We start from the raw sequence: 43,409 nt of genomic DNA on the forward strand, positions 1-43,409 counted from the left end.
ATCTGGGAATTCGACGCTGAAGATGAAGAAAGCGCCTGCCTCGCACAGTGGATTAAGAACGAAGTGCAGGCAGGGAGCTTCGAGCCGCACGAGGTCGCCATTCTTGTGCGCCAGCGTGCGGATGACGTAGAGGAGCGGCTTGCTCCAATGTTTACGGTGCACGGGCTCAGGCTCCGAAACGTCGCCCGCAAGGTGGGCGATATTGCCATTCAGGACCTGCTCAGCGAGGATCTCACCCACATTATCCTGCGGCTGCTTCGCCTTGGCGCGTCTGATCGAAGTCCAGAGCACTGGACCGCCGCCCTGCAGGACATACAGGTTCTTGAGGCGATTGATCCTGACGACGAGGTGAAACAGCAACGCATTCAGGAGCGGTTGCAGAAATTTGCGTCCGGGATGCGGCGTCTGCTAAAGCGCCTCGATCCTGTCCCGGAGTCCGCAGTGGACGCTGCGTGCAAGGCACTCAATTTCATTGGAGCGAATCGTCTGCGGCAGGCGTTTCCCGCGTATCAGCGACAACCCGACTTTGATCGGGTGTGGAACGGATTCCTGCTTCTACTACAGGAATCGCTCCAGCAGGCGGGCACGTGGTCGGATGCTCTCGACAGATTTGAGGGTCGGGGCCAGGTCCCGCTAATGACGATCCACAAGAGCAAGGGCCTCGAATTCCACACGATCGTGTTCTACGGATTAGATAATAACACTTGGTGGAGTCTGACGCCTGATCGCAAGGAAGAGCTGAATTCCTTCTTTGTAGCCTTCACACGCGCGAAGCAGCGGGCCTTCTTCACGCTCTGCACCAAGCGCGGCAAGCCGATTGACTGGCTGGAAAACTTCCTCCTGCCTGCTGGCGTTCGACGGGTGCGTTTTGAACACAGGAGGAATTAATGAGGAAGTCTGGGGCATCGGCACTGTTAACTCCGGTCTCAACTAACATTATCAGTTCGGCTGCGTTGCTCTACCTGCATCAGAGCTGCAAAACTTCACCCGTTAGTTCGACACTCCATCACTACCCGCTGCTTTGGCAGGGCCCGTCAACCTCGCTAACGAGGCCCTGCGCGCGCACCTCGCGCGGCTGGAGTTGCGGGAGGGCATTGCCGGTCGCCTTTCGTCAAGCCCCGGCGGGGCTTCCACGGCCTCAGCGAGGGCTTATGATGGTTAAGAAATAAAGCCGGTACAGCCCGCGCAGGCGGGCTTCGCATCGGTAGCCCGCGGCTTTAGCCCGCAGCGCTCCACAGGACGCTGTATACGGGCAATCCAAAATCCGAAATGGCGCTACGCCGCCCGTTGCCGCAGTTCATAGGGCTGGATCAAGACCTCCGCCGGCGCCCCCAGGCCCTGGTGCAGCTTGCGGATCATCGCCAGCGTCAGGGCCCGCTGGCGATTGAGCACCTCCGAGACCCGCGCGCGGCTGCCGATGTATGGCTCCAGGTCACGCCGGGTAAGGCCGCGGCTTTCCATGATGTACTCGATCATTGCAATCGGATCGGGCGCCGTGATCGGCACGTGTTGCGCCTCGTAGGCTTCAACCAGCGTGGTGAGCACATCCAGGCGATCACTTTCCGGCGTGCCGAGAGGCGCGGAGAACAGGGTCTCGATTTCCGCAAGCGCCGCCTGATAATCCCCATCATTGCGAATCGGTCTAATCTCCATGATGACGCCTCCAGCTAAACACGCTCCGCGTCAATCTGATCGTATTCCTGGTGCGTGCCAACAAAACCGATGCAGACAATTCCAAAGTCGTAATTGACGGCCACCACAAGGCGATAGTTGTTCCCGCGGATATTAAAGACTACCCGGTTATTCGCCAGGATGCTCGCCGTGGCGTAAGTCTTGCGAATATCACCCGGGGTTTTCCAATCGGCGTGTTTTACATCGTAGTACCAGGCTTTCAGCGCCTGTTCCGCGTCCGCGTGGCGTTCCCAGAACTCTCGCAGGATCTTTTTGGCGATAATGCGCACGGCCTGGCTCGGGCAAGGCGGGACCCTGTCCAGTATAGCATGTTCCCACAACGGGATCAATTCGTGACTTCGACCGAACGCATACTGTTTTCATTTCACCCTCTGGCGCACGACGACAACGCTGCCCGTTGCTCCGCCGCTCCGCGGCACCGCTCACCCGACGGCTTCCGCACCGGGCCGGCGCTGTTTGCGGGAACGCTGGCGCTCACGCCGCACCCTGCCCGCTGCTTCCTCCGAGGATTGCACGCATGTTCGTGTGCTATAATGCGATGTGACAGGCTTGCTCGTTTCGAGGCCCCTGGCGCTGCGCGGTATGGACGATGAAGTTGCGCCGCTCTCCACCGCCGCTGATTCGAAGGTGGTGTTTGTATGAAGCAGACCGGGCAAGTCGTGGCGTTCCGGTTTCCTCAGACCGACCTGTCGGAGGGCAGCGCCGATGACCACCTCGCTTACGTCTAGATACCCGCCGGTGACCGATGAACTATTGCGCGAAATAGTGGAGCGCATCCGAGCGACCGGCAACCCGCTCAAAATTGTGCTGTTCGGCTCGCACGCTCGTGGCGACGCTCGCCCGGACAGCGACCTCGACATCCTGGTGATCGAGGAGTCGGACCTGCCGCGCTACAAGCGCGCGCCGCGCTACCTGCGCGCGCTTGTCGGTCTGTTTCCAGCAAAAGACGTTGTCGTCTGGACGCCGGCCGAGGTGCAGGCGTGGGCCACCGTGCCCCATGCGTTCGTCACGACCGCGCTGCGTGAAGGCAAGGTGCTGTATGAGCGAGGCGATTGACCTGGCGCGCGGCTGGCTGGCCAAGGGGGATAGCGACCTGTTTAGCGCGAGGCTCATCGCGACAAGCTCTGGCCCATATGATACGGCCTGCTTCCATGCCCAGCAGGCCGCTGAGAAGTATCTGAAGGGACTGCTCGCTTTCGCAGGGCAGCCGGTTCCACTCACCCATAACCTTGAGGAGCTTGAGCGCTACTGTGCGACGCTCAATCCAGCGCCGGATTTCACGGGGCTGGACCTGACGCAGTTGACCCCCTACGCCGTCCAGTTGCGGTATGACCCTGGTTTCTGGCCCGATCAGGCTACTGCGGTCGAGGCGCTCGCCCTGGCTGAGCGAGTCCGCACGGCGGTACTGGCCGTGTTGCCCCAGGCCGCGCATCCGCAGAGAACAAATGCATTCATGTAGCGCGTCGCTAATCAACGCTGTGCGACTTGCCAAAACTACAACAGAAAAGGGCGATCAATCCACTTCCACCAGCGGCCCGATCGCCGTCAGGATGTGGTGAGCACATCCAGGCGACCCTTTCCGACGTGCCGAGAGGCGCGGAGAACAGGGTTTCGATTTCCGCAAGCGCCGCCTGATAATCCGCCTTATTCCGCATTGGTCTGATCTCCCTAGTGACGTCTCGAGCCAGGGGTTTAGAACATCGATTGTGGCGGGTAGGCGGAGTATGGCGCAGCTATACGTCAATGAGAATTTCCCACTGCCGGTCGTTGAAGAACCGCGTCGGCGTGCTGACCAGCCACGACAGCGGTCAGGCGGGGCAGGCAACGCCCGATGAAAAGGTCCTGGAATTTGCTGCGGCTGAAACGCGCATCCTGATCACCCTTAACCGCAAGCATTTCGTTCGCTTGCAGCGGGTGCGGCCAGACCACGCTGGCATTTGTGGAACACCTTTGTGCCCCGGCGTCTTTGCGTCATCCGGAAGCCTGGGGGATGATCATCGACGCGAAGACACAAAGACGCGAAGAATACATAAAACGATCTTTGCGCCTTCGCGTCATTCCCAAGCCCTTACGTGCGCCCGCGGGTGCGCTGGCGCAGGGCCTCGAAGAGGATAACGCTTCCGGCGATGGCGGCGTTGAGCGACTCGGCGCGGCCAACCATGGGGATGCCGATGCGATGGGTGGCGTGGGCCAGACCCTCCTGGCTGACGCCGTGGGCCTCGTTGCCGATGATCAGCGCCACGGGTTGCTTCCAGTCGGCGGCGTAGTAGGGCATAGTCGCCCCCGCTTCGGCGGCGTAGACCGCCGGGCAGGCGCTCAACTCGGCGCCGATGGCCTCCCAGTCGAGGTCGGCGCGAATGGGCAGGGTGAAGTGCGCCCCCATTGCGGCCCGCAGCACCTTGGGGGCGTACACATCGGCGGCGCCGCGAGCGCAGAGCGCCAGTCCCACGCCGGCAGCCTCGGCCGAGCGCAGCAGCGTCCCGACATTGCCCGGGTCCTGCAACCCGTCGAGGACCAGGCGCAGGCCGGGCCGCGGGGCGAGTTCGGGCCAGGGGAAGGCCGCGACCACGCCCTGGGGGTGCCGGGTGTCGGCAGCGGCGGCGATCACGGCGGGGCTGGCCTGGTAGCAGGCCGGGCGCCCGGCAAGCCGGGCGAGCAGGTCCGCCCCCTCGGGAGTGCGTTCGAGTTGCTCGGGGGCGTACAGCGCCAGCCGCGGAGCGACCCCGGCATCCAGGGCGGCGGCGACGAGGCGCACGCCTTCAAGAAAGAGGCTGCGCTCGCGGCGGCGCTCCCGGGGGAGATCGCGCAGCGAGCGCAGGAACTTGACGTGCGGATTGGCGGTGCTGGAGATCACAAATCGGCTGATGGGGCGGACGCAGCGCCCTGGGACGCGGCGATGATCACCGGGCGGGCCGGGCGTCCGCCGACGGCGGCCGGGCGCGGGCCGGCAGGCACGCTCATGGCCGCCGCCACCACGTCGCTAAACGCCCTGGGGTCGCGCACGGCCAGATCGGCCAGCATCTTGCGATCAATCTCGATGCCGGCCTGCTTCATGCCTGCCACCAGGCGGCTATAGGTGGTGCCGTTAAGGCGCGCCGCGGCATTGATGCGCATGATCCACAGGCGGCGAAAGTCGCGCTTGCGATGGCGGCGATCACGGTAGGCATAGGCGAGGGCGTGCATTACCGCCTCGTGGGCAACCTTGTAGTGGCGGCTGCGGGCGCCGCGGTAGCCCTTCGCCTGCTTCATCAACTTCTTGTGACGCTTGTGCGTCATGACGCCACGCTTGACACGGGCCATGGTCGGCGTTCCTCCTCTGTGACGGGCAGGCCAGGGGGTGGCTGCATCCCTGAGCTGCGCCCGATAGAACAGTAAGCAATCTTACTCTATACAAACAGGCCGGGTGAAGACCTGTTTTCGTCACCTGTGCAGCGAAGCCGCACAGCGTTGAGGGAATGACGCAGGGAGAGCATAGCCCTCCCGAACCCTCCTCCGGTAAACGCTACTTCAGACCGTAAGGCAACGCCACCTTCAGGTGCGAGCGGTTCGCGGGTGACGAGGGCAATCCCTTGCCCCACTGGCGCTGCGAACGACCGGAGCGCTTGATCTTGTTCCCACGGACGCCCTTCTGTTGCAGCACCTTGCCACTGGCGGTCACTTTAAAGCGGCGCTGGGCGCCCTTGTGGGTTTTCATTTTGGGCATATTACTTCCTCACGCGGCGACCGAAGTCCTCCTCGTCCTCATCATCAAACTCATCAGCGTCAAACTCATCATCGTCGAGCATGTCATCCTGCAGATCGCCCTCGTCCTGCAGATCGCCCTCGTCCTCATCATCGAGTTCTTCAGCCTGCAGATCCGCTTCCTCGTCAAGTTGCCCGGCCTGGACATTGGTCTCGTCTTCAAGATCCTCGTCAGCTTCAGGCGTCGGAGCGCTGGCCGGGCGCTCGGCGGCAACCCCCTGCCGCGCCAGTTTCGCCTTCTCCTTCTGAGCCTGCTGCGCGGCTTTGAGGACCTTGGGGTTCGGGGCGAGCAAGAGCGACAGCACCCGGCCTTCGAGCAGGGGCTTCTGCTCTACCACGGCGATATCGCGCAACTGCTCGGCGATATCTTCCAGCATCTTGCGCCCGATGTCGGGATGCGCCATTTCCCGACCGCGAAAGCGCACGTTGAACTTGACCTTATCCCCCTGGAGCAAGAACTTCCTGGCCTGGTTCGCCTTGGTGGAAATGTCGTGCTCGGCGGTTTTCGGCATCAGGCGGATCTGCTTCAGATCGGCCTGCTTCTGATTGCGCCGCGCCTCGCGTTCCTTCTGGCTCTGCTCATAGCGGAACTTGCCATAGTCGAGCAACCGGCACACCGGCGGCACGGCGTTTGGGGCCACCTCAACCAGATCGAAGCCCCGTTCCTCGGCCAGGGCGAGGGCCTCGCGAATGCCGACAATCCCAACTTGCGCGCCGTTCTCGTCGATCAGCCGCACCTCGCGCGCGCGAATGCGATTGTTGATACGGAACCGATCCCTAATGGCCTGACTCCTTCGTCTTCATAATCTTGCCCGACCATAAGCGCATCTGCCGCTCACTGAGCGGCAGGGCCATGCGTAAGCGACATGTGCGGGTCGCAGCGCCTCTCCTTCCTCTCTTCAGTCGGGCGAGCCACCCATTGCCAATATCGAAAAACCATTATAACAGTCTCAAGGCAGGGCGTCAAACGCTTTCATCCGCAACAGTGTACATCCGCCGATTACATCCTCACCGCAGCGAGCGCGGAGGGTTTCACCAGGCCTGTGCTCCGGGTGTCTCCGGATGCGCCGGGGTAAACCGGAACAGGCGCTCAGACCTGCGCCACGGCGCCAACGGCGAGCATCTCGCGCGCCACGCGCTGTCCGAGTTCAACAGCGAAATTGGTGCCGCGATCCCAGGGATAGACCTGGCTCATGCTCGCCCAGAACAGCCCGTGCAACGGCGTGCGCAGGGGAGGAATGGAACGGCTGTGGTTCACCGGCACAATCGGCTGGGCATACGTTTCCCGGTGCAGCCAGCTCTTACGCACCCAGGCCGGTTCGAACGCCGGATTGACCTGCCGCAGCGCGGGCAGGAACCGGGCCAGCAACTCCTCGTGGCTCAGGCGGAAATATTCGTGGTCCGGGTCGAGATAATCGCCGAGGTAGACCAGATGGTCGCCACCGTAGTAGATCGGTTCGATGAAGTTGGTGTGCTCGACCAGCGCCAGGAAGGGGAACTGGTCCTTGGGCATGTTCACCCAGTATAGGCCGCTGGTGAGCGGGCGTGAAAGGGCCAGGGTGAGCACCACTGCGCCCATCGAGCGCAACTGGCGCAGGCGCCCGAAGTAGGCGTCGGGCAGGTGCGGCACGAGGCGCATGAGCAGCGCCGGCGAGCCAGTGACGAGCAACTGGTCGAATGACTCGGGAGGCAGGCCGGGCGCCAGCACGTCCCAGCCGGCGGCGCTCTGGCGCACGGCGCCGACGGGGGTTCTGAGGCGCGTCTCGACCCCCATGGCGCCGATGACGGCGAGCAGCGCGTCGGCGAACCCCTGGAAGCCGCCCACGAAGTAGCCGAGCTTGAAGCTGCGCGCGCGCAGGCGCGCCCAGAGCCAGGCCATGTTTACCTCGTCGGCATGGCGCCCGAACTTGCCTTCGAGCAGGGGGCGCCAGAGCACCCGGTAGGCGTTCGGCCCAGCCCAGCGTGAGGTCCACGCGGCGGCGGTGGTGCGTTCAAGGCGTCGCCAGTCGGCGTCGAGGTACTTCAGGTAAAAGGCGACCGCGCCAAAGCGGAGGCGGTCGAGCAGCGGGAGGGCGGGGAAGCGCAGCACCTGGAGCGGGCCATTCAGGTCGTAGCCGCGCCCGTTCCACCACTGGGCAGTCACCTGGCTGCGGAAGAAGAGCCGATCACCGTAGCCGATGGCCTCGGCCAGCTTGATAATGGCCCGGTCGGTCTGGAAGATGTGGTGGTAGAACCGTTCGAGGGGCCATGCCCAGCGCTCGTCGCGGAAACCTGAAGCCAGGCCGCCAACCACCGGCGCGGCCTCGAAGACCACCACGGCATGACCGGCGCGGGCCAGTTCGTAGGCCGCGGTCATGCCGGCGATCCCCGCCCCGATGATCGCCACCCTCACGGCGCGACCCTCCGCGCCAGCGCCTCATAGACGCCGACATCCGGCAGCAGCCGCCAGTACCGCGCCTCGCGCAGAACCTGCCAGAAGCGCTGGAGATCCAGCCCCGTCAGGGCGATACCGAGGAAGACCAGGCTAATCCTGAGGCCGATCCAGAACTTCCAGCTACGCAAAGACGCCTCCGCAGGCCACAGTGGACAATCCAACCCGCTCATCTTACCCGGTCAGGCGCACCATTGTCAACGCGCCTCCGGCGTTCGAACGCAACGTCGAGAAACACCCGTCAGGCGCAGCAACGCCGCGCGTCATTGACGAGGCGCTCACTGCAGCCGCGGGACTTCCACAAGGCTCTTGAAAAATAGAACAGACGTGCTATACTGTAAGCGGGCAACGGCGAACATATTTGCCCCAACCGCAACTGACCTCGAAAGGTGGCGGAGATGTACGAGAAGACCATCATCTACGACCCGGAGACTCGCGATTTCGCCATGTACCTCGATGGCGAACTGGTCGGCTTTGCGCGCACCTATCAGGAAGCCGAGGCAACCCTGGACGAGCTTGTCAGCGAACTGCTCCACGAGCGCGCGCGCGTCTACCGGGACGCCGCCTGAGCGCCCGGGCGAGTAGCATCACGCCCCGCGGGCCGGGGCGCGGAGAAACCGGGTTTCCCCGCCTGTCAGGGGCGATATCGTCCGCAACGGTTGCCGGCGCTGGTATAATCACAGACGCATGGAGCCGACGCCGCCGTAGCGCAACCCTCCCCGTCGGGCACGGGGGCCGGGAACGCTACGCCCTGCCACAAAAGCAATCGGATAACCTGGTTATCCGGAGAAGCTCTCAATGGCCGGGGGTCCGTTCCCAAACGGCGGCGCAAGCAGCCTTCTGCCAGTGTGAGGAACCACGTTATGGCCGAGCAATCCTGGTGGCGTCGCCTGGTTGCGGCAATCGATCGAGAGTACGAACGGCGCATTCGGGCGGCGAGCCTGGTCACCGAGTACGGCGCGCCCCACCACGCTGAGCACGAGGAAGCGCACGAGGAAGAAGGCGAAGTGGCCGAGATTGTGAACGTGCCGCGGGGTACGGCCATCGGGCGCGAGCGCCGGGCCGCATCGCACGGGTCGGGTTCGGAGCGCGAAGATTGAGGCATGGCCGTACTCGAGCGGAACTGGCATTAATTGTCCCGGCGGGGGTGATCGGAATGCAGGCCCGGAGCACGGGTCATCTGCGCTCGTCATTCGCGGCGAGGCGCGCGGCCGCCAGTTCGACCAGTTCAGGAAGGATCAGCCCCGGCAGCACCAGCCCGCCCACCCGCACACGCTGGCGCCGGATGGCGGGATCGGCGACCATGGTTCGGGTTTGCTCGCTGTTGAGCCAGGCCAGCAGCTCGCCGAAACTCGCTCCGAGCGACTGCTCCAGGCCGATAAGGATTGAACGGGCCAATCCCTGCCGCTCCGAGCCTTCCTCAGGCGCCAGGGCTGCGGGCGGCAAGGCCACGATCGTCGGCGTCGCCAGATCCAGTTGCACCAGAACGCGGATAAAATCCTCGCCCGGACGCGGCCCGCTCGCATCGAAGCCGACCACGCTGCCCGCTTCCGCTCCGGCAGCCTCGCGCTCCGCCGGGTCAACGATTGCCACCCGCGCGCCAATGTCGAACCCCAATCCTTCGTACCATACGATGCCTGGACCATCGTCATCGCCTCGGCTCAGGGACATGGCTTCCTCCTGAAGTGAACATTGCTCGATGAGAGACTCGGGGAGGGCGGCGCGCTCCCGGAAAAACCTCGTTTTGTCCCGTCATTGCGCAGCGCAGTCGCGCTGTTAATTATACTGATGTTACACGAAAGCAAGAAGGTTCCGAGCAGGTTGCGGGTTGATGCAACACCGTTTGGGGCGCATTCCAGACTCAGGCTTTGTATGCTGATCAGGGCGGCTACGTCGCCCTGATCAGCATACGACACCTTGTCGGACAACGCGGCTGCCTCAGGCCCTGAGGGACCCGAAGATGCCGCATCTGTCGCTGACCGCCGGTTGGAGCAGGGGGCTAACCTCGCCCCGTGGCAACCAGGAGCACCGGCAACGGCTCCGGCTCTGGCTCCTCCTCGGCAATGGCCGCGCAGGCAGTGCGCTCCGCAGGGTCGAGGCCAGGCAGAAGCGGAGCCAGCGCCGGCCATGCGAGCAGGGGCAGCATCGCCGCCAGCGGATCAAGGCCCGGCGGTTCGAGGAGATAGGCTCGCAGGCGCACCTCGCGCAGCCCCGCCCGGCTGAGCGCGGCGTGCAGGTCGCCGCCGAGGTCATCGGCGGGCGGGAGCGACAGATCGGGCGGCAGGCGCCGCGGGGCCAACGGCCAGCGACGGGGCCGCACCCACTGCCGGGTGGCGCTGGCTACCACCAGCACGCCGCCGGGTCGCAGCACGCGCCGGGCCTCGGCCAGGGCGCTGTCGGGATCGGCGAACAGCCCCAGGGCCGTCACGCACCACAGGAGATCGACCGTCGCAGCGCGCAGGGGGAGGTAATGCGCGTCGGCCCGCACCAGACGCGCCGCGGGCGCCGTTGTTTGGGCGGCGGCCAGCGCGTCTGCGTCATGATCAATCCCTATAATCACAGCGCCAGGGCGGCTCCGGGCGGCCAGCCAGACCGTGGTGGCCCCGGATCCGCAGGCCAGGTCCAGAGCCGTGCCTGCCCCCAGGGGGCTGACCGCCTCCAGAGCAGCCCGCAGCAGGGCCGTATGTGGTTCACGCAGGGCTTCGAAATCGCAGGGGGCCATGGCGGGTGACAGGTGTTATATCATTTTGGATTGTGGATTTCGGATTTTAGATTGCTATACAGGGCATCTGAATGCGACCTGGTGACGATGCGCATGCACTCTATTCACCCGGAATTGGTATAACCTGGTTGACGCGCCAGCGCGTCGTGGGTATGCTACCTGTGGGCGCAACCCGGAGGGTTGCGCTACAATTCTGTTCTCGGACGGCAATGCTGTTCCCGGACGGGCAGGGGCGTGGGAAAACCAGGTTTCCCCGTCTTTACATCAGTGCGGAGCGCAACCTATGCTGCCACCAATCGCCCTGCAGCGCCTGCGGGCCTACGAAGGGCCGCATATCTACGGCCCCTGGACGGGTGTGCTGCTGCGGGTGCGCTGTGATAGCGATCGCTCGCTGCGGCTGCGCGCGGCAATCAAGGACGGGGCGCAGTTCATCGGTCTGGTGATTGCCTATCTCGAGGTCACAGCGCGCGCCGATGGGCCGGGCTACGCGCTTACCGCCACGTTCACCACCGACGCGCCACGGCTGGGGGCCGATCTTTGCGCCTACGTGGTGGAGGGCATTAGCGCCGAGGCGTGCGGCGATGAGACCTGGGATCGTGACGGGCCGCTCTTCGCCCTTCAGGCCCGGCGGCGCGCCGAGGGACTGCCGGTGGCGGCCCTGCAACTCATCGCCGAGGCCCGGCGCCGCAACCTGCCCTGCTTCACGCGGGCCGACGGGCGGGTGCAGATTGGCTATGGCGCGCGGGGCTGGAGCTTCGACCCTGAGCCGCTCCGCGCACGGGGCGCGCAGGCGCCCCAACCGCCCTGGGAGCGCCTCGGACGCATCCCTATTATCGCTGTGACCGGCGGGGCGCTGCGGAGCGTCGCGGTTGAGCGCATGGCTGCGGAACTCGCGGGCCTCGGAGCGCAACCCGCCGTGATTGACCAGGCCGGCTTTACGGCCATCCGTGAACTGCTCGCCGATCCACGCACCGAGGCGCTGGTGGCCGGTCTCGATACTGGCGACATCCTGCGGCGCGGGGTGGCCTTCGACGCCTGCGACCTGGCGGTGATCAGCGACCGGGGCGATGAGGCGCCGCCTGATGCCGATGATGACGACGAGTGGCTCCGCGCCCTCGGCGTGCCGATGCTACTCGCCGCCCAGCCTGCGCGCATCAACCTGGGCGACCCGCATCTGCTGCCCCTGGTGCCGTATGCACCGTATGGGGTGCTGGGGTTGTAGAATCCCCGGACAGGCGGGCAACCTTCAAGGCGCCCTTCCCTGGCGGGCAACCTTGAAGGTTGCCCTACCTTACCGAAATTCGTCATTCACTCCCGCCAGTGCTTCTGGCGGGGGACGCAACACATCGGCGGGCAGTTCGGCCAGGGGCGTCGGCCCGAGGCCCAGGCTCTCGGCCAGGGTGGGCCGGTCTTCGCTCAGGTAGATCAGGCCGGTGATGAACTCGCCCGCAGCCCGCGCCCGCTCCAGCAGCATCAGAGCCGCCAGGCGGTCAGAGGGGTCGTGATCGGCGGCCAGGCGACGCAGGCGGATGACCGGGCCGTCGTGGAGCCGCACGTCGCGCACCTCCCCCGGCGCAAACTCCTCGACCATTTCCTCGTAGCGCGGGATGAAGGTCACGTCGTGCAGCGGCTCTTCGTGGGCTTTGCCATAGGCGTAGCTCTTGGTCGAGTCATCGTGGTTGTTGAAGGTGACGCAGGGGCTGATCACGTCAATTACCGCCGTGCCATGGAAGGCGAAGGCGGCCTTGATCAGCTCACGCACCTGCTTCGCGTCGCCAGCGAACGAGCGGGCCACGAAGCCGCAGCCGGCGATCAGGGCCTCGGCGCACAGGTCAATCGGCGGCAGCAGGTTCACCCCGGCGTGCTTCAGCCTGGCCCCCTCGTCGGCGGTGGCCGAGAACTGCCCCTTGGTCAGGCCGTAGACCCCGTTGTTCTCGATGATATAAACCATCGGCACATTGCGCCGCAGCAGGTGCTTGAAGCCGCCCAGCCCGATGCTGCCGGTGTCGCCGTCGCCGCTCACGGCGAGGGGGATCAGGGTGTGGTTGGCCACGTGCGCGCCGGTGGTCACCGCTGGCATGCGTCCGTGCAGCGAGTTGAAGCCGTGCGAGCGCCCCAGGAAGTAGGCCGCTGACTTGCTCGAGCAGCCAATGCCGCTCATGCGGATTACCCGATGGGGCGGCAGCGACAACTCAAAGGCCGCGGCGATGATCTGGCTGGAGACCGAGTCGTGACCGCAGCCGGCGCACAGCGTCGAAGGCGCGCCGCGATAATCCGCTTTGGTTAGACCAAGAGCGTTGACAGGCTGGCGTGCGGTGGTCATAGCTAGTGCTCCTGTTGGAGAAAGGAGGGGAAACCAGGTTGCTCCGCGCCCCTGCCTGGCGGGAGAGTTGCGCCTTTCCGGGTGGGGGCGCAAAATCGTTCGCTCAGAGCCGGTGAAGCCGGGTCTCCTCTCGAATGTAGGGTTTTCTGGCAATACCTTGCATTGCATTCCCCATCCGGGGCATTGGCGCGCCCGGTCCCCCGCGCTCGCGCGCGGGCAAGAGCAAGTGGGTTGGGGGTGAGGGTCGTATGCGCATTCAGATGTCGAGGTTGGGCGACGTCGGCGAAGGCGGCGGCGGCGGCGCCGCGCTCGGCGTCGGCATGGGCGGCGCCATGGGCGGCGGCGCCGCAGTCGTCGTCGGCATGGGCGGCGGCGCTGCTGTCGTCGTCGGCATGGGCGGCGCCATGGGCGGCGGCGCCGCAGTCGTCGTCGGCATGGGCGGCGGCGCCGCGGTCGGTGTCGGCCCGGACGGGGCCTGGAAAGGCGACCACGCGCTCACCGGGACCGATACGACCACAGGAGACACTCCTTCCACCTCAGCGATATTGGTGATAATCGTACCCGGCGAGACGGTTTCGCGCACCTGCACATCAATCCGCAGGTTGGCCGGAAAGATGTCGCTGACGGTCAACACGCACGTGATCACCTGGTAGCCGCTGCACGTGCCCGATTCCGTGCCAACATTCAACACCTCTAGATCAGGACTGATCCGACTCACCAGGGTCACCTCACGGGCGGGGTAATCCCAGACCATGACGCTGATATAGTAACTGAAATTCATACCCGGCGCCGCTTCTGAAACCGATGCCATACTCACGAGGCGCGGCATCGATTCGCCGGGAGCAACGGTCGGCGTAGGCGTGGGATATAGCCAGGTGTCTGACCGTTCGGCGCCGGATGGCCAGGGACCCGCGGCGGCCGGCGTGTACGTCGGGTATGGGATTGGCGCCTGGTGCGGAACCGATGCCTGTGGGCGAGCCAGGCTGGTGAACCAGAAGAAGAACACCCCGGCAACGACAGCTATAGCCATGAACAGCCATATCCAGCTCGGAATACGTTCACGAGCGGCGCGCTCGCCGGCCGGCGCGGGGGGATCGAAGCTGGTCGTGGGGCGTTCAAAGGTTGGCGACGCCGGTTCAAAGGTCGTCGCGGGGCGGGGAACGGTCGGCGTGGTCAGGGTGAAGGTCGGGGCGGGAGGCGGAGTGGACGCAACCGGTTCCGCCGGCGGGCGCAGTTGGAGCGTCGGCGGGGATTGCCCTGCCGCCAGGGCCGTCAGGTCCGCGGCCAGCTCCCCCGCCGACCGGTAGCGCGCGCGGGGATCCTTCGCCAGCGCCCGCTCAATCACTATCCGGGTCGCGGCGGGCAACCAGGGCCGGTGCGCCCGCACGTCGGGGATTGGCTCGGTCACGTGGGCCACCAGCGTGCCGAGGGGCGTATCGGTCTGGTACGGTGGCCGCCCGGTGAGCATTTCAAAGAGCATGACCCCCAGGGCGTACACGTCCACCAGCGGCGACAGGCCGCCGGGCCGGGACAATTCGGGGGCCATGTAGTCAGGCGTGCCGATCACCGCGCTGCGGGTCAATACGGTCGAAGCCTGCATCATCCAGACCACGCCAAAATCAGCCAGGTAGGGCTGGCCGGTCTGGTCGAAGAGCACATTGTCGGGCTTGACATCGCGGTGGATTAGCCCGGCGGCGTGGGCGGCGTCAAGGGCCGGGGCCAGCTCGGCGATGATCCGCGCCGCCTGGGCCAGGGGCAGGGGGCCGCGGCGCAGGCGGTCCGCCAGGGAGCCGCCGGTCATCAGGCGCATGACCATGTACGGCTGGCCCTCGTGTTCGCCGGAGTCATAGAGGGGCACAATCGCTGGATGCTCGAGTGCTGCCACGGCCTCGACCTCGCGGCGGAAGCGGGCGCGGAAGGCGGGGTCGTGCAGTAGTTCGCGGGGCAGTACCTTCACTGCCACTTCGCGCTCGGCCTCCGGATCGAAGGCCCGGTAGACAACGGCCATGCCGCCGCGGCCCAGTTCGCTCCGGATCTGGTAACGCCCGATGGTTCGCGGGAGCATCAAGTTGGTCCTTCGCGATTGGTGCTAAAGCCAGGTTTGCCCTGTCGAACACCCCCCCTCGATGTCCTTCCACGTCAACTGCGCAATTTCATCCCACGACGGCGAGCCTGGTTCGAGTTTCGCCCGTTTGATGCGCCCCGGTTTCCGCTTGAGGATCTCACTGACTGTTGTTTCCAGATCCATCATACCAATTCCCGCACCGCCTCCGCAACAAACTCCGCCGTGAGGGGCAGGCCGTCGCTATGAGCCACGCTCAGCAGGCGCGCGGCGTGCTCGGGGCAGTGCGTGCGCAGCAGGTCGCGCATCTGGCCGTCGTGGTTCAGTTCCACCACGACGCAACGCCGGTGCCGCGCCACGAAGCGGCGTGCCGCCTCGCCCAGGGGCACGGCCCGCAGGCGCAGGAAACTGGTAGGCAGGCCCTGGGCGCGCAGCAGGTCGCGCGCCTCGCGGATCACCGCCTCCGTCGAGCCGAACCCGATCAACCCCACCGTCGCCTCAGGATCATGCTCCTCGAGCGGCCGGGGCGCAAGCCGCCGCGCCGTTTCATACTTGCGGCTCAGGCGCTCCATGTTGGCCTTCCAGTCCTCCGGGCGCTCGCTGTAGACGTTGCGCTCGTTATGCCCGGTTCCCCGGCTGAGGGTGGCGGCGAGCGGATGGGGGTTGCCGGGCAGGGTTCGGGCGCCGATCCCGTCGCCATCGGGGTCGGCGAAGCGCACGAAGCTGCCGAGGCGTTCCAGGTCGGCGGCGCTCAGCACTTTGCCCCGGTCCATAGGCGCGTCGGGATAGACCAGCGGTTCGCTGGTCCAGAGATTCATGCCCAGATCAAGGTCGCTGAGAACAAAGACGAGGGTCTGGAGGCGTTCGGCCAGGTCGAAGGCGCGCCAGCCAAATTCGAAGCACTCGGCCACGTTCCCTGGCAGCAGCACGACGTGGCGCGCGTCTCCGTGGCCGAGGAAGGCGGCGGCCCGCAGATCGCCCTGGGCGGTGCGCGTCGGCAGGCCGGTGCTGGGACCGACGCGCTGCACGTCCCAGACGACGCAGGGGATTTCAGCGAAGTAGGCCAGACCGGCGAACTCGGTCATCAGCGAGAGGCCGGGGCCGGAGGTGCAGGTCATGGCGCGGGCGCCGGCCCACCCTGCGCCAACGGCCATGCCCAGGGCGGCGATCTCGTCTTCGGCCTGCACGATGGCATAGGTGGGATGCCCGTCGGGGCCGGTGCGCAGGCGTGGCAGGTAGGCGCCGAGGGCGTCGGCGAGGCTGGTGGCCGGGGTGATGGGGTACCATGCCAGGAAGCTTACGCCGCCGAAGATCGCGCCGAGGGCGGCAGCGGTGTTGCCGTCAATCAGGATCTTGCCTTCAGTCGCCCGCAACGGCGCCAGGCGGAAGCGCGGCGCGGCGAGCGCCTGGGGATAGGCGGCTACGAAATGCTCGTAGGCGCCCCGCACCACGCTGAAGTTCAGCGCCGCAGGCTGCGCCCTGCCCTTGAAGTGATGCAGCAGGGCGCTGTGGATATGCTCAGGTTCGATGCCGATCAGGGCGGCCAGCGCGCCCACGTAGACCATATTGGCGGCATACTCGCGCAGACGCAGCTCAAAGCCGCTGGCGGCGACGATCTCTTTGACCGGCAGGGGATAGCCGGTCACGTCATCGCGCCGGGGGCGCCAGGGGCCGTCCGCGGGGTACAGGCAGATCCCGCCGGGAGGCAGGGCCGCCAGGTCGGCCTCGGCGGTGCGGGGGTTGAAGGCGATCAGGATTGGAGCTGCGGCAGGGCGGGCGCTGTAGCTCCGGGCGCTCACACGGATGGTGAACCAGGTGGGTTCACCCTGGATATTCGAGGGAAAGAGGTTCTTGCCATTCACCGGGATGCCCATACGGAAGATGGCTCGCAGAATGGCCTGGTTGGCCGTCTGGCTCCCGGAGCCGTTGATCGTCGCCACGGTAATGGCGAACTCATTGATAGTTGGCACGTCTGGGATGTTTGTGGGCGTCATTGTTTCTCCATGAGTGGTCTGTAAATGAAGTCTTTCGCTGAACCCTCAACCCTCTCCCTTCTCAGGTGTAGGGTTTTCCGGCGCATCCTCGCCTCGCATGCGCCATCCGGGGCATTGGGACGCCCAACTCCCCCCTCTCCTGCCTGCGGGAGAGGGGGGCGGGGGGTGAGGATCGTAAGCGCATGCGAATGCCGAAAACCCCTGCTCGCCCAAAAAACCCTGCCCCTGAGAGAAGGCTGGGAGGGGGGCGAAAATGCAAGAAAACTTCGTTCACAGACCAGTAAATGATGCATCCGGCAAGCCATTTGTCATGCTGAGCGCGGCGAAGCATCTCGGCCGGGACCCTTCGCTGCGCTCAGGGTGACAGGGAACTTGCCGGATGCGCCAGTAAGCGGCATGTTTCGCCAGTCTCGTTAGCCAGATGGTCGGGGAAGAGGGTTTCCGGGAGGGCTTCGCCCTTCCGGACCCTCCTGGAACGTGCCGGAGGTTGCGCGGAGGCGCAGCCTCTCCGCGCCTCCCTTGCAAGGGGGCGGAGGTTTAGCGAAAAACTCAATTGACAGACCAGGCTGCCCTTACCGAAAACCCCTTCGCGACTCACCGCGACTGCACGCCCCCGGCGCGCAGCAGCGCCCGCAGGGTGCGCATGCCCTGATGCTCCAGGCGCGTCGCCTGGGCCAGGAAGAGCTGGGCGGTGGTCAGGGCGTCGTTGAGCGCGTTGTGCTGGGGATAGACCGGCAGGTTGTACTGGATGGCCAGGGCGCGGAGCTGAATGGCAGGAACAGGCATATCGCGGCTGATCTCGCCGAGCAACTGGGCGTTCTGGTGCAGCGTAGCCGCGAGGCGCGAGGTGTCCAGAATCGGGCCGTGCAGGCGCGTGCAGTAGCTCAGGTCGAGAGCCTGATTGAGGAAGCCGACATCAATACGCGCCACGTGCACCACCAGCACCCGCTGGGCCAGGCGGTCGAGCAACTCCGGCAGTACGGCGTCAATAGGCGGGGCATCGGCCAGGTCGGCGCGCAGCAAGCCGTGGATGCGGATGGAAGACGCCTCGACCATCAACCCCGCAGGCGGGCGAATCAGCGAGTACCAGCGCCGGTCGAGACGGACGCGGGCCTGATCGATCTCCACCAGGCCTACAGCCAGGAGGGCGTCGCGCCGGGCGTCGAGGCCGCTGGTCTCGACATCAAGCACCACATAGCGCACATCGCGCCAGTACGAACGTCCATCGGGCCACGGTCCGACTTCATAGGCGCGCACCAGGTCGGACACGGCCCGCTTGCGTTGCCAGGGCAACCTCATCGTTATCCCCCTCGCGAAGTGGGGCAGAGCGGCGCGTCCCTCGGCGCGAACGGAGACGTGTCCAGGAGCGCCGGACATTCATCCGGCATCCCTTGAACCACGGCTTTCCGCGCATCCGTGACTGCCGTAAGGCAGAGGCGCGACGCCCCACAAGCAACACCCCGAGCCCGTTGCGTCTCCGCGCCGTTGCGTCATCCTGCGATTCGCCCGGTCTGATAGACCGTGGCAATGCCCCGCTGGACGCGGGCGATGGCCTGGAGCGATTCCTTCAGTTCACGTTGTTCGAGCGGGCTCAGGTCAGTATAGACGATCAGATTGGTCGGCTCCTCGCCGCGCTCAATCTGGGCGCGCTGGTGGCGCAGGCGCAGCAGGCTGAGCAATTCAAAGGCGCTGACCAGGCTTTCGGCCTCGGTTTCGCCAATGCTGGCCGCGGGCCATGAGCGGCGCAGGCGCCCGACAGTGCTGGTGTCAATGCACCCCGCTTCGAGGGCGAAGATGCGGGCCAGATCCACCACCATCGCCGTGCCGCGATGTTTGAGATCGATCAGGTTCTTTTGATCGCCGCGACGCTCCAGCACCACATTGCGAAACAGGTTCAATGGCGCCGGATTGCGCAACGCGGCGCGGGCCAGCCGGCCCAGGAAGATCTTATTGCCGCGGGCGCGGACGATAATCGGGCGCAGACCCCCTTCGGCATAGAGGGTGCCGTGTATCTGGCGAAAGTCAAAGAAGATCCCCGAGCGCAGGAGGGCCTCCTCATCAGGCACATCGATCCAGTGCGCAAAGGTGGCCTGCCAGACCGAGAGGGGCTGGCGCCACTGCGGATTGGAGGCCATAATGTTGCCCCGGCAGCGGGGGAAGCCACAGGCGACCAGCCGTTCCACCACCGTTTCGGCCAGCACGCGGAAGTACTCGGGAGCATCGGGCGGATGCTCATCGGCGTAGATCAGCGCGTTATCCTGGTCGGTGCGGAGGGTCTGCTCATAGCGGCCTTCACTGCCCAGCACAAGCCAGGCATAAGGAACAGGCGGCGGGCCAAGCTCGGTTTCGACATCGCGCAGGATGCGCTGGATAAGGGCGTCGTGGGCCACTGCCACAACGCGCCCAATATCCGAGACGCGCACCCCGGCATCGAGCAGCGCGCCGACGGTCGCGGTCACCTGATCGCCGTAACGTCGCAGATCGTCGAGGGTCGTGGCGCGTTGGAGCTGCCGCGGCAGGAAGAGAGGGCTGTTGCTCTGGCGGCGCAGAATATCGGTATGCGTCACCATGCCCACCACCACGCCATCACGTGTCACCGGCAGATGATGGATATGGCGCTCAAGCATAAGCAGCATAGCCTCGAAGGCCAGCGCCGTGACGGGCAGCGAGACGACGGGGGCAGTCATTACCTGGCGCAGGGGCGTGCTGTCGGGCAGCCCGGCGGCCAGCACCCGGTTGCGCAGATCCCGGTCGGTGATGATCCCCGAGTTCTGGTCGTAGACCTCGTAGGGTGGCAGATTGACCAGCAAACAACTCACATTATGGTCGCGCATCATCTGGGCCGCCTCACGCACCGTGGCGTCAGGATGGATCGCGATCAGCGGCTGGCTGATCAACTCCTGGAGCCGGGTCTGGAAGAGGGAGGGTTCGGCGGTCTGATGCCGGCTGCGCACGGCGAAGGTGAGGCGGTGGAGAGCCGAGGCGGCGAAATAGCTGGCAAAGGGTGGATATTCAGCCTGAAGGCGGTAGAAGATCTCGGCAGGGAGGAGGTAGGCCAGCACCTCGGTGCGGGTGCGCACGGTGACAATGGGCGAGCGGCGGCGAATGAGCGAGGGGTAGCCGAAGGCTTCGCCAGGGCCGAGGCTGTCGAAGACCAGCACCTCGCCCTCTTCCTCGCGCACAAAATCCACCATGCCCTTGCGCACGATGTAGAGAAACTCGGCTGGCGGACCGCCGAAGGTCAACACATCATAATGGGCCGGGAAGTATTCAATCTGAATGTGTTCAGCGGCAAGCATAGCCGCCTCGGGCGGCAGTTGATCAAAGGGCGGATAGGCGCGCAGAAAGGCGGCGATCTCGTCCATATGCATCTCACGATCGACAGGCGCTCGCGGACAGGGTTCACATGCACACCTGCGTGGAGGTGTGGAGCTGTAGAGCTGTGGAGGTGAGGGCCAGAATGTCGGGCAGGGTTGAATAGCGCCTTGGTTCTGGTTCAGGAGTGGTTATCCAAACTTTTCCACACCTCCACACCTCCACGCCCCCACAGACGCGGTGCGGTGGAACGGCGGAGCGACAGTCAGGACCGGGCGACCGGGTGTGAAGCAAGTTTTAACCTCATTGTACAGGCAACGCCAGCCCCGGCAAGAGGCAAAAAAAGCCCTCGCGGGCAGCGAGGGCGGTCAGGAGGTGACGCGGTCGAAGCACTAACGCCGCTCGATAAGCAGACGGATCGCGGTGCGCTCTTCTTCATCAATGGCCACGTCAATAAACGAAGGCACGCAAACGATATCAATCCCTTCCTCGTTCAGGTAGCTTCGGGCGATCGCGACGGCCTTAATGGCCTGGTTGGTGGCGCCCGCGCCGATCGACTGCACCTCGGCCATCCCATTCTCACGGATAACACCGGCAATGGCCCCGGCCACGGCACTTGGGCGCGAGCGCGTCGACACTTTCAGCACCTCTGCTGAACGCTGGGTTTCGACGCCCTGAGGGGCGGCGGCGCCAACAGCGCGAGCGATAGGCAGCTGCTGAGAGTTGGTCATGTGGTCCTCCTCTGTGTGGTTTGGGTCCGATATGATTGGCTGGTCTTCAGACCGCGTCTCAAGGCTCATCGCAGCCTTGCCTCCTCTCGTGAGATGGGGTGGTGCGCGGCTCGCAGCACGCTTACAGGTATTCAATTGTACCACAAGCGGTCGGACTGCACCCGCCCAATTTCCAGGAATCGGGATGACGGGCGATCAGGCCCGTCATCCGAGCTATAGTCAGCGCGCGTAGTCAACAGCTCTCGTTTCGCGAATAATTGTCACCTTGATTTGACCGGGATATTGCAAGCTTTCCTCGATCTTTTTGGCGACATCGCGGGCGAGGTGAATACTGGCAAGATCATCGATCTGGTCAGGTTGGACCATTACGCGCACCTCGCGGCCCGCCTGTACGGCGAAGGCCCGTTGCACGCCGGGGAAGGACGTGGCAACGGTTTCCAGGGCTTCCAGGCGCTTGATGTACAGGTCAAGCGTCTCGCGGCGCGCGCCGGGGCGCCCGCCGGAGATAGCGTCGGCGGCGATGACCAGAAAGGCCTCGACAGTGGTCGGTTCTTCGTCGTAGTGGTGCGCGGCGATGGCATGCACAATGGCCGGGGAGCGCCCCAGGCGCCGGGCGATGTCGGCGCCGATGAGCGCATGCGGCCCCTGCACCTCGTGATCGACGGCCTTGCCAATGTCGTGGAGCAGGGCGGCCGTCTTGGCGACGTTGACGTTGGCGCCGAGTTCGGCGGCCATATGCGCAGCCAGGAGGGAACATTCCAGCGAATGTTGCAACACGTTCTGACCATAGCTGGTGCGATACTTCAGCCGCCCGAGCAGCTTGATCAGATCCGGGTGCAGGCCCTGCACGTTCGCCTCATAGGCGACGCGCTCGCCCTCCTCGCGCATCACGTTCTCCAGTTCGAGCTGGGTTTTCTGCACCACTTCTTCAATCCGGGCGGGATGGATGCGCCCGTCTTTCAGAAGTTTGATCAGCGCCACCCGCGCCACTTCCCGGCGCACCGGGTCGTGGCACGAGAGGGTCACAGCTTCGGGAGTGTCGTCAACGATGATATCCACGCCGGTGTACTGTTCGAAGGCGCGGATATTGCGCCCCTCCCGTCCGATGATCCGACCTTTAAGTTCTTCGCTGGGCAGGTTCACCGTCGAGACGGTCATCTCGGCGACATAGTCGGTGGCGCAGCGCTGGATCGCCAGGCCGATCACCTTGCGCGCCGTTTTCTCGGCCTCATCGCGCGCCTGCTGCTCGATCTCGCGAATGCGACGCGCAGCCTCGTCGCGGGCCTCGCGCTCGACCTGGGCCAGGATCAACGCCCGCGCCTCGTCGCGCCCGAGTTGCGAGATCCGCTCAAGCTCGGCGACCTGCTGGAGCTTGAGCCGTTCGGCCTCCTGGTGCAATTGCTCGATCTGCCGCTCGCGGCTCTGGAGCTGGCGTTCGCGCCGTTCCAACCCTTCGAGCTTGCGATCGAGATTCTCCTCCTTGCGTTGCAGGCGCTCTTCCTGCTTCTGCAAGCCCTGGCGGCTTTCGCGCAATTCCGCCTCGGCATCGTTGCGGATGCGCAGGGCCTCGTCCTTTGCCTGAAGCAGAATTTCCTTTTGCTGGGATCGCGCTTCTTCGAGCAATAAGCGAGCTTCGGCGGTTTTCTGCTGAGCCAGCGAGTTGAGGCCGTGGTTGACATAGGCTATGCCCAGCCCGGCGCCAATGCCCAGACCCACGACCAGGGCCAGCGCGACCCACAGGAGATCTGTCACAGTGGCCTCCTATGCAGTTGTTAATGTGCACCATGCGGGGCGACCCGCTTACGTCCGCCCCGCTGTGCTGAGTCGAACCGGAATATGGAGATCATACCCCACAGGTAGGCTAATAATACTAACGTCGAGTCGGGCTGTCAAGAATATTCCCGCCCGCAGATGCGGGCGATCCGGCCGTTACTTGCGCAGGCTTGCCCCGAGCGCGCAGCGGCGCGGCGGAGGGGCGTGTCAACCTCCTCGCGCCCCCATGCGGCCGGCGGTTTGCCCCCTACGAGCGCTTCTGGTATAATCCTGCGGGTGTTTGCCCACCGCGTCATCAAATATCTCCGCCGATGTCTGGCACGCTGGTAGTGTGGATTTCGGATTTTGGATTAGTTGTCCGGTCGTCGGTGGTAGATTGCCCCAGTTGGATATGGTTCGCCAGGATCCAATCCAAAATCCACAATCCAAAATCCAAAATCACATATCACCCCCAGACGTTCCAAGGAGGATCTCCGTATGATCCCAAAGCCCTGGCACGCCATCGTCGCGCTGGTCGCGCTCCTAGGCGTCCTGCCCCTGCTGGCCACCTGTGGCAGCCAGCCAGGCAGCCCTGGCGCCAGCCTGTACGTGCAGCAGGTGACGGCCAATCCCGGCGCCTATGCCGGCAAGGAGATCACCGTTGACGGCGCCTATGTCTGGCGCCCCGGCGATCCTTCGCTCTCGGTGCTGGCCCTGGGAGTCAGCACGCTCGACAACGGCCTCGATGCCCAGCCCCTGGGTGATGCGATCTGGCTGGAGGGCTTTCCCGCCGAGGTTACCGAACACCTGCACCGTCCGGGCGATGCCGTCTATGGTTTCGTGCGCGTGCGCGGCGAGTTTCTGGCGAGCGGCGGCTATGGCCCTGGCGGGCAGTACCAGTACCAGTTGAACGTTAAGAGCGCTGAGCCGATCGAACGGGTGCGCCGCGTGGAGCAGCGCATTGAGGACCGGCCCCTCGAAGACGGCAAGGTCTCCTTCTTTGAGTTGCAGCGCAATCCGGAACGCTACAATGGCCAGACGGTCACCACGCAGGGGTACTACTTCTGGAACGGGGTGATCTACGTGCTTGCCGAGGGGATCAGCACCGAGGAAGATGGCTCCAGCCCGCAGCCGCTTGGCAATCCGATCTGGATGGAAGGCTTTCCGCCCGATCAGTCGGCTCTGCTCAACCTGGGGCCGAATAACAGCTACGTCTGGGGCGCGGTCGAGGTGACCGGCGTCTTTCAGACCGGCGGCGGCTTCGGCAAGGATGGGGCCTATCAGAGTCTCCTCGTCGTAAACCCGAACGGCGCCCGGCCCCTGTAAAGCCGCGTCGGCGACGCGGTCCCGGCAGAGCCGCGGCGCTGCCGTCCTGCCCCCGTAGAGCCGCGGCGGCGCCGCGGCTCCGCACCATAGACGATGTATTATTTCATCGAGCCAATGACCGAGGAGGATATTCCGGCGGTCCAGCAGATCGAGGCCCAGAGTTTCCCGATCCCCTGGTCGGCTAACACTTACCGCCGCGAACTGCGCGACCCCCAGCATTGCCGCTACATCGTCGCTCGCGCCAGCCCTACGCCCCCGCCCCAGGGCAAACCTTCTCCGCCCCCGCGCCGCCTGGGGCTCCTTGCCCATCTGTTTAGCGCCTTCACCGCTCAACCCGGCCAGACCGACGCGGCGACCGCCGCCCCTATCGTCGGCTATGGCGGCCTCTGGCTCAGCGCCGACGAGGCCCATATTACCACCATCGCCGTAGACCCGGCCCACCGCCGTCGCGGGGTGGGCGAATTGCTGCTCAACGGCCTGATTGACCAGGCCTATGAGCTTGGCGCCACGATGATCACCCTCGAAGTGCGCGTAAGTAACGACGCTGCCCAGCGTCTCTACCTCAAATACGGCTTTAAAGTCGTCGGCACGCGCCGCCGTTACTATACCGATAATGGCGAAGACGCCTTGCTGATGTCGATCGAGGCCCTTAACACTCCCGCCTATCGCCAGCGCCTCAACGCCCTGCGCCGCCAGTTCTTCGCCCGCCTCCAGCGGCAGGCGTGATGTTATGTACTGCAGAGGGCGCGGAGAGCTTCGGAAGGCGCATTCTCTGCGCGCTCTGCGTAAACCTGAACGGCTCCAGGATTGTTGCAAAGCAGAGTCTCTGGGGCTGGCCCCAACACCCCCGGGTTCCAAAAATGACTTTATCGCGCCGCCGGGGCGCCCCATACCCTGCCGCGAGAGGTGGACTTTATCGCTCCAAGCCAGGGTCGCGTTTCCTTGACAAGCGATCGCCACGATGCTATGCTGGAATACAATAACTTGCGCATACGTTGCGGTCGCGGAGGATCGCGAGGGGTTCAGGCGCGGTCGGGCGGTACACGCCGACCGCGTTCGTGATCAGCGGAGGGGGCGCCCGTGGCCACATGGCCCCCTGTTCCGTGACCTCGCGCCACCCAGAGCAAGAGGAAGCGCGGCTATGGACAGCGATACCGCCATTGTTGTCGGCGGGCAACCCGTCACGCAAACAACCGCTTTGGCGCCTCAGGCTGTGGCAGGAGGGCAGCGCCGTTCCGAGCCGCAATCGCGCGACGAACCTGCCGCAGCCGCTCTCCTGAGCCGCCACCCTATCCTCCAGCACCCCTTTATTGAATCCATAGTCGAACATCTGCGCAAGCAGGATCAGCCCGACGTCAGCCTGGAGAGCGTGCGCGCCGCCTATCTCGAAGCCTATCACAGCCCTGCCGTCGAGGCGCTGATCGCCCGGCTCCTATCCTACCTCCCCGACGCCGATACCGACCTGGTGCGCCGCGCCTATGCCCTGGCCGCCATTGCCCACAGCGGCCAGTATCGACAGAGCGGCGAACCCTACATTGACCACCCCGTCGCCGTGGCGGCGATCATTCTCGATCTGCGCCTGGACGCCGAGTCGGTCGCCGCCGCCCTGCTGCACGACGTGGTTGAAGATACCGGCGTCAGCCTGGAGGTCATTGAGCGGTTCTTCTCCGAAACCATCGCCCACCTGGTTGATGGCGTCACCAAGCTGTCAGGGCTGGAGAACAAGACCAAGGAGGAGTTGCAGGCCGGCTCCTACCGTAAGATGTTCATTGCCACCGCCGATGATCCGCGCGTGATCCTCATTAAACTGGCCGACCGGCTGCACAATATGCGCACCCTGAGCGCTATGCCCCCGGCCAAGCAGAGCCGCGTGGCCCGCGAGACCCTCGATATCTACGCTCCCCTGGCCCACCGTCTGGGGATGTGGCAGGTCAAGTCCGAACTCGAAGATCTGGCCTTCAAGACGCTCTACCCCGAGCGCTACCAGGAGATCTCGGCCGGCCTGGCCATGCGCAAAGAGGCTCGCGAGCGGATCATTCAGCGGGTCATCAAGCGCATGAAAGAGGCCCTTGAGAAGGAGGGCATCCGCGCCCAGGTCACCGGCCGCCCCAAGCATATCTACTCCATCTGGCGCAAAATGGAGCGCAAGGGCGTTCCGCTGGAGCGGATCTACGACCAGCTCGCCATCCGGGTGATTGTGCAGGAGCCAGACCCCGATCGCGCCAAGGGCGCATGCTACCGCGTCCTCGGCCTGGTGCATAGTATGTGGACGCCGGTGCTCTCGGAGTTCGATGATTATATCGCCGTTCCCAAGGAGAGCAGCTACCAGTCGCTGCATACGACGGTGATCATTCCCGGCGGCCATTACTGCGAGGTGCAGATCCGCACCGAGGAGATGCACCAGGTCGCCGAACATGGCATCGCCGCCCACTGGCGCTACAAAGAGGGCTTTGGCCAGCGGAGCGATCAGAATTATGAGGCCAAAATCAAATGGCTGCGCGAGCTGATCTCCTGGCGCATTGAGCTGACCGATGCCCGCGAGTTCATTGAGAGCCTCAAGCCCGAACTCGAAGAACTGGTCTATGTCTTTACGCCCAAAGGCAAGATCATTGACCTGCCCGAGGGTTCGACCCCGGTTGATTTTGCCTACCACATCCACTCGGAGGTGGGCCACAAGTGCATCGGCGCGAAGGTGAACGGTCGCCTCGTCCCCCTCGACTATCGCCTCCAGAACGGCGAGATCGTTGACATTATGACCTCAAAGTCCTCGAAGGGGCCGAGCCGCGACTGGCTGAACTTCGTCAAAACGCCGAGCGCCCGCAACCATATCAAGCGCTTCTTCCGCCGCGCCGAGCGCGAAGAGAACATCGCCGCCGGTCGCGATCTGCTCGAGAAGGAACTCAAGCGGCTGGGGCTGACGGTGAGTTTCGAGCACCTGGCGGAACTGGCAGGCGCGCGCTCGGTCGAGGATCTCTTCCACCACATCGGCACCGGCGAGATCACTGCGCGCACTGTGGCCCAGAAGGCCCTCGCCGAGCAGGAAGAGCAGCAGCGGGCGGCCAATCCGGCCTTCGATCTGCCCCAGACCCCGATTACCGGGCGCAACCAGCCGGTGGGCGTGCAGGTGGTGGGCGTGGGCACGGTCTACCATCGCCTGGCCAGGTGCTGCAACCCGGTGGTGGGCGAGCCAATTGTCGGCTTCGTCACTCGCGGGCGCGGCATTACCGTGCATCGCGCCGATTGTCGGACCATCGTCAACGAGCGCGACCGCAACCGCCTGATTGATGTGACCTGGGGCGGGCAACAACCCCGCGGCTACCCCGTGCCGATCCGCATTGAGTCGTGGGATCGCGTCGGCCTCTGGCGCGATATTTCCAACGTCATCGCCGAGGCGGGCATCAACATCGAAAAGGTGGAACAGGGGCAGACCCGCCGCGCCGGGCGCGCCGTGCTGCACGTGGTGCTCACCCTGCAGAGCGTCAGCCAGCTCGCCACTATCCTCGACCGGCTCAATCGCATCAGCGATGTGATCGAGGCCCGCCGCGAGAGCGGGGTGAAGACGGCGGGGGATTAGGCGCCCATGCCTCCCGCGACAGTTGAGGCCCTCCTCGCCTGGTTCGCGCGTCACGGTCGCGATCTGCCCTGGCGTCGCACGCGCGACCCGTACCGCATCCTCGTTTCCGAGATCATGCTCCAGCAGACCCAGGTGGAGCGGGTCATCCCCAGGTACCACGCCTTCCTCGAAGCCTTTCCCACCCTCGAACGGCTCGCCGGCGCGCCGACGGCGGAGGTGATCCGCCTCTGGGCCGGCCTGGGTTACAATCGCCGCGCCGTGAACCTGCAACGAACCGCCCGCATCATCGTGGAAGCGCACGGCGGGGTGTTTCCCCGTGAGGTGGCGGCGCTGCGGCGCCTTCCCGGCATCGGCCCCTACACCGCCGGGGCGGTGGCGTGCTTCGCCTTCGAGCAGGACGTAGTCTTCCTCGATACGAACATCCGCCGGGTGCTGCGGCGCGCCTGCATCGGCCCCGACGAGGCCGCCACGGGGGTGAATGACCGCCAGTTGCTGGCCCTGGCGGCGACGCTGGCGCCGCCGGGCCGTGGCTGGGCCTGGAACCAGGCGCTGATCGAGCTGGGCGCGCTGGTCTGCACTGCCGCCAATCCCGCCTGCTCCCGCTGCCCCCTGCGACCGACCTGCCGCGCCTATGCCGCCCGCGCCGCCGCCGACGCGGCGCTGATCGGGGCGATGGCTGCCAGCGCGCCCTCGCCGGCACCGCGGCGCGTCGCTGAACGCAAGGCTGAACCCTACGTCGGCTCGCGGCGCTGGTATCGGGGCCGCGTGGTTGATGCGCTCCGCGCTCTGCCTCCCGGCGGCGCCCTGCCCCTGGCCGAGCTTGGCCCGCGTCTCAAGCCCGACTACACCCCCGCCGATGAGGCGTGGCTGCGCGGCCTGGTGGCCGACCTCGACCGCGACGGGTTGATCGTCTTCGAGGGTGAGCGCGTCAGGTTGCCGTGACGGGCGCGCAGAGCGGCGCGGGGCGCAAAACCCGCAAGGTCGGGCTGCCGGCTGTCCTCGGCGCAGGAGGGAAGCCTGGTTGCCGCGCCTAATCACAGCAGCGGCGACATAAGCCGGGTCAGATTCTCGAAGAGCCGCTGGTGGAGCGGGCGCCGGCGCCACTCCTCGAGGGTCAGCTCCCGCGAGCGGGCGGCGTAGTCGGCCTCGGCCCGCCGCAGATCGGCCACCACGCGGGGATCGTAGCAGAGCAGCGTCACTTCCAGGTTCAATTCAAAAGAGCGCATGTCCATGTTGCTTGACCCGATCACCGCGATGTCATCATCAACGCTGATCGTCTTGGTGTGTAGCAGAATGGGGGAATAGTAGAGACGGATTTTCACGCCTGCGCGCAGCAGTTCCTCATAGTAAGAACGTTGCGCGTAGGCCACGAGAAACTGATCGCGGGCCTCGGAGTTGAACATCGTCACCTCGACCCCGCGCAGCGCGGCGGAGATCACCGCCATCATCAGGGCCTCATCGGGCACGAAGTACGGGTTGCAGATCACCAGTTTCTCGCGCGCGGCATGGATCAGATCCACGAACAGGCGCAGATTGTTTTCGCGCTCGAAGCCCGAACCGCTCGGCAGCACCTGACACAGCGACGAGCCGCCAGGGGTAAAGGTCATCGCGCCGAGGGGGTCATCGGGATCGGCGAGCCGCTGCCCGGTCTCGGAGTACCAGTCGGTGCGGAACACGGCGTCCAGGGCGTCAACAGCGGGGCCGCGCACACGGGCCACCAACTCGTCGTAGTAGAGGTTGTCGCGACGGTGGTAGGCGCGGTGGATAAGGTTGAGCGAGCCGGTGTAAGCGATTTCGCCGTCAATCACCACGATCTTGCGGTGGTTGCGCAGATCGGGCCGGTTGACATCATCGAGGCGGTAGAGGGGCAGCATCGGGCAGGCGTTGATGCCGGCGGCCCGCATGCGCCGCAGGGTGGCGCGGTAGGGAGGGTACTTGCGGCTGCCCACCGGGTCGTAGAGCGCCCGCACCGCAACGCCGCGGGCGACAGCCCGCTCCATGGCCCGAAAACACTCCTCGGTGGCCGCATCGGCGATCAGAATGTAAAACTGCACGTGGACGAAGCTCCGGGCGGCGTCAATATCCGCCGCGAGGCGCGCCAGAATGGCGTCATAGTCGGTGAGGATCTCCACCCCGTTCTCCGCCGTGGCCGGCAAGGCCCCCAGGGCGGCGCTCAGATCCACGAAGGGCCGGTAACGCGCCGGGATGTCCGGCGCCAGCAGCGGGCGCGTCTCTGGCGCGGCCTGCGCCTGGGCGACGAGCTGCCTGATGTAGCCATTGATCTCCTTCTGGATCGCCAGGCGCCTGCTGGAAAGCTTCGGCGAACCGAGCAACAGAAAGAGGATCAGGCCCGGCCAGGGAAAGGCAAAGATCAATAGCATCCAGGCCGTCGCCGAAGAGGGCTTGCGGTTCACCGGCACGATGAACAGCATTACGAAGGGGATGAGCCAGGTAAGGATCGTCAGGGCCAGGGCGATCCAGGTCCACAGCGGGGTCATGGGCGCTCCGTAGAAGCCCTCACGCCCGGCGCCCGAACTGGCGCTCGATCTGGGCGGGGGTGAGCAGGATCATGGTCGGGCGGCCATGGGGGCAGGTGCGGGGGCTGGCGCACTGTTCGAGCTGGCGTAGGAGCTGGCGCATCTCTTCGAGGGCCAGGGGCTGCCCGGCGCGCACCGAGGTGTGACAGGAGAGCGTGATCAGCACCGCCTCGCGCCAGTCGAGGGGGGTGGAGCCGCCCTGACCGGCCAGGCGGTCGGCGAGTTCGTGGAGGGCGCGGGGCAGATCCTCGAGAGGCAGGGTGGCCGGGGCGGCGCGCACCAGCACCCCGTCGCCCCAGGGGTCGAGGGCGAAGCCCCAGTTGCTCAGTTGCTCGGCGTTGCCCAGCAGCAGGGCCGCCGCCGCGGGGGCCATGGGCACGGAGCGGGGCAGCAGCAACGCCTGCGACTCCACCGCGCCCCGGGCGTGCTGGGCCATCAGCCGCTCGTAGGTGATGCGCTCGTGGGCGGCGTGCTGGTCAATCAGATACATCCCTTCGGGGGCCTCGGCCACAATGTAGCTCAACCCCACCTGGCCCACCACGCGCAGCGGCGGCAGCGCCGCGGGCGGGGCCGCGGCGCGTTCAAGCGGCGCCGTGGCAGGCGGCGCGCCGGATGCCCGGCCCGGCAGCTCGGGCGCGCCTGCGTCCCAGCGGCTGCGCTCGCGGTCCCAGGCCGCGGCGCCCGCGCCCCACGCCGGACCTTCATCGTCGCGCGGCGCAGGCATGCCGACCTGGCGCACCTCGAAGCGGCGTTGCAGGCCCCCATCGTCGCCGCTCCAGGCGGGAACCTCGGCCCCGCCGACCAGGGCCTCGCGCACGGCGCGGCCAACGACGCCCAGGACGCGCGGGGCGTAGCGGAACTTGACCTCGCCCTTGGCGGGATGCACATTGACATCCACCGCCAGGGGATGCACGCGGATGTCGAGTATGGCCAGGGGATGGCGGCCCTTCATCAGCAGGGTGTGATAGGCCTCCTCCACCACCGCGGCAAGGGCGCCGCGCGGTTGCAGGGCGCGCCGGTTGACGAAGAGGTGCAGGTAGCCGCGCGAACCGCGAGTCAGGCCCGGAGGCGACACCAGGCCCGTGACGCGCACCGCCTGCTCGTCCTCGCCGGCGTCGGCCTCGACGGGCAGCAGTTGCCGGGCCACGTCCAGCCCGTACAACTCGATCACCACCCCCCGCAGGTCGCCGTCGCCGCTGGTTTGCAGCGCCAGGCGCCCCTCCAGCAGCAGGCTGAAGCGCACCTCGGGGTAGGCCAGGGCGTACTGCTGCACCACGGCGCTGATGGCGCTCAACTCGACGGCTTCGGAGCGCAGATACTCGCGCCGCACGGGGGTGTTGTAGAACAGGTTGCGCACGGTGATGCTGGTGCCCACCGAGCACCCCCGCGGCTGGCGCGCCTGCAATTCGCCTCCGGCGATGCGCAGTTCGACGCCAGGCTCCTCCCCGGCCGCGCGGGTCACGCAGATCACCTGGGCGACGCTGGCAATCGAGGGCAGGGCCTCGCCGCGAAAGCCCAGAGTGGTGATGCGCCACAGATCCTCGGCGCTGCCGAGCTTGCTGGTGGCGTGGCGCTCGAAGGCCAGTTCCACCTCGGCAGCCGGAATGCCGCAGCCATCGTCGAGCACCTTGATCTCGCGCAGGCCGCCCCCCCGCGCCTCAACGCTGATCCGCCGCGCCCCGGCGTCCAGAGCGTTCTCGACCAGTTCCTTCACCACCGACGCCGGGCGTTCGACCACCTCACCGGCGGCGATCTGCGCCGCTACCGTCGCATCCAGCACGCGGATCGGCACGGCAAGCCTCCCTCGTTCCCCTTCAGAGGCGGACGGAACATGCGCGCGCATTTGCGCATTGGGACGGGACATGCCCTGTCGGTTCCCGTACCCTCCAGTCGCACCCATCTTGCGGCAAACGAACATCCTTGCGGATGCATTGTAGCAGGTTTGCGCCAGATGGCAATCACCGCTGCGTCCTGGTTATAGCCGGTTGATAGACTGTACGGGAATGGCGTAGGAGGGTCTGGGAGAGCCAGCTCTCTCTCGTGATGTTGGCAGGGCAGAGGAAACCAGGCTTCCCCCCTTGCCCTGCCCGAAGGCATATCATCGCCAGGTCTGATTAGAACGCCAGAGATGGGAGTCGCAAATCCAGAATCCACAATCCGAAATGGCATGAGAGGATAGCGAACCCGGTATGCTGCCAGCCTTGCTTGCGCTTGCGATCATCATCTTCCAGACCGTGCTGGCCACGCTGATTGCCGTGCGCTCGCGCGACCAGCTCGCCTCGCGCCTGTTCATTGGTTTTTCGATAGTGTTGATCGCCATGGTCAGCGGCACACTCCTGCGCGATGTGGCCGGCACGCCCACGGCGGCCTACGTGAGCCTGGGGCTGTCCACGGTGATGCTGGGGTGTTACTTCGCTCTGTTGCCGCTGCTGCTCAGCGCGCTGTTTGTTCCGCAGTGGTGGGAAGGCCCCACTTTGCTGCAACGTCCCATCTTCTGGATCAGTCTGCCCTATGTCCTCATCACTGCCGCGATCAGTGTTGATTTCATCGCCAGGCTCGGCTTCGTGATCGAGGGCGTCTACTTTGCGGACGTCTACCGGATCAAGTACGCCCGCCCGGTCGGGACGGCTTTGATCTTGCTCGCAGCAATTGGCCAGCTTGTGCTGCTGGTCATGCTGGGCTTCACCTTCTTTGATCGCCGGCATCGCCAGGCGCGGCCGGCGATCGTTCTGCTGGCCCTGTGTTTCGTCTTCTCGCTGGTGATGGGCGGCCTCACCCCGCGCATCGGTCCTGTCGCCAATCAGATCATCCAGATCCAGACTTTCCCCCTGGTCGCCACGCTGGGCTACCTGGCGCTGGGCACGCGGCTCTTCTCACCCACGCGCGCCGCGCTCGACGTGGCTCTGGGCGCGCTGCGCGAGGCCATCGCGGTTACCGACGCCTCCGGCGCAATCGTCTTCGCCAACCCCAGCGCCCGGCGCCTGGGGCTCCAGGTTGGCGAGCCGCTTGACAGGCGCCTCGGTCCCCAGGTCCGAGACGTGCTCGCGGATCAGGCGGCCGACAACGGGCGCCTCGCCTTTGGACTGCGGACCGCCGACTATTACCTCGAAGTGGTGGTTGTGCCGATCCGCGACCCGCGCGGCGCATACCAGGGCGCCCTGGCGCTCGTTCGGGACGTAACTGAGACGGCGCGCTACCAGAGCCTGCTTGAAACCGAACGCGCCCGCCTCGCCGCGACGGTGGCCGATCTCCAGCGCGCCCAGGAGCAGGAGAAGCGCCTGGTCGCCACGGTGCGCGCCCTTTCCTTTCCGCTCATCCCGGTGCTGCCCGGCGTGCTGGTGATGCCGCTGGTCGGCGAGTTGAACGGCGCGCGGACGCACGAGTTCCTCGAGGCGCTCCTGCAGGGCATCGAAAGCCGCCGCGCCTCGACCGTCATGCTCGACATCACCGGCGTCATCCAGCTCGACGCCGAGGGCGCCCGGGGTCTGCTGACGGGCATCCGCGCCGCCGCCCTGCTGGGCGCGCGCTGCGTGCTGGTGGGCGTGCAACCCGACGCGGCCCAGGCGCTGATCGCCAGCGGCATAACCCTGAGCGAGGCGCCGACCGCCGCTACCCTCGAGCAGGCCGTGGTCGGGCAACTCGCGCGAAAGCATTTCTGATTTTGGATTTTGGATTTTGGATTTTGGTGCTTCCCAATCCAAAATCCAAAATCGTATCAGGGCGTGGGTGTGGAAGGGGTGGAACTGGCGGCTGGCGCGGGCAGCGGCGGTTCCACCGGCATAGCCCAGAGTATGCCGCCGACGCCGAGGAGCACGAGGAGGGTCAGGGCAGCCAGAGCCAGCCCCAGGCGGGAGAGTGGGCGTTCGAGGGGCGGCGCGGGCGGCTCAACCACCATCGCGGCGGACGGCTCGGCGCGGGCGGCGCGCCCGTCCAGTTCGTCAATCTGGGCGACTACCACGGTGATATTGTCAATGCCGCCAAGTTCATTGGCCCGCTCCACCAGTTGCTGCGCCGCCTGATCCGGCGGCTGCAAGCCGGCAATAGCGGCGATCTCCTCATCGCTGACCAGGCCGTGCAGCCCATCGGTTGAGAGCACCACCGTATCGCCCGCCTGCAGAGGGTGGACAAACACGTCCACCTCCACCCGGGCGCTATGGCCAAGGGCGCGGGTGATGATATTGCGTATCAGAGAGGCGCGCGCTTCTTCGGGGGTGATCAGACCGGCGGCGATCTGGTCGGAGACAAAGGAATGATCGCGGGAGATCTGGCGGATCTGCTCTTCGCGCACCAGGTAGGCACGGCTATCGCCGACGTTCGCCACGAACAACTGATTGGCGACGAGCAACGCGGCGACGCCGGTGGTGCCCATGGCCCCGTGCCCCTCGGCGTAAACGCGCGCGTTGGCGCTGACGAAGGCGGCGCGCAGCGCCTCGGCGGGAGGCGCGGCGGGATCGAAGGCCGCAATGATCGCCTCCACCGCCCGGGCGCTCGCCACTTCGCCCGCGGCGTGACCGCCCATCCCGTCGCATACCACCAGCAGCGTGGCCTCGCCGAACTGCCTGACGCCGTAGGCGTCCTGATTCACCTCGCGCCGCTTGCCGGGATGGGTGCGGGCGCTGTAGCGTACTCTCATTGGAACGCTCCTTTCCCAGCCGCCGGCATATGTAGCGAGAGTATACCACAGCGGCGCGCGAAGCGCCGTCAGCGCACCAGACGAGCGAAGATCAGGATCGCCGCCGCCACCGCTAGCAACAGCAGAAAGGCCAGATTGCCCGTTGCGCTGGTATAGAGCACGGCGAAGGCCACGAACAGCAGCGCCACAAAGGTGCAGCCGCGCCGCACCCGGCGAACGCTTTCTTCGGCGTCGTTCGGGTTGGTCATGGGATAACGAAAAACATGCCTATCGGGCGACCGCGCCGCTCTGATCCTCCCGCTAGAGACGGACTCTGCATCGGCCCTGGCGGATAGCAGGTGACGCGTTCAAAGACCCTCTGGGCATATAGTACCATAGGAGGATGGCGCCGCCAGCGCTGATGCGGTATTGTAATCGAGAGGCAACCATTCTCCTCCATCCAGCCGGGCACGCGCATGCTATAATGTTGCGCACGCACAGGATGACAAAACGTTCATCGGGCGTCATCGGTCCGATCTAGCACACCCGCGAGGAAGCCATGTTTGATCAGGACGCCTGGCGCGCGCGCATCGCCGAGCGGTTAAGCACCTTCGCCCGCAATCCTCGTCAGGAAATTCACATCACCGGCACCGGCTCGTTGCTGGCCTACCTGGCCGTGAGAACTCTGGAGCCATTTCTCGAGGCCTACCAGAACGAGCCAATCGCCGCGGTGCTGACGCTGGCCGAGATCTCGCGCGGGCCGGGCGCCGATCTGATCGTGCGGCGTGCCGGGCAGATGCGCTACCAGGTCGCGCGCCTGATCGAGCGCGAGTTGCGCACCCGGCCGGAGATGCGCGCCGCCGTTGAGCAGCTCTTCATCGGCCTTCAGGTGATCACCCTGGCCCGCCAGCGGCTCAACAGCTCCCGCGACGAATGGTTCAGAACGACGCTGCTGGCCGAGCTTGATGGCTTCACCCCCGGCGAGTTCGCCCGCCTGCGGCGCGACCTGGTTGACGCGAGCTGGCAGTCGCGCTACGAAACCATCCGCAGCCTGCGGAGCCGCAACGGCCATTTCAGCACCAGCGACCTGGTGTTATTGCACGACGGGCTGAGCGATAGCGCCTCACATGTGCGTGCAGCCGCAGCGCGCATGCTCGGGCAGTTCGCCGGCACGCCTCCCACGCCCCTGGTCAAGGCCCTTACCCGCGTGGCCCTCTATGACTGCGACCTGGAGACGCGCTACGCCGCCGCGCGGACGCTCGGCGCCCTGCGCGACCGCATCGCTTCGCCGCAGTTGATCGATTACCTGGGCCAGTGTCTGGTTGACGAGGATAGCTTCGTGCGCTCCGCCGCCGCCATGGCTCTCGGCCAGCTTGGCGAACTCGCCGGGGCCCCCACGCTGGTCGCCCGCCTTGTCAGCCTGCTCAGCGACAGCGACGCCTACGCCCGCGAGGCCGCCGCCCGCGCCCTCGGACGCATCGGCCCCGCCGCCGCCACCTCGTCGGTCTTCAAGGCCCTTACCCGCGCCGTGGAGGACCCTGACGCCAGCGTTCACGAAGCCGCCGTGGAGTCCCTCCGGCAGTTGCGCAAGGTGCGCGCCACGCTGCCGCTCAACTCCTCCCGCTTCCCCAGCGAACCCTTGATGGTCTGAAGCATGGAGATCGCCCACCGCCAGATGAACCGGGTGGACCTGCTGGAGATCGCCGGGCGGGTGGACGCGGCGACCGCGCCGCAGTTCAAGCGCCAGCTTGATACCCTGCTTGACGCCGGGCGCAACCGGATCGTGCTCGATCTGGCGAAGCTGGAGTCCATCAGCAGCGCCGGGCTGCGGGTGTTGCTGGAGGCGCGCCGGCGCGCCCGCGACTGGAACCTGGCCGAGGAGGAGGGCGGCGACATCCGCATCGCCAATCTTCCGCCGCGGATCAAGGAGGTCTTCGATCTGACCGGCTTCACCACGCTCTTTGAGCTGTACGACGATACGGTCGAAGCGGCCGGTTCCTTCTGAGCTATGGACAGTATTACGCTGCCCGCGACGCTGGAGGCCCTGGCCCGCATCAGCGCCTTCATTGCCGATGCTGCCGAACGCGCCGGCCTCGATGAGCAGGTCGCCTGGCAGGTGCAACTCGCCGTGGACGAGGCGGCGACCAATGTCATCCAGCACGCGTATGCCCCCGATGCGCCCGGCGAGATGACCCTCTCCTGGCGCCGTGAGGGCGACTGCTTTATCGTCACGCTGCGCGACTTCGGGCGCCAGTTCGATCCGGGCAGCATTCCCCCGCCCGATCTCTCCGCGCCGCTCGGTGAGCGCCGGGCCGGCGGTCTGGGCCTCTACTTGATCAGCCGGCTCATGGACGAAGTGCGCTTCGACTTCAACCCCCAGAGCGGGAACGTGCTCACAATGACCAGGCGCCTCACCCCGCCGGAGGCGCTCAGCCATTGAGGTTCCACGCCTCCTTGCCCCCTTTGCCGCCTTCTGATGCCGAGTACGGCACGGCTCAGCGTTCTCGGCGGATCGATTATTCCGGTCAGCGCTCTAGTCGCGCACGGGGACGCCCCGCTCGCGCAGGTAGCGCTTCACCTCGGCAATGGTGTACTCGCCGAAGTGGAAGATCGAGGCCGCCAGCACCGCGTCGGCGCGCCCTTCGGCAATGCCCTGATACATGTGTTCAGGCCCGCCCACGCCGCCGGAGGCGATCACCGGCACCGGGACCGCCGCGCTCACCGCCCGCAGCAATTCCAGATCGTAGCCCGTCTTCTGGCCGTCGGCGTCCATACTGTTGATGCAGATCTCCCCGGCGCCCAGGTCCACCCCGCGGCGGATCCACTCAATCGCGTCGAGGCCAGTGGGCCGGGGATTGGCCCCGGTATGGGTAAACACCTCCCAGCGCGGCGGCTCGCCGGGGGCGCTGACGCGCCGCGCGTCCACCGAGAGCACGATGCACTGGCTGCCGAAGCGCTTCGCGCCCTCTTCGATCAACTGCGGGTTGAGCACCGCCGCGGTATTGATAGACACCTTATCGGCCCCGGCGCGCAGCATGCGGTACATATCCTCGACCGTTCGCAGGCCGCCGCCGACGGTCAGAGGAATGAAGACCTGCGACGCGGTCCGCTCGACCACGTCCGCCATAATCGCCCGTTCATCGCTGGAGGCCGTAATGTCGTAGAACACCAGTTCATCGGCTCCAGCGGCGTCGTAGGCCGCGGCCAGGGCCACCGGGTCGCCCGCGTCGCGATGGTTGACGAAGGAAACGCCCTTCACCACCCGCCCGGCCTTCACGTCAAGACAGGGGATAATTCGTCGCGTGAGCATCGTGTTACTCCTGATATTATTTTGGATTTCGGATTTTGGATTTTGGATTTTGGTACTACATAACGAGACTTCTCGTTGTAGGGGAAGCTTGAAAGGGCGCAGCCCCCGCCACTTCCGCCGAGACGAAGTCTCGTTGTCGTATTGGAGGCTTTCTGGTTCACGGGTTGGACGCCGGTTGTCGTTTCTCCGCGTGGCCTCCCCGCAGGCAGGGAGCAGGAAAACCAGGTTTCCCCACGCTCCTTCAAAAGACCGAGGAACGAGCGTTTCCAGGAGGGCTTCGCCCTCCCAGATCCTTGCTATCCAGGCATCACGCCTTCCCCCTAGTTGGGCCGCGCTTGCCCTTCGCGCCCCCCTTCCTCGGCGGGAGGCGAGCCGGCTGCGCCGGCGCCGGCCTCCTCGCCCTGGCGGCGGGCATCGGCGATCAGCGCGCGGGTGGCGCGGGTGGCCCAGAGCGCCAGGAAGGCCGGGGTGATCAGCGCCAGCGGCGCCACCAGGATCAGACTGATCAGCAGCAGCGCCCCCATCAGCAGGAGGGTCACGAAGGTGTAAATGGGGCGGCCAAGCGCCAGCAGCAGGGCATTGCGCCCGATGAGCCGCAGGGAGGGGACCTCCTGGAGCATAAGCAACGGGAAGGCGTAGAGCGTCAGGCCCAGCCAGAACAACGACAGGTAGAGCCACAGGCCAAGGAGGAAGCCGCCCAGGAGGGAGTTCATCCGCAGGTAGAAGCCAAGATTGAAGAGGATCAGCAGCGCCCCGCCGGCAGCGATGAGGGTGATCAGCAGCGCGGGCTGGAGATAGCGGCGCATCCCGGCGAAGAAATCGGCGACCTTCGTGGCGCGGCCATCGGTCACCCGGCAGGCGACGTAGAACAGCCCGGCGTTGGCCAGGCCGACGGGCAGAACTCCCAGCGCCCCGGCCAGCAACGCCGCCAGCGGCGCTCCCTGCGCCAGGGCGCTCAGGGCGAGCGCCCACAGCGGCAGGCTCAGCGTCGCCCAGATCAGGTTGCCGACCAGCAGCAGGAACACCTCGTCGAAGAGGTCGCGCAGAGCCGCGCCGAGCGCCTGAAACGGATTACGCATGTCATCGTGCCGGGCGAGCAATTATCACTTTTGTCATTATACCAGAAGCGCCCGCCCTGCCCGGTTGCGCTGCGCCAGCGCCCATGCTACAATCCGGAAGAATTCACTGTTTCGGGTCCCTCCGCGCCAGCGCACCGGGCCCCTGCGAGGCGACCGGTTCGTCGCGGCAGGTCCTGCATCTGCGTATCCTGCCCGCCTATGGAAGAGCAGACCGTCTCCGGCGATCGCCATTCACTCATCCCCGGGCTCGACCCCGAGGCCACCCCCCTCCTGGGCCTGGGGATCGGCCTCACCGGCCTGGCCCTTGGCCTGCGCCCGCGCCTGGCCCCGCTGCCGCTGGCGCTGACCGCGCTGGCTGCGGCCCTCTACCGCGACCCGGAGCGGACGACCCCTAACGAACCGGGAACGCTGTTTGCCCACGCCGACGGCGTGCTCGCGCGCGTGGAGGAGGTGTACGAGCACCGTTTCATCCACTCGGACTGCCTGCGCCTCGCCGTGGCGATCGCCCCGTTCGACGTGCCGGTTTGCCGCAGCCCGCTCGCGGGAACAGTGCGACTGGTGGAGCATATCAGCGGCGAGCACCGGCCCGCGAGCGACCCTGAGGCGGGCGACCGCAACACCCGCGCCTACATCGGACTCGACACCGAATGGGGGCCAATCCTGGTAGCGCTGGTGGCCGGCCCGGTAGGGCGGCGCATTCTATGCCGGGTGCAGGCAGGCGAGCGGGTCGAAGCCGGCGCGCGCCTGGGCACGGTACGCTTCGGCGCGCGCGCCGATCTCTACGTGCAGCGCGACGCGCTGCACCTGACGCTGTCGCCCGGGCAGCGCCTGGTCGCTGGAGTGACGCGCATCGGCGAGACGGCCCCACTGTAATGACCCTCGACCTTCACGGCCCCGGCGCGCCGTACACCCTGCTCTTCGACGATGACGACGCCTCTGGCCCCGGTCTGCCGGAGGCGTTTCGGGCCATCTACGGCGGCGACTGGCGCCTGCTCGACCCCGCCGACGAGCGCCCGTACATCTACACCAACTTCGTCGTCTCGCACGACGGGCGCATCTCCTTCGACGAGCCGGGGCAATCCAGCGGCGCGCCGGTGAGCCTCAACGCGCCCCACGACACCTGGCTCATGGCCCTGCTACGCTCCCGCGCCGACGCCATCCTCACCGGGGCCGGCACCCTGCGCGCCGCCCTTCGCCACCGCTGGACGCACTGGGCGCCCTTTCCCGCCGACCGCGGGGCCTTCGACGCCCTGCGCGCCATCGAGGGCCGCGCGCCGCTGCCGCTCTTCGTAGTCATCACCGGCAGCGGCGACCTGCCCGCCAGCGCGGCGGCATTGCGCGTGCCGGGCCAGCAGACGCTCATCGCCACCACCGCGGCCGGAGCGGAACGCGCCCGCGCCGTCCTGGACGGCCTGCCCCACCTCAGCTACCACATCAGCCCCGGCGAGCGGGTGGACCTGGCCGGCCTGGCTCGCCACCTGCGGCAGCAGGGCGTGCGGACGCTGCTGAGCGAAGGGGGCGCCCACATCTACGGCGCATTAATCGCCGCCGGGCTGATAGACGAAGTCTTCACCACCAGCAGCCCGGTGATCATCGGCAACCGGGCGGCCCCGGCCCGCGCGCGCCCCTCGCTGGTGGAGGGCGTAGCCTTCGCCCCCGGAGCCGCGCCGCGCCTGCGCCTGGTAAGCCTGCGGCGCCACGGCGACTACCTGTTCCAGCGGGCGCGCCTCAGCGCCGTTCCGCCCCCGCCAGGGAAGTGAACCATGACTACCCGGCGGCGTCGCGCGCCGAGGACGCAGCGCATTACATCCGAACCCCTACCGCGCCGCAGACCCTCGCGCAGGCCAGCGCCACTATGGTACAGGCGCGTGGTATAATACGGGCCATCAGAAGCGAGATGGCCGGCCCTCAGCTACAGGGCGACACCCGGGCGATGGAGAAGCGCGGATGCCGCGCGACCGCATAAGGATGCGCCAGAAGCGCGTCGGACACCCGCGGCGCACCTTAAAAAGCGGGCCAGATTGGCGGCAAAACCGGCACACCGCGCAACAGGCCCGAAATAGCGCATAGCAACGCCCTCGCGACGCGCGATGTCCGAATAACCTCAATCCCCGCGAGGGGATTAAAACACGAAGAACGTCCACGAACCATGCGGGAATTCCGCTTTCGCCTGTCCGAATAACCTCAATCCCCGCGAGGGGATTAAAACCCTCTTCCTCTTCTCCCTCGTCCTCTCGTTTCTTCGCGTCCGAATAACCTCAATCCCCGCGAGGGGATTAAAACTCATGATTGCTATCATTTACTACACAATCAAGTTCGTGTCCGAATAACCTCAATCCCCGCGAGGGGATTAAAACCGTATCCTTCCGTGCCTACAAGGTGCGGCCCATACGCATCTCGTGTCCGAATAACCTCAATCCCCGCGAGGGGATTAAAACTGGAACAACGGCGCCGTATTGCGTGGAGGAATTATGTCAGCGTCCGAATAACCTCAATCCCCGCGAGGGGATTAAAACTAATTACCCAGCAGCATCATTCTGGCGCATTGCGAGATGAGTCCGAATAACCTCAATCCCCGCGAGGGGATTAAAACCGCCGAGCGAGACGTAGCCGTCTCGCTCGGCGCGCTAGAGTCCGAATAACCTCAATCCCCGCGAGGGGATTAAAACAGAAAATACGGCGAGCCGGCGCCAAGGGGGAACGACATTGTCCGAATAACCTCAATCCCCGCGAGGGGATTAAAACTTGGACGCAACCAACCCGGCGCGCGCACATTACAACTGCGTCCGAATAACCTCAATCCCCGCGAGGGGATTAAAACGCTCGCCGACGTTCAGCGACACCAACGGCCAGATCACCTGGTCCGAATAACCTCAATCCCCGCGAGGGGATTAAAACATCCAGGTGCCGCACCATTGGGATAATAATAAATCCGTGTCCGAATAACCTCAATCCCCGCGAGGGGATTAAAACAATATGGGAAAGAGACATTACATTCCTTGCATGTATCAAGTCCGAATAACCTCAATCCCCGCGAGGGGATTAAAACCCGGTACAGGTATCGGCGTTGGCGTCGGGATATAAAAGTCCGAATAACCTCAATCCCCGCGAGGGGATTAAAACGTACCTCTCGAACTCGAACGACACTTCGCCATTCTCATTGTCCGAATAACCTCAATCCCCGCGAGGGGATTAAAACGTATTGAGGGTTCTCCCCGGAGCCTAGCCTGTCCTCATATGCGTCCGAATAACCTCAATCCCCGCGAGGGGATTAAAACTCACGATCCGGTATCGGGCGGGGATTGCCGATGGGAGCTGGGTCCGAATAACCTCAATCCCCGCGAGGGGATTAAAACGCGGCGAGAAGGTTGACCGGCAGCACAACCTCCACCACGGTCCGAATAACCTCAATCCCCGCGAGGGGATTAAAACTTGTCCGTCTTATATGGGATAGAAAGCAGAATGTCAATCACGTCCGAATAACCTCAATCCCCGCGAGGGGATTAAAACGACCCTTTCAAGATACGTCAACAGGGCGGTTCGAACTGAGTCCGAATAACCTCAATCCCCGCGAGGGGATTAAAACAGTTTTTCCAAACAATCCTCGCACAGCACGACGTCCTCGGTCCGAATAACCTCAATCCCCGCGAGGGGATTAAAACGCATACGTCCTAGCGTCATCATCACCATTGCTAATATGTCCGAATAACCTCAATCCCCGCGAGGGGATTAAAACTCGTCGGAAAATTGGTAATGACCCCGTCAACCAATCCCTCTCGGTCCGAATAACCTCAATCCCCGCGAGGGGATTAAAACCCATCGCGGCCCCGCTGCACCTCACGCCGGATATAGGCGACCACGTCCGAATAACCTCAATCCCCGCGAGGGGATTAAAACCAACATTCCAACACTCGTATCTGCGTGATTTTCTTAGCCAGCAAAGTCCGAATAACCTCAATCCCCGCGAGGGGATTAAAACCGGGATCTGTTTCGCCGTCAGCTGGAACGGCAGGCCGTCCGAATAACCTCAATCCCCGCGAGGGGATTAAAACGAAGATTGCGGGCATTGGAAATCAAACCGGATTACCGTATGTCCGAATAACCTCAATCCCCGCGAGGGGATTAAAACATCGTATCCGTATTCTCCATCGACTTCGAGTGAAGGGCGGTAAGAATAAAACCCAGAGCGGGGGTTAGAAGTGTCTGGC

At 65.4% G+C, this 43,409-nt stretch carries 38 protein-coding genes, 2 pseudogenes and 1 CRISPR repeat array; of the genes and pseudogenes, 16 read left to right on the forward strand and 24 right to left on the reverse strand.

Annotated elements, in window-relative coordinates:
- Window positions 1-888 (forward strand): hypothetical protein (locus NZU74_18670; protein ID MCS6883358.1); only part of this gene is annotated, 888 nt, incomplete at its 5' end.
- Window positions 889-1,275: 387 nt separating this feature from the next.
- On the opposite strand, the gene NZU74_18675 is transcribed toward NZU74_18670, so the two are convergent.
- Both NZU74_18675 and NZU74_18680 read right to left on the reverse strand, forming a co-directional pair.
- Entirely contained in the window at window positions 1,276-1,653 is a 378-nt protein-coding gene (locus tag NZU74_18675; GenBank protein MCS6883359.1) for a hypothetical protein, read from the reverse strand.
- Between the two features lie 14 nt (window positions 1,654-1,667).
- On the reverse strand, window positions 1,668-1,961 hold the full coding sequence (locus NZU74_18680) for a type II toxin-antitoxin system HigB family toxin (GenBank protein MCS6883360.1): 294 nt from the start codon (window positions 1,959-1,961) through the stop codon (window positions 1,668-1,670).
- 436 nt (window positions 1,962-2,397) lie between these two features.
- Here NZU74_18680 and NZU74_18685 point away from each other — a divergent pair, with 436 nt between their 5' ends.
- Window positions 2,398-2,748 carry a nucleotidyltransferase domain-containing protein gene (locus NZU74_18685; GenBank protein MCS6883361.1) on the forward strand — a complete coding sequence of 117 codons (351 nt, stop codon included), beginning with the start codon at window positions 2,398-2,400 and terminating at the stop codon, window positions 2,746-2,748.
- Window positions 2,732-3,151, forward strand: coding sequence for a HEPN domain-containing protein (locus NZU74_18690; protein ID MCS6883362.1), 420 nt, complete (start codon window positions 2,732-2,734; stop codon window positions 3,149-3,151). The genes NZU74_18685 and NZU74_18690 overlap by 17 nt, the downstream gene beginning before the upstream one ends.
- Window positions 3,152-3,760: 609 nt before the next feature.
- Here NZU74_18690 and NZU74_18695 read toward each other — a convergent pair.
- From NZU74_18695 to NZU74_18720, 6 genes and pseudogenes are all read right to left on the reverse strand, one after another.
- Window positions 3,761-4,546, reverse strand: coding sequence for an RNA methyltransferase (locus tag NZU74_18695; protein ID MCS6883363.1), 786 nt, complete (start codon window positions 4,544-4,546; stop codon window positions 3,761-3,763).
- Between the two features lie 107 nt (window positions 4,547-4,653).
- Window positions 4,654-4,992 (reverse strand): annotated as a pseudogene (rplT, locus tag NZU74_18700) (50S ribosomal protein L20).
- 202 nt (window positions 4,993-5,194) lie between these two features.
- Complete coding sequence (locus tag NZU74_18705) at window positions 5,195-5,386, reverse strand: 50S ribosomal protein L35 (protein MCS6883364.1); 192 nt, start codon at window positions 5,384-5,386, stop codon at window positions 5,195-5,197.
- A gap of 319 nt (window positions 5,387-5,705) precedes the next feature.
- Window positions 5,706-6,197: pseudogene (infC, locus tag NZU74_18710) on the reverse strand (translation initiation factor IF-3).
- A gap of 326 nt (window positions 6,198-6,523) precedes the next feature.
- The gene (locus NZU74_18715; GenBank protein MCS6883365.1) at window positions 6,524-7,825 is read right to left on the reverse strand and encodes an NAD(P)/FAD-dependent oxidoreductase; all 1,302 of its coding nucleotides are present in this window, start codon (window positions 7,823-7,825) and stop codon (window positions 6,524-6,526) included.
- Window positions 7,822-7,995 carry a hypothetical protein gene (locus NZU74_18720; GenBank protein MCS6883366.1) on the reverse strand — a complete coding sequence of 58 codons (174 nt, stop codon included), beginning with the start codon at window positions 7,993-7,995 and terminating at the stop codon, window positions 7,822-7,824. Before NZU74_18720 ends, NZU74_18715 begins: the two co-directional genes overlap by 4 nt.
- 267 nt (window positions 7,996-8,262) lie before the next feature.
- Between NZU74_18720 and NZU74_18725 the strand changes: the two genes are divergently transcribed.
- Together NZU74_18725 and NZU74_18730 are read left to right on the forward strand one after the other, a co-directional pair.
- A complete protein-coding gene (locus NZU74_18725; GenBank protein MCS6883367.1) occupies window positions 8,263-8,433 on the forward strand; it encodes a hypothetical protein in 171 nt (56 codons plus the stop codon).
- A gap of 294 nt (window positions 8,434-8,727) precedes the next feature.
- A complete protein-coding gene (locus NZU74_18730) occupies window positions 8,728-8,964 on the forward strand; it encodes a hypothetical protein (GenBank protein MCS6883368.1) in 237 nt (78 codons plus the stop codon).
- A gap of 76 nt (window positions 8,965-9,040) precedes the next feature.
- Here the strand turns inward: NZU74_18730 and NZU74_18735 are convergent, their stop codons facing one another.
- Together NZU74_18735 and NZU74_18740 are read right to left on the reverse strand one after the other, a co-directional pair.
- Window positions 9,041-9,535 (reverse strand): hypothetical protein, encoded by a 495-nt coding sequence (locus NZU74_18735; GenBank protein MCS6883369.1) that lies wholly within the window; start codon window positions 9,533-9,535, stop codon window positions 9,041-9,043.
- A 328-nt stretch (window positions 9,536-9,863) separates the two neighbouring features.
- Window positions 9,864-10,586, reverse strand: a complete 723-nt coding sequence (locus NZU74_18740) for a methyltransferase domain-containing protein (GenBank protein MCS6883370.1) — start codon at window positions 10,584-10,586, stop codon at window positions 9,864-9,866.
- 283 nt (window positions 10,587-10,869) lie between these two features.
- On the opposite strand from NZU74_18740, the gene NZU74_18745 reads away from it, so the two are divergent.
- A complete protein-coding gene (locus NZU74_18745; protein MCS6883371.1) occupies window positions 10,870-11,808 on the forward strand; it encodes a DUF4938 domain-containing protein in 939 nt (312 codons plus the stop codon).
- A gap of 69 nt (window positions 11,809-11,877) precedes the next feature.
- Here the strand turns inward: NZU74_18745 and NZU74_18750 are convergent, their stop codons facing one another.
- The 8 genes from NZU74_18750 to rny all read right to left on the reverse strand — a co-directional run bounded on the left by NZU74_18750 (window position 11,878) and on the right by rny (window position 22,763).
- Window positions 11,878-12,909: a 2-oxoacid:ferredoxin oxidoreductase subunit beta gene (locus NZU74_18750; GenBank protein ID MCS6883372.1), complete on the reverse strand. Its 1,032-nt coding sequence runs from the start codon at window positions 12,907-12,909 to the stop codon at window positions 11,878-11,880.
- A gap of 256 nt (window positions 12,910-13,165) precedes the next feature.
- Window positions 13,166-14,974, reverse strand: coding sequence for a protein kinase (locus tag NZU74_18755; protein ID MCS6883373.1), 1,809 nt, complete (start codon window positions 14,972-14,974; stop codon window positions 13,166-13,168).
- Between the two features lie 24 nt (window positions 14,975-14,998).
- Window positions 14,999-15,160 (reverse strand): hypothetical protein, encoded by a 162-nt coding sequence (locus NZU74_18760; GenBank protein ID MCS6883374.1) that lies wholly within the window; start codon window positions 15,158-15,160, stop codon window positions 14,999-15,001.
- A complete protein-coding gene (locus NZU74_18765; GenBank protein MCS6883375.1) occupies window positions 15,157-16,965 on the reverse strand; it encodes a 2-oxoacid:acceptor oxidoreductase subunit alpha in 1,809 nt (602 codons plus the stop codon). Before NZU74_18765 ends, NZU74_18760 begins: the two co-directional genes overlap by 4 nt.
- Window positions 16,966-17,559: 594 nt before the next feature.
- Complete coding sequence (locus tag NZU74_18770; GenBank protein MCS6883376.1) at window positions 17,560-18,264, reverse strand: exonuclease domain-containing protein; 705 nt, start codon at window positions 18,262-18,264, stop codon at window positions 17,560-17,562.
- A 191-nt stretch (window positions 18,265-18,455) separates the two neighbouring features.
- A complete protein-coding gene (locus NZU74_18775) occupies window positions 18,456-20,330 on the reverse strand; it encodes a DUF294 nucleotidyltransferase-like domain-containing protein (GenBank protein MCS6883377.1) in 1,875 nt (624 codons plus the stop codon).
- A 342-nt stretch (window positions 20,331-20,672) separates the two neighbouring features.
- Window positions 20,673-20,927 carry a stage V sporulation protein S gene (locus NZU74_18780; protein MCS6883378.1) on the reverse strand — a complete coding sequence of 85 codons (255 nt, stop codon included), beginning with the start codon at window positions 20,925-20,927 and terminating at the stop codon, window positions 20,673-20,675.
- 303 nt (window positions 20,928-21,230) lie between these two features.
- Complete coding sequence (rny, locus tag NZU74_18785; protein ID MCS6883379.1) at window positions 21,231-22,763, reverse strand: ribonuclease Y; 1,533 nt, start codon at window positions 22,761-22,763, stop codon at window positions 21,231-21,233.
- Between the two features lie 498 nt (window positions 22,764-23,261).
- On the opposite strand from rny, the gene NZU74_18790 reads away from it, so the two are divergent.
- The 4 genes from NZU74_18790 (at window position 23,262) to NZU74_18805 (ending at window position 28,605) form a co-directional block, all read left to right on the forward strand.
- On the forward strand, window positions 23,262-24,089 hold the full coding sequence (locus NZU74_18790; protein ID MCS6883380.1) for a hypothetical protein: 828 nt from the start codon (window positions 23,262-23,264) through the stop codon (window positions 24,087-24,089).
- Between the two features lie 93 nt (window positions 24,090-24,182).
- Window positions 24,183-24,815 carry a ribosomal protein S18-alanine N-acetyltransferase gene (rimI, locus tag NZU74_18795; protein MCS6883381.1) on the forward strand — a complete coding sequence of 211 codons (633 nt, stop codon included), beginning with the start codon at window positions 24,183-24,185 and terminating at the stop codon, window positions 24,813-24,815.
- Window positions 24,816-25,230: 415 nt separating this feature from the next.
- The gene (locus NZU74_18800; GenBank protein ID MCS6883382.1) at window positions 25,231-27,663 is read left to right on the forward strand and encodes a bifunctional (p)ppGpp synthetase/guanosine-3',5'-bis(diphosphate) 3'-pyrophosphohydrolase; all 2,433 of its coding nucleotides are present in this window, start codon (window positions 25,231-25,233) and stop codon (window positions 27,661-27,663) included.
- A 6-nt stretch (window positions 27,664-27,669) separates the two neighbouring features.
- Window positions 27,670-28,605 carry an A/G-specific adenine glycosylase gene (locus NZU74_18805; protein ID MCS6883383.1) on the forward strand — a complete coding sequence of 312 codons (936 nt, stop codon included), beginning with the start codon at window positions 27,670-27,672 and terminating at the stop codon, window positions 28,603-28,605.
- 92 nt (window positions 28,606-28,697) lie between these two features.
- Here the strand turns inward: NZU74_18805 and cls are convergent, their stop codons facing one another.
- On the reverse strand, window positions 28,698-30,161 hold the full coding sequence (gene cls, locus NZU74_18810) for a cardiolipin synthase (GenBank protein MCS6883384.1): 1,464 nt from the start codon (window positions 30,159-30,161) through the stop codon (window positions 28,698-28,700).
- Window positions 30,162-30,180: 19 nt separating this feature from the next.
- A complete protein-coding gene (gene mutL / locus NZU74_18815) occupies window positions 30,181-31,992 on the reverse strand; it encodes a DNA mismatch repair endonuclease MutL (protein ID MCS6883385.1) in 1,812 nt (603 codons plus the stop codon).
- Between the two features lie 397 nt (window positions 31,993-32,389).
- Here mutL and NZU74_18820 point away from each other — a divergent pair, with 397 nt between their 5' ends.
- On the forward strand, window positions 32,390-33,859 hold the full coding sequence (locus NZU74_18820; GenBank protein ID MCS6883386.1) for an STAS domain-containing protein: 1,470 nt from the start codon (window positions 32,390-32,392) through the stop codon (window positions 33,857-33,859).
- Window positions 33,860-33,915: 56 nt separating this feature from the next.
- On the opposite strand, the gene NZU74_18825 is transcribed toward NZU74_18820, so the two are convergent.
- Both NZU74_18825 and NZU74_18830 read right to left on the reverse strand, forming a co-directional pair.
- Window positions 33,916-34,833 (reverse strand): protein phosphatase 2C domain-containing protein, encoded by a 918-nt coding sequence (locus NZU74_18825; GenBank protein ID MCS6883387.1) that lies wholly within the window; start codon window positions 34,831-34,833, stop codon window positions 33,916-33,918.
- A gap of 68 nt (window positions 34,834-34,901) precedes the next feature.
- A complete protein-coding gene (locus tag NZU74_18830) occupies window positions 34,902-35,081 on the reverse strand; it encodes a hypothetical protein (protein ID MCS6883388.1) in 180 nt (59 codons plus the stop codon).
- A gap of 290 nt (window positions 35,082-35,371) precedes the next feature.
- On the opposite strand from NZU74_18830, the gene NZU74_18835 reads away from it, so the two are divergent.
- The 3 genes from NZU74_18835 to NZU74_18845 are packed head-to-tail and all read left to right on the forward strand — an operon-like array spanning window position 35,372 to window position 37,252.
- On the forward strand, window positions 35,372-36,463 hold the full coding sequence (locus NZU74_18835) for a HEAT repeat domain-containing protein (protein ID MCS6883389.1): 1,092 nt from the start codon (window positions 35,372-35,374) through the stop codon (window positions 36,461-36,463).
- Between the two features lie 3 nt (window positions 36,464-36,466).
- Window positions 36,467-36,817, forward strand: coding sequence for an STAS domain-containing protein (locus NZU74_18840; protein ID MCS6883390.1), 351 nt, complete (start codon window positions 36,467-36,469; stop codon window positions 36,815-36,817).
- 3 nt (window positions 36,818-36,820) lie between these two features.
- Window positions 36,821-37,252 carry an ATP-binding protein gene (locus NZU74_18845; GenBank protein ID MCS6883391.1) on the forward strand — a complete coding sequence of 144 codons (432 nt, stop codon included), beginning with the start codon at window positions 36,821-36,823 and terminating at the stop codon, window positions 37,250-37,252.
- Window positions 37,253-37,345: 93 nt separating this feature from the next.
- On the opposite strand, the gene hisF is transcribed toward NZU74_18845, so the two are convergent.
- Window positions 37,346-38,122 (reverse strand): imidazole glycerol phosphate synthase subunit HisF, encoded by a 777-nt coding sequence (hisF, locus tag NZU74_18850; GenBank protein ID MCS6883392.1) that lies wholly within the window; start codon window positions 38,120-38,122, stop codon window positions 37,346-37,348.
- Between the two features lie 320 nt (window positions 38,123-38,442).
- A complete protein-coding gene (locus NZU74_18855; GenBank protein MCS6883393.1) occupies window positions 38,443-39,201 on the reverse strand; it encodes a hypothetical protein in 759 nt (252 codons plus the stop codon).
- A gap of 198 nt (window positions 39,202-39,399) precedes the next feature.
- Between NZU74_18855 and NZU74_18860 the strand changes: the two genes are divergently transcribed.
- Complete coding sequence (locus NZU74_18860; protein MCS6883394.1) at window positions 39,400-40,074, forward strand: phosphatidylserine decarboxylase; 675 nt, start codon at window positions 39,400-39,402, stop codon at window positions 40,072-40,074.
- On the forward strand, window positions 40,074-40,961 hold the full coding sequence (locus tag NZU74_18865; protein MCS6883395.1) for a RibD family protein: 888 nt from the start codon (window positions 40,074-40,076) through the stop codon (window positions 40,959-40,961). Before NZU74_18860 ends, NZU74_18865 begins: the two co-directional genes overlap by 1 nt.
- Before the next feature lie 332 nt (window positions 40,962-41,293).
- Window positions 41,294-43,330: a CRISPR direct-repeat array (repeat unit 37 nt; unit sequence GTCCGAATAACCTCAATCCCCGCGAGGGGATTAAAAC).
- Window positions 43,331-43,409 lie beyond the last annotated feature (79 nt).

The organism is Chloroflexaceae bacterium (assembly GCA_025057155.1).
Taxonomy (GTDB): Bacteria; Chloroflexota; Chloroflexia; order Chloroflexales; family Chloroflexaceae; genus JACAEO01.

Coding starts and splice junctions, on each gene's coding strand:
- NZU74_18675 (MCS6883359.1), bottom strand. CDS start 1,653: ATGGAGATTAGACCGATTCGCAATGATGGGGATTATCAGGCGGCGCTT.
- NZU74_18685 (MCS6883361.1), top strand. CDS start 2,398: ATGACCACCTCGCTTACGTCTAGATACCCGCCGGTGACCGATGAACTA.
- NZU74_18690 (MCS6883362.1), top strand. CDS start 2,732: ATGAGCGAGGCGATTGACCTGGCGCGCGGCTGGCTGGCCAAGGGGGAT.
- NZU74_18705 (MCS6883364.1), bottom strand. CDS start 5,386: ATGAAAACCCACAAGGGCGCCCAGCGCCGCTTTAAAGTGACCGCCAGT.
- NZU74_18725 (MCS6883367.1), top strand. CDS start 8,263: ATGTACGAGAAGACCATCATCTACGACCCGGAGACTCGCGATTTCGCC.
- NZU74_18730 (MCS6883368.1), top strand. CDS start 8,728: ATGGCCGAGCAATCCTGGTGGCGTCGCCTGGTTGCGGCAATCGATCGA.
- NZU74_18735 (MCS6883369.1), bottom strand. CDS start 9,535: ATGTCCCTGAGCCGAGGCGATGACGATGGTCCAGGCATCGTATGGTAC.
- NZU74_18740 (MCS6883370.1), bottom strand. CDS start 10,586: ATGGCCCCCTGCGATTTCGAAGCCCTGCGTGAACCACATACGGCCCTG.
- NZU74_18745 (MCS6883371.1), top strand. CDS start 10,870: ATGCTGCCACCAATCGCCCTGCAGCGCCTGCGGGCCTACGAAGGGCCG.
- NZU74_18750 (MCS6883372.1), bottom strand. CDS start 12,909: ATGACCACCGCACGCCAGCCTGTCAACGCTCTTGGTCTAACCAAAGCG.
- NZU74_18755 (MCS6883373.1), bottom strand. CDS start 14,974: ATGCTCCCGCGAACCATCGGGCGTTACCAGATCCGGAGCGAACTGGGC.
- NZU74_18760 (MCS6883374.1), bottom strand. CDS start 15,160: ATGATGGATCTGGAAACAACAGTCAGTGAGATCCTCAAGCGGAAACCG.
- NZU74_18765 (MCS6883375.1), bottom strand. CDS start 16,965: ATGACGCCCACAAACATCCCAGACGTGCCAACTATCAATGAGTTCGCC.
- NZU74_18770 (MCS6883376.1), bottom strand. CDS start 18,264: ATGAGGTTGCCCTGGCAACGCAAGCGGGCCGTGTCCGACCTGGTGCGC.
- NZU74_18775 (MCS6883377.1), bottom strand. CDS start 20,330: ATGGACGAGATCGCCGCCTTTCTGCGCGCCTATCCGCCCTTTGATCAA.
- NZU74_18790 (MCS6883380.1), top strand. CDS start 23,262: ATGATCCCAAAGCCCTGGCACGCCATCGTCGCGCTGGTCGCGCTCCTA.
- rimI (MCS6883381.1), top strand. CDS start 24,183: ATGTATTATTTCATCGAGCCAATGACCGAGGAGGATATTCCGGCGGTC.
- NZU74_18800 (MCS6883382.1), top strand. CDS start 25,231: ATGGACAGCGATACCGCCATTGTTGTCGGCGGGCAACCCGTCACGCAA.
- NZU74_18805 (MCS6883383.1), top strand. CDS start 27,670: ATGCCTCCCGCGACAGTTGAGGCCCTCCTCGCCTGGTTCGCGCGTCAC.
- cls (MCS6883384.1), bottom strand. CDS start 30,161: ATGACCCCGCTGTGGACCTGGATCGCCCTGGCCCTGACGATCCTTACC.
- NZU74_18820 (MCS6883386.1), top strand. CDS start 32,390: ATGCTGCCAGCCTTGCTTGCGCTTGCGATCATCATCTTCCAGACCGTG.
- NZU74_18825 (MCS6883387.1), bottom strand. CDS start 34,833: ATGAGAGTACGCTACAGCGCCCGCACCCATCCCGGCAAGCGGCGCGAG.
- NZU74_18830 (MCS6883388.1), bottom strand. CDS start 35,081: ATGACCAACCCGAACGACGCCGAAGAAAGCGTTCGCCGGGTGCGGCGC.
- NZU74_18835 (MCS6883389.1), top strand. CDS start 35,372: ATGTTTGATCAGGACGCCTGGCGCGCGCGCATCGCCGAGCGGTTAAGC.
- NZU74_18840 (MCS6883390.1), top strand. CDS start 36,467: ATGGAGATCGCCCACCGCCAGATGAACCGGGTGGACCTGCTGGAGATC.
- NZU74_18845 (MCS6883391.1), top strand. CDS start 36,821: ATGGACAGTATTACGCTGCCCGCGACGCTGGAGGCCCTGGCCCGCATC.
- hisF (MCS6883392.1), bottom strand. CDS start 38,122: ATGCTCACGCGACGAATTATCCCCTGTCTTGACGTGAAGGCCGGGCGG.
- NZU74_18855 (MCS6883393.1), bottom strand. CDS start 39,201: ATGCGTAATCCGTTTCAGGCGCTCGGCGCGGCTCTGCGCGACCTCTTC.
- NZU74_18860 (MCS6883394.1), top strand. CDS start 39,400: ATGGAAGAGCAGACCGTCTCCGGCGATCGCCATTCACTCATCCCCGGG.
- NZU74_18865 (MCS6883395.1), top strand. CDS start 40,074: ATGACCCTCGACCTTCACGGCCCCGGCGCGCCGTACACCCTGCTCTTC.